Source organism: Variovorax sp. TLI9-5A (genome assembly GCF_056867935.1).
Map to the genome: position 1 here is coordinate 115,954 of NZ_CP200310.1, position 53,186 is coordinate 169,139.

The 53,186-nt window shown below is 68.1% G+C and carries 59 protein-coding genes (1 of these 59 running past the window's edge); 28 read left to right on the forward strand and 31 right to left on the reverse strand.

Annotation, left to right across the window (positions count from 1 at the left end):
- A protein-coding gene (locus AC1VNX_RS00570) for a metal-dependent hydrolase family protein (RefSeq protein WP_483154997.1) crosses the window boundary here: on the forward strand, window positions 1–224 show its 3' portion. Its footprint begins 1,036 nt before the window's first position; 224 of the gene's 1,260 nt are visible here — the last part of the coding sequence; its start codon lies off the left edge, out of view; its stop codon occupies window positions 222–224.
- A 9-nt stretch (window positions 225–233) separates the two neighbouring features.
- Here the strand turns inward: AC1VNX_RS00570 and AC1VNX_RS00575 are convergent, their stop codons facing one another.
- A complete protein-coding gene (locus AC1VNX_RS00575; protein WP_483154998.1) occupies window positions 234–1,022 on the reverse strand; it encodes a PaaX family transcriptional regulator in 789 nt (262 codons plus the stop codon).
- Between the two features lie 95 nt (window positions 1,023–1,117).
- Here AC1VNX_RS00575 and AC1VNX_RS00580 point away from each other — a divergent pair, with 95 nt between their 5' ends.
- Window positions 1,118–1,900: a crotonase/enoyl-CoA hydratase family protein gene (locus AC1VNX_RS00580; protein ID WP_483154999.1), complete on the forward strand. Its 783-nt coding sequence runs from the start codon at window positions 1,118–1,120 to the stop codon at window positions 1,898–1,900.
- A gap of 9 nt (window positions 1,901–1,909) precedes the next feature.
- On the opposite strand, the gene AC1VNX_RS00585 is transcribed toward AC1VNX_RS00580, so the two are convergent.
- Complete coding sequence (locus AC1VNX_RS00585) at window positions 1,910–3,301, reverse strand: aminotransferase-like domain-containing protein (protein ID WP_483155000.1); 1,392 nt, start codon at window positions 3,299–3,301, stop codon at window positions 1,910–1,912.
- A gap of 146 nt (window positions 3,302–3,447) precedes the next feature.
- Here AC1VNX_RS00585 and AC1VNX_RS00590 point away from each other — a divergent pair, with 146 nt between their 5' ends.
- Genes AC1VNX_RS00590 through AC1VNX_RS00600 form a run of 3 tightly spaced genes read left to right on the forward strand, consistent with a single transcriptional unit; the run spans window position 3,448 to window position 6,643 of the window.
- Window positions 3,448–4,746, forward strand: a complete 1,299-nt coding sequence (locus AC1VNX_RS00590; RefSeq protein ID WP_483155001.1) for a hydroxymethylglutaryl-CoA reductase, degradative — start codon at window positions 3,448–3,450, stop codon at window positions 4,744–4,746.
- A gap of 59 nt (window positions 4,747–4,805) precedes the next feature.
- Window positions 4,806–5,258, forward strand: a complete 453-nt coding sequence (locus tag AC1VNX_RS00595; RefSeq protein ID WP_483155002.1) for a hypothetical protein — start codon at window positions 4,806–4,808, stop codon at window positions 5,256–5,258.
- The gene (locus AC1VNX_RS00600) at window positions 5,255–6,643 is read left to right on the forward strand and encodes a tripartite tricarboxylate transporter permease (protein WP_483155003.1); all 1,389 of its coding nucleotides are present in this window, start codon (window positions 5,255–5,257) and stop codon (window positions 6,641–6,643) included. Before AC1VNX_RS00595 ends, AC1VNX_RS00600 begins: the two co-directional genes overlap by 4 nt.
- Before the next feature lie 27 nt (window positions 6,644–6,670).
- Here the strand turns inward: AC1VNX_RS00600 and AC1VNX_RS00605 are convergent, their stop codons facing one another.
- Entirely contained in the window at window positions 6,671–7,096 is a 426-nt protein-coding gene (locus tag AC1VNX_RS00605; RefSeq protein WP_483155004.1) for a surface-adhesin E family protein, read from the reverse strand.
- Window positions 7,097–7,181: 85 nt separating this feature from the next.
- On the reverse strand, window positions 7,182–8,516 hold the full coding sequence (locus tag AC1VNX_RS00610) for an AsmA family protein (RefSeq protein ID WP_483155005.1): 1,335 nt from the start codon (window positions 8,514–8,516) through the stop codon (window positions 7,182–7,184).
- A 102-nt stretch (window positions 8,517–8,618) separates the two neighbouring features.
- Between AC1VNX_RS00610 and AC1VNX_RS00615 the strand changes: the two genes are divergently transcribed.
- From AC1VNX_RS00615 to minE, 5 genes are all read left to right on the forward strand, one after another.
- On the forward strand, window positions 8,619–9,041 hold the full coding sequence (locus AC1VNX_RS00615; RefSeq protein ID WP_093195743.1) for a hotdog fold thioesterase: 423 nt from the start codon (window positions 8,619–8,621) through the stop codon (window positions 9,039–9,041).
- 161 nt (window positions 9,042–9,202) lie between these two features.
- Window positions 9,203–10,486: a solute carrier family 23 protein gene (locus AC1VNX_RS00620; RefSeq protein ID WP_483155006.1), complete on the forward strand. Its 1,284-nt coding sequence runs from the start codon at window positions 9,203–9,205 to the stop codon at window positions 10,484–10,486.
- Window positions 10,487–10,626: 140 nt separating this feature from the next.
- The gene (minC, locus tag AC1VNX_RS00625) at window positions 10,627–11,406 is read left to right on the forward strand and encodes a septum site-determining protein MinC (protein WP_483155007.1); all 780 of its coding nucleotides are present in this window, start codon (window positions 10,627–10,629) and stop codon (window positions 11,404–11,406) included.
- Between the two features lie 64 nt (window positions 11,407–11,470).
- Window positions 11,471–12,286, forward strand: coding sequence for a septum site-determining protein MinD (gene minD / locus AC1VNX_RS00630; RefSeq protein WP_020723003.1), 816 nt, complete (start codon window positions 11,471–11,473; stop codon window positions 12,284–12,286).
- Window positions 12,287–12,289: 3 nt separating this feature from the next.
- Window positions 12,290–12,568, forward strand: a complete 279-nt coding sequence (gene minE, locus AC1VNX_RS00635; protein ID WP_019653579.1) for a cell division topological specificity factor MinE — start codon at window positions 12,290–12,292, stop codon at window positions 12,566–12,568.
- On the opposite strand, the gene AC1VNX_RS00640 is transcribed toward minE, so the two are convergent.
- Together AC1VNX_RS00640 and AC1VNX_RS00645 are read right to left on the reverse strand one after the other, a co-directional pair.
- Window positions 12,525–14,231 carry a rhodanese-like domain-containing protein gene (locus tag AC1VNX_RS00640; RefSeq protein WP_483155008.1) on the reverse strand — a complete coding sequence of 569 codons (1,707 nt, stop codon included), beginning with the start codon at window positions 14,229–14,231 and terminating at the stop codon, window positions 12,525–12,527. The two genes, minE and AC1VNX_RS00640, sit on opposite strands and share 44 nt — an antisense overlap.
- 4 nt (window positions 14,232–14,235) lie before the next feature.
- Window positions 14,236–15,216 carry a Bug family tripartite tricarboxylate transporter substrate binding protein gene (locus AC1VNX_RS00645; protein ID WP_483155009.1) on the reverse strand — a complete coding sequence of 327 codons (981 nt, stop codon included), beginning with the start codon at window positions 15,214–15,216 and terminating at the stop codon, window positions 14,236–14,238.
- Between the two features lie 193 nt (window positions 15,217–15,409).
- Between AC1VNX_RS00645 and AC1VNX_RS00650 the strand changes: the two genes are divergently transcribed.
- Window positions 15,410–16,345: a fatty acid desaturase gene (locus AC1VNX_RS00650; protein ID WP_483155010.1), complete on the forward strand. Its 936-nt coding sequence runs from the start codon at window positions 15,410–15,412 to the stop codon at window positions 16,343–16,345.
- A 16-nt stretch (window positions 16,346–16,361) separates the two neighbouring features.
- Here the strand turns inward: AC1VNX_RS00650 and AC1VNX_RS00655 are convergent, their stop codons facing one another.
- Together AC1VNX_RS00655 and AC1VNX_RS00660 are read right to left on the reverse strand one after the other, a co-directional pair.
- Window positions 16,362–17,279: an alpha/beta fold hydrolase gene (locus AC1VNX_RS00655; RefSeq protein ID WP_483155011.1), complete on the reverse strand. Its 918-nt coding sequence runs from the start codon at window positions 17,277–17,279 to the stop codon at window positions 16,362–16,364.
- A gap of 223 nt (window positions 17,280–17,502) precedes the next feature.
- Window positions 17,503–18,105 carry a TetR/AcrR family transcriptional regulator gene (locus AC1VNX_RS00660; protein WP_483155012.1) on the reverse strand — a complete coding sequence of 201 codons (603 nt, stop codon included), beginning with the start codon at window positions 18,103–18,105 and terminating at the stop codon, window positions 17,503–17,505.
- Window positions 18,106–18,285: 180 nt separating this feature from the next.
- Between AC1VNX_RS00660 and AC1VNX_RS00665 the strand changes: the two genes are divergently transcribed.
- Window positions 18,286–19,230, forward strand: a complete 945-nt coding sequence (locus tag AC1VNX_RS00665; RefSeq protein WP_483155013.1) for a CysB family HTH-type transcriptional regulator — start codon at window positions 18,286–18,288, stop codon at window positions 19,228–19,230.
- A 215-nt stretch (window positions 19,231–19,445) separates the two neighbouring features.
- Window positions 19,446–19,628: a hypothetical protein gene (locus tag AC1VNX_RS00670; protein WP_483155014.1), complete on the forward strand. Its 183-nt coding sequence runs from the start codon at window positions 19,446–19,448 to the stop codon at window positions 19,626–19,628.
- A 102-nt stretch (window positions 19,629–19,730) separates the two neighbouring features.
- On the opposite strand, the gene AC1VNX_RS00675 is transcribed toward AC1VNX_RS00670, so the two are convergent.
- The gene (locus tag AC1VNX_RS00675; protein ID WP_483155015.1) at window positions 19,731–20,159 is read right to left on the reverse strand and encodes an RcnB family protein; all 429 of its coding nucleotides are present in this window, start codon (window positions 20,157–20,159) and stop codon (window positions 19,731–19,733) included.
- 127 nt (window positions 20,160–20,286) lie between these two features.
- Window positions 20,287–20,880, reverse strand: coding sequence for a dihydrofolate reductase family protein (locus AC1VNX_RS00680; protein ID WP_483155016.1), 594 nt, complete (start codon window positions 20,878–20,880; stop codon window positions 20,287–20,289).
- Between the two features lie 142 nt (window positions 20,881–21,022).
- On the opposite strand from AC1VNX_RS00680, the gene AC1VNX_RS00685 reads away from it, so the two are divergent.
- Both AC1VNX_RS00685 and AC1VNX_RS00690 read left to right on the forward strand, forming a co-directional pair.
- Complete coding sequence (locus AC1VNX_RS00685; protein ID WP_483155017.1) at window positions 21,023–21,445, forward strand: winged helix-turn-helix transcriptional regulator; 423 nt, start codon at window positions 21,023–21,025, stop codon at window positions 21,443–21,445.
- Window positions 21,446–21,612: 167 nt separating this feature from the next.
- Entirely contained in the window at window positions 21,613–21,867 is a 255-nt protein-coding gene (locus AC1VNX_RS00690) for a hypothetical protein (protein WP_483155018.1), read from the forward strand.
- Window positions 21,868–21,871: 4 nt separating this feature from the next.
- On the opposite strand, the gene AC1VNX_RS00695 is transcribed toward AC1VNX_RS00690, so the two are convergent.
- The 6 genes from AC1VNX_RS00695 to AC1VNX_RS00720 are packed head-to-tail and all read right to left on the reverse strand — an operon-like array spanning window position 21,872 to window position 28,108.
- A complete protein-coding gene (locus AC1VNX_RS00695) occupies window positions 21,872–22,756 on the reverse strand; it encodes a VOC family protein (RefSeq protein WP_483155019.1) in 885 nt (294 codons plus the stop codon).
- Window positions 22,757–22,793: 37 nt separating this feature from the next.
- The gene (locus tag AC1VNX_RS00700; RefSeq protein WP_483155020.1) at window positions 22,794–23,645 is read right to left on the reverse strand and encodes an ABC transporter ATP-binding protein; all 852 of its coding nucleotides are present in this window, start codon (window positions 23,643–23,645) and stop codon (window positions 22,794–22,796) included.
- Complete coding sequence (locus tag AC1VNX_RS00705) at window positions 23,642–24,502, reverse strand: ABC transporter ATP-binding protein (RefSeq protein WP_483155021.1); 861 nt, start codon at window positions 24,500–24,502, stop codon at window positions 23,642–23,644. Before AC1VNX_RS00705 ends, AC1VNX_RS00700 begins: the two co-directional genes overlap by 4 nt.
- Window positions 24,486–25,055: an OsmC family protein gene (locus AC1VNX_RS00710; protein WP_483155022.1), complete on the reverse strand. Its 570-nt coding sequence runs from the start codon at window positions 25,053–25,055 to the stop codon at window positions 24,486–24,488. Before AC1VNX_RS00710 ends, AC1VNX_RS00705 begins: the two co-directional genes overlap by 17 nt.
- A 14-nt stretch (window positions 25,056–25,069) precedes the next feature.
- Window positions 25,070–26,899, reverse strand: coding sequence for an ABC transporter permease (locus AC1VNX_RS00715; protein WP_483155023.1), 1,830 nt, complete (start codon window positions 26,897–26,899; stop codon window positions 25,070–25,072).
- A gap of 24 nt (window positions 26,900–26,923) precedes the next feature.
- On the reverse strand, window positions 26,924–28,108 hold the full coding sequence (locus AC1VNX_RS00720; RefSeq protein WP_483161852.1) for an ABC transporter substrate-binding protein: 1,185 nt from the start codon (window positions 28,106–28,108) through the stop codon (window positions 26,924–26,926).
- A 165-nt stretch (window positions 28,109–28,273) separates the two neighbouring features.
- Between AC1VNX_RS00720 and AC1VNX_RS00725 the strand changes: the two genes are divergently transcribed.
- A complete protein-coding gene (locus AC1VNX_RS00725) occupies window positions 28,274–28,912 on the forward strand; it encodes a GDSL-type esterase/lipase family protein (RefSeq protein WP_483155024.1) in 639 nt (212 codons plus the stop codon).
- Here AC1VNX_RS00725 and AC1VNX_RS00730 read toward each other — a convergent pair.
- The 4 genes from AC1VNX_RS00730 to AC1VNX_RS00745 all read right to left on the reverse strand — a co-directional run bounded on the left by AC1VNX_RS00730 (window position 28,890) and on the right by AC1VNX_RS00745 (window position 31,010).
- Window positions 28,890–29,417 (reverse strand): class IV adenylate cyclase, encoded by a 528-nt coding sequence (locus AC1VNX_RS00730; RefSeq protein WP_483155025.1) that lies wholly within the window; start codon window positions 29,415–29,417, stop codon window positions 28,890–28,892. The two genes, AC1VNX_RS00725 and AC1VNX_RS00730, sit on opposite strands and share 23 nt — an antisense overlap.
- Window positions 29,418–29,527: 110 nt before the next feature.
- The gene (locus AC1VNX_RS00735; protein ID WP_483155026.1) at window positions 29,528–29,896 is read right to left on the reverse strand and encodes a hypothetical protein; all 369 of its coding nucleotides are present in this window, start codon (window positions 29,894–29,896) and stop codon (window positions 29,528–29,530) included.
- Complete coding sequence (locus tag AC1VNX_RS00740) at window positions 29,893–30,483, reverse strand: cob(I)yrinic acid a,c-diamide adenosyltransferase (RefSeq protein WP_483155027.1); 591 nt, start codon at window positions 30,481–30,483, stop codon at window positions 29,893–29,895. The genes AC1VNX_RS00735 and AC1VNX_RS00740 overlap by 4 nt, the downstream gene beginning before the upstream one ends.
- A 20-nt stretch (window positions 30,484–30,503) precedes the next feature.
- Window positions 30,504–31,010 carry a DinB family protein gene (locus AC1VNX_RS00745; RefSeq protein WP_483155028.1) on the reverse strand — a complete coding sequence of 169 codons (507 nt, stop codon included), beginning with the start codon at window positions 31,008–31,010 and terminating at the stop codon, window positions 30,504–30,506.
- A gap of 71 nt (window positions 31,011–31,081) precedes the next feature.
- On the opposite strand from AC1VNX_RS00745, the gene AC1VNX_RS00750 reads away from it, so the two are divergent.
- Entirely contained in the window at window positions 31,082–32,506 is a 1,425-nt protein-coding gene (locus AC1VNX_RS00750) for an FAD-binding oxidoreductase (protein WP_483155029.1), read from the forward strand.
- Between the two features lie 82 nt (window positions 32,507–32,588).
- Here AC1VNX_RS00750 and AC1VNX_RS00755 read toward each other — a convergent pair whose 3' ends face one another.
- The 9 genes from AC1VNX_RS00755 to AC1VNX_RS00795 form a co-directional block, all read right to left on the reverse strand.
- A complete protein-coding gene (locus AC1VNX_RS00755; protein ID WP_483155030.1) occupies window positions 32,589–33,485 on the reverse strand; it encodes a CsgG/HfaB family protein in 897 nt (298 codons plus the stop codon).
- Window positions 33,486–33,603: 118 nt separating this feature from the next.
- Complete coding sequence (locus AC1VNX_RS00760; RefSeq protein WP_483155031.1) at window positions 33,604–34,569, reverse strand: ParB/RepB/Spo0J family partition protein; 966 nt, start codon at window positions 34,567–34,569, stop codon at window positions 33,604–33,606.
- Window positions 34,569–35,114 (reverse strand): RBBP9/YdeN family alpha/beta hydrolase, encoded by a 546-nt coding sequence (locus AC1VNX_RS00765; RefSeq protein ID WP_483155032.1) that lies wholly within the window; start codon window positions 35,112–35,114, stop codon window positions 34,569–34,571. Before AC1VNX_RS00765 ends, AC1VNX_RS00760 begins: the two co-directional genes overlap by 1 nt.
- Before the next feature lie 52 nt (window positions 35,115–35,166).
- Window positions 35,167–36,087, reverse strand: coding sequence for a ParA family protein (locus AC1VNX_RS00770; protein WP_093195771.1), 921 nt, complete (start codon window positions 36,085–36,087; stop codon window positions 35,167–35,169).
- 22 nt (window positions 36,088–36,109) lie between these two features.
- Entirely contained in the window at window positions 36,110–36,724 is a 615-nt protein-coding gene (locus tag AC1VNX_RS00775; RefSeq protein WP_483155033.1) for a LysE family transporter, read from the reverse strand.
- A 126-nt stretch (window positions 36,725–36,850) separates the two neighbouring features.
- Window positions 36,851–37,504 (reverse strand): 16S rRNA (guanine(527)-N(7))-methyltransferase RsmG, encoded by a 654-nt coding sequence (gene rsmG, locus AC1VNX_RS00780; RefSeq protein WP_483155034.1) that lies wholly within the window; start codon window positions 37,502–37,504, stop codon window positions 36,851–36,853.
- Complete coding sequence (mnmG, locus tag AC1VNX_RS00785) at window positions 37,501–39,444, reverse strand: tRNA uridine-5-carboxymethylaminomethyl(34) synthesis enzyme MnmG (protein ID WP_301504636.1); 1,944 nt, start codon at window positions 39,442–39,444, stop codon at window positions 37,501–37,503. The genes rsmG and mnmG overlap by 4 nt, the downstream gene beginning before the upstream one ends.
- Before the next feature lie 178 nt (window positions 39,445–39,622).
- Window positions 39,623–40,510 carry a transglutaminase-like domain-containing protein gene (locus tag AC1VNX_RS00790; RefSeq protein ID WP_483155035.1) on the reverse strand — a complete coding sequence of 296 codons (888 nt, stop codon included), beginning with the start codon at window positions 40,508–40,510 and terminating at the stop codon, window positions 39,623–39,625.
- On the reverse strand, window positions 40,510–40,695 hold the full coding sequence (locus tag AC1VNX_RS00795; protein ID WP_483155036.1) for a DUF1328 family protein: 186 nt from the start codon (window positions 40,693–40,695) through the stop codon (window positions 40,510–40,512). Before AC1VNX_RS00795 ends, AC1VNX_RS00790 begins: the two co-directional genes overlap by 1 nt.
- Window positions 40,696–40,880: 185 nt before the next feature.
- On the opposite strand from AC1VNX_RS00795, the gene gstA reads away from it, so the two are divergent.
- From gstA to gloA2, 7 genes are all read left to right on the forward strand, one after another.
- On the forward strand, window positions 40,881–41,489 hold the full coding sequence (gstA, locus tag AC1VNX_RS00800) for a glutathione transferase GstA (protein WP_483155037.1): 609 nt from the start codon (window positions 40,881–40,883) through the stop codon (window positions 41,487–41,489).
- Between the two features lie 168 nt (window positions 41,490–41,657).
- The gene (locus AC1VNX_RS00805) at window positions 41,658–42,440 is read left to right on the forward strand and encodes an enoyl-CoA hydratase/isomerase family protein (RefSeq protein WP_483155038.1); all 783 of its coding nucleotides are present in this window, start codon (window positions 41,658–41,660) and stop codon (window positions 42,438–42,440) included.
- Window positions 42,437–44,284 carry an acyclic terpene utilization AtuA family protein gene (locus AC1VNX_RS00810; RefSeq protein WP_483155039.1) on the forward strand — a complete coding sequence of 616 codons (1,848 nt, stop codon included), beginning with the start codon at window positions 42,437–42,439 and terminating at the stop codon, window positions 44,282–44,284. The genes AC1VNX_RS00805 and AC1VNX_RS00810 overlap by 4 nt, the downstream gene beginning before the upstream one ends.
- An 85-nt stretch (window positions 44,285–44,369) precedes the next feature.
- A complete protein-coding gene (locus AC1VNX_RS00815) occupies window positions 44,370–45,473 on the forward strand; it encodes an alkene reductase (RefSeq protein ID WP_483155040.1) in 1,104 nt (367 codons plus the stop codon).
- A 67-nt stretch (window positions 45,474–45,540) separates the two neighbouring features.
- Entirely contained in the window at window positions 45,541–46,026 is a 486-nt protein-coding gene (locus AC1VNX_RS00820; protein WP_301504648.1) for a RidA family protein, read from the forward strand.
- A complete protein-coding gene (locus AC1VNX_RS00825; protein ID WP_483155041.1) occupies window positions 46,023–46,484 on the forward strand; it encodes a GNAT family N-acetyltransferase in 462 nt (153 codons plus the stop codon). Before AC1VNX_RS00820 ends, AC1VNX_RS00825 begins: the two co-directional genes overlap by 4 nt.
- 11 nt (window positions 46,485–46,495) lie before the next feature.
- Entirely contained in the window at window positions 46,496–47,248 is a 753-nt protein-coding gene (gene gloA2 / locus AC1VNX_RS00830) for an SMU1112c/YaeR family gloxylase I-like metalloprotein (protein WP_483155042.1), read from the forward strand.
- 13 nt (window positions 47,249–47,261) lie between these two features.
- On the opposite strand, the gene AC1VNX_RS00835 is transcribed toward gloA2, so the two are convergent.
- Window positions 47,262–48,644, reverse strand: a complete 1,383-nt coding sequence (locus AC1VNX_RS00835; protein ID WP_483161853.1) for a sensor histidine kinase — start codon at window positions 48,642–48,644, stop codon at window positions 47,262–47,264.
- A 41-nt stretch (window positions 48,645–48,685) separates the two neighbouring features.
- The gene (locus tag AC1VNX_RS00840; RefSeq protein ID WP_126020743.1) at window positions 48,686–49,375 is read right to left on the reverse strand and encodes a response regulator transcription factor; all 690 of its coding nucleotides are present in this window, start codon (window positions 49,373–49,375) and stop codon (window positions 48,686–48,688) included.
- A 137-nt stretch (window positions 49,376–49,512) separates the two neighbouring features.
- On the opposite strand from AC1VNX_RS00840, the gene AC1VNX_RS00845 reads away from it, so the two are divergent.
- The 4 genes from AC1VNX_RS00845 to AC1VNX_RS00860 are packed head-to-tail and all read left to right on the forward strand — an operon-like array spanning window position 49,513 to window position 53,148.
- Entirely contained in the window at window positions 49,513–50,373 is an 861-nt protein-coding gene (locus AC1VNX_RS00845; RefSeq protein ID WP_483155043.1) for an alpha/beta hydrolase, read from the forward strand.
- 34 nt (window positions 50,374–50,407) lie between these two features.
- Entirely contained in the window at window positions 50,408–50,704 is a 297-nt protein-coding gene (locus AC1VNX_RS00850; RefSeq protein ID WP_483155044.1) for an acyl carrier protein, read from the forward strand.
- Complete coding sequence (locus tag AC1VNX_RS00855) at window positions 50,701–51,984, forward strand: beta-ketoacyl-[acyl-carrier-protein] synthase family protein (protein ID WP_483155045.1); 1,284 nt, start codon at window positions 50,701–50,703, stop codon at window positions 51,982–51,984. The genes AC1VNX_RS00850 and AC1VNX_RS00855 overlap by 4 nt, the downstream gene beginning before the upstream one ends.
- Before the next feature lie 33 nt (window positions 51,985–52,017).
- Window positions 52,018–53,148, forward strand: coding sequence for a sterol desaturase family protein (locus tag AC1VNX_RS00860; protein WP_483155046.1), 1,131 nt, complete (start codon window positions 52,018–52,020; stop codon window positions 53,146–53,148).
- Window positions 53,149–53,186 lie beyond the last annotated feature (38 nt).

The window sequence follows — 53,186 nt, forward strand, 5'->3', positions numbered from 1 at the left end:
TGTCGCCGGCCGAGGCCATCGCCAGCGCGACCACGGTGGGTGCCGAGATACTGGGCATGGGCGACCGCCTGGGCCGGCTGGTGCCCGGCGCGCTGGCCGACCTGCTGGTGGTGGACGGCAACCCGCTGCGCGACATCGGCTGCCTGCTGGGCCAGGGCGAGCGCATTCCGCTCGTCATGAAGGAAGGCGTGGTGCAGTTCGACGAACTCGCCACCCTGCACTGAACGAGAACGCTACGGCTGCGCCAGCCACTTGCGCCACAGCACCAGCGCCTTGTCCTGGTAGCGCCGGGTGGCGGCGAGCAGCGCGGCGCGGGGCGCGGTCGACATGAGCTCGGCCGGCAGCAGCGGATCGCGGATGATGTGCGCGATCACGGCGCGGCCCAGCAGCAGCGACTCGCGCGTCGCGGTCTCGAGCTTCTGGGTGGCGAGCCGCTTCTCGCTACGCTCCACGCCCGTCTGCAGGCGGCGGTAGTCGGCCTCCATGGCGCGCACGTTCCACAGCTTGCGCGCGGCCGCCTGCGCCGCTTCGTCGAGGTCGGCGATGCGGAACACCAGCGCGTCGCAAGACAGCCCCAGTGCCGCCAGATGCTTGCGCTCGGCCGCGAGGCCGCCCGAGAGGTTGTCGGGCCGGATGTGCAGGCCCGGGTGCAGTGCGGCAAAGCCGCGCAGCGACAGTGCGAGCGCATGGTGGCGCCACGCGGTCTTGTTGGCGCGCGGCACGCCCGCGTCGTGCACCGCGAGCCAGTCGCCGCGCCATGCGACGGTCTGCGCCTGCCGGTTGCGCCAGGCATCGACGGTGCGCGACAGCGCCGCGCCCTTGCGGTCGAGCATGTAGCTGCCGCGCTCGCCGCGCGCGATCTTGCCTTCGGCCGCGAGCCGCGTAAGGCCCACGCGCAAGGTGGATTCGCCGATGCCCATGAGCGCGCCCGCGCGGCACAGCGCCTGCGCGCTCAGCGTGCCGCCGTCGGCCACCAGAAGATCGAGGATCAGGTCGGGCGCGCTGGGGACGGCGACCGGCACATTACATACTTTGTCCATGTTTGCAGGAGAGAGAAATATTTCCTACGATCATCGTGAGCGATCGAGCATGTAATTTTGCCCGGAAGGATGCGCGCATGGCCATGCAATACGTGAGCTGCGACACAGATGGCGCCGTCTGCACCATCACCCTGAACCGGCCCGACAAGCGCAACGCGGTCGACGGCCTGGTGGCGGCCGAACTGCGCCAGGCCTTCGGCCAGTTCGAGGCCGAAGATGCGCTGCGCGTCGCGGTGCTGACCGGCGCGGGCGGCAACTTCTGCGCGGGCGCCGACCTCTCCGCCGTGGGCGACCCCGCCCGCCGCAACGAGCTCGACCCCGAGGGCGGCGGCAGCGGCCCGATGGGGCCCACGCGCATGGCGCTGTCGAAGCCGCTGATCGCGGCGGTGAACGGCTTCGCGGTGGCGGGCGGCCTCGAACTCGCGCTGCTGGCCGACCTGCGCGTGGCCGACGAGGACGCGGTGTTCGGCGTGTTCTGCCGTCGCTGGGGCGTGCCGCTGATCGACGGCGGCACGGTGCGGCTGCCGCGCATCGTGGGCATGGGGCGCGCGCTCGACATGATCCTCTCGGGCCGTCCGGTGGGCGCGCCCGAGGCGCTGGCGATGGGCCTGGTCAACCGCATGACGCCGCCCGGCGGCGCGCTGGTCGCCGCGCAGCAACTGGCACGCGAACTCGCCGCCTTCCCGCAGCGGTGCATGCTGGCCGACCGCCGCTCCGCCTACGAGCAATGGGACATGCCGCTGGCCGATGCCCTGCGCCGCGAGGGCGCGCTGGGCGTGCCGGTGGTCTTTTCCGAAGGACAGGCCGGCGCCGCGCGCTTTGCCAGTGGCTCGGGGCGCCATGGCGAGTTCGGGCGCTGAAAACCCGGCCTACCCCTGGCCGATGCGGCGCAGCGTGGTGCGCAGCGCCTTCGCGAAGCGCGGGTCGGCCATGGCGCCGACATTGAAGCGCGACCAGCGCGATACCTGGGTCGAATCGACGGCGAAGATGCGCCCCGGCGCCATCACGATCTTGCGCGGCAGCAGCTCCCTGGCGAAGGCCAGCGAGTCGGCCACGCCAGGCAGCGCGGCCCACACGTAGAGCGACTGCGGGCTGCGCGCGAACACCTCGGCGTCGACCGACTCCAGCAGCTTGATGGCGTTGCGCGTGGCTTCGCCCAGCCGCATTTGCAGCCGGTTCAGGTGCCGCTGGTAGTGGCCTTCGCTGAGGATGACATCGACGGTGCGCTCGGCGTATTCCGAACTGCTCACGTGGATCAGCGCCTTCAGATCGGCGAGGTCGCTCGCGAGGTCGGCACCGCAGGCGATGAAGCCCACGCGCAGCGCGGCCGAGAACGACTTGGAGAAGCTGCCGATGTAGATGGTGCGCTCCAGCTGGTCGAGCGCGGCCAGCCGGGGCAGCGCGGTGGGCTTGAAGTCGGCCAGCGGATCGTTCTCGACGATCAGCAGGTCGTGCTTCTGCGCGAGCTGCAGCACGCGGAATGCCTTGGCGGGCGAGATGTCGGAACCCGTGGGGTTGTGCGCGATCGACTGGGTGAAGAAGAGGCGCGGCCGCTCGGCAATGAGCAGGCGCTCCAGCGCTTCAAGGTCGGGCCCGTCGGCCAGGCGCGGCACGCCCAGCACCTGCGCGCCCGCGAGCTTGAGCTTGCCGAACAGCGGGTAGTAGCCCGGGTCGTCCACCAGCACCTTGCCGCCGGGCGGCACGAAATAGCGGATGACGATGTCCATCGCCTCGTTGGCGCCGTGCGTGAGCACGATCTGCCGCGGCTCGGCGCCAATGCCGAAGTCGGCCAGCTTGCGCACGAGGTGGTCGCGCAGCGGCGCATAGCCGAAGCGGCTGCCGTAGCGAAAGAGCGCGCCGAGCCCCGTGCGCACGACCTTGGGGTGGTACTTGTCGAGCCGCACGTCGGCCAGCCATTCGACCGGCGGGAAGCCGTCGCCCACGGCGATCGCGTCGGGCTCGGTCTTGAGCTGCTCGCGCATGAGCCACACGATGTCCATCGCGCGGCCGAGGCTGCCGGCGTCTTCCTCTGCGGGCCCGGGAGACGAGGGCCGCGCGCACACGAAGTAGCCCGAGCCGCGCCTGGGCTCGACCAGCCCGCGCGACACCAGCAGCTCGAAGGCCGCGACCACGGTGTTCTTGGCGTAGCCATGCAACTGCGCCAGTTCGCGCAGCGAGGGCAGCTTGTCGCCGGCCTTGTAGGCGCCGCTCGCGATCTGGCGTTCGATGGCGCTGGCGAGCGAATCGGCGATGGTGGTCATGGCCTGCGACTGTGACACAGCCGGCTCGAACAGCCACCCACTGTCCGCGCTGTCCGCACTGTCCCGCCAAACTGTGCCTTCCGGCGGCGGTACAGCCGGCCTAAATTGCCTGCTCCCGAACTCGCATTCAGAAGAGACACGCAACGATGGTCGCCGACTCCCGCCTTCCCAACTTCCGCGCGCTGACACCCGCGCAACGCCTCGAACACATCGCGCGCGCCGCCTCGCTCGCCAGCGACGAGGCCGCCCTGCTCGCCCGGCCCGACGCCCTGGGCATCGACCGCGCCAACGGCATGATCGAGAACGTCATCGGCACCTTCGAGCTGCCGCTGGGCGTGGCCGGCAACTTCGTGGTGAACGGCCGCGAGTACCTGGTGCCGATGGCGGTGGAAGAGCCCTCGGTGGTCGCCGCCGCCTCCTTCATGGCCAAGCTGGCGCGCGAAGGCGGCGGCTTCGAGGCATCGAGCACCGGGCCGCTGATGCGCGCGCAGGTGCAGGTGGTGGGCATCGGCGACCCGCACGGCGCGCGGCTCGCGCTGCTGCGGGCGCGCGAGCGCATCCTGGAGGTGGCGAACAGCCGCGACAAGGTTCTGATCGGCCTGGGCGGCGGTTGCCGCGACATCGAGGTGCATGTGTTCGAGAGCACGCCGCGCGGCGCGATGGTGGTGATGCACCTGATCGTCGACGTGCGCGACGCGATGGGTGCGAACACGGTCAACACCATGGCCGAAGCGGTGTCGCCGCTGGTCGAGGAGCTCACGGGCGGCACGGTGCGGCTGCGCATCCTGTCGAACCTCGCGGACCTGCGGCTGGCGCGCGCCCGCGTGCGGCTCGCGCCCAGCGTGATGGCCACGCGCGAGCGCAGCGGCGAGGAGGTGGTGGAAGGCGTGATCGACGCGTACACCTTCGCGGCCGTCGACCCCTACCGCGCGGCCACGCACAACAAGGGAATCATGAACGGCATCGACCCGGTGATCGTCGCCACCGGCAACGACTGGCGCGCGGTCGAGGCCGGCGCGCACGCGTACGCCTGCCGCCATGGCCGCTACACCTCGCTCACCACCTGGGAGAAGGACAACACCGGCGCCCTGGTCGGCACCATCGAGCTGCCGATGCCGGTGGGGCTGGTGGGCGGCGCCACCAAGACGCATCCGCTGGCGCGGCTGGCGCTGAAGGTCCTCGGCGTGCAGTCGGCGCAGGAGCTCGGCGAAGTCGCCGCGGCCGTGGGCCTTGCGCAGAACCTGGGCGCCTTGCGCGCGCTGGCCACCGAGGGCATCCAGCGCGGCCACATGGCGCTGCACGCACGCAACATCGCGCTGGTGGCCGGCGCCACCGGCGAGGAGATCGACGCGGTCGCCAGGCAGATGGCGGCCGAGCACGACGTGCGCACCGACCGCGCGGTGGCGCTGCTCGAAGCGCTGCGCGAGAAGAACAACAAGAAGTAGGCAGGCAGGAAGGCATTGCGGGCACGGCCCGCATCCACAACAACGACGGAGACAACAGCATGAAGACGGACAGTGCAGGCCGCGCGAGATGGCGGCTGGTTGAAATATGGGGCGACACCGCCGACCTGGGCCACCTCGCTTGGTCGATCGCCATAGGCCTCGTGGTGAGCCTCGCGGGCTTCCTGGTGGCCAACCGCGTGCTCGCGAGCACCGTGGGGACGCCCGAGCTGGCGCGGGCCTACGCCATGCTCGCGGGCCTGGGCGGCTGCGTGCTGTCGGGCCTGATCTGCGCCTGGCTCTTCACGCCCAAGCGCGAAGTGATCGAGGGCACCGGGGCCGATCCGCGCTGGCGCGAGGAAGTGCTGGCCGAGCTGGCCGGCGAGCACGGCGACCTGGGCTCGGTGGCCGACCTGCCGCCCGCGGTGGTGCGCGAGATGAAGGAGCTCGAAATCCACGACCTGTTCGCCTCGTACCGGCCGCGCGCCGCGCAGCAGAAAGGTGCCGCGCCATGATCGACGCATCGCTGCTCAACCAGATCCTCGTCGCCACCGGCATGGGCCTCGTCGGCGCCGTGGTGTTCGCGGCCATCGGCCTCGTCTCGGGCACCGACGAGACCACCACGCTCGCGCCGCTCACGCTGCTGGTGGTGCTGCTGGGCGTGCCGCCCGTGGGTGTCTTCACCTTCTTCCTGGCCGCGGCCGTGGCCAAGCACATGACGCACGCCGTGCCCACCGCGCTGCTGGGCATTCCGGGCGACACCATGGCCACGCCGCTGCTGCAGGACGCCAACGTGCTGCGCAACCTCGGCGTGCCGCACATCGCGTTGCGCAAGATGGTGTCGGGCGCGATCATCGCGGCCTTCATCGCGGTGCCGCTGGCCGTGCTGTTCGCGGTGCTGCTGGCGCCCTACGGCGCGGCCATCACCAAGGCGGCGCCGTGGATCTTCGTGGTGGCGGCCGTGGCCATCGCGTATTTCTCCAGCGGGCGCTGGGCCTCGGTGGCGACGCTGGTGCCCTTCGTGGTGGTGATCGTGGCGCTGCAGGCGCTCACGGGCAAGTACGGCGTGAAGCTCAGCATCAGCTACTTCCTGGGCATCGCCATCGGGCCGCTGGTGGCCGACCTGTTCTCGGTGATCTCGCCCGCGGCGCGTGCGCGCATGAAGCGCGACAAGGTCCGCACCTTCTCGCTGGCGCCGGACGTGAAGGGCTGGTCGGGCTATTTCCCGAACCCGTTCAAGGTGCTCGACCGCGGGCAGGTGAAGTGGACCTTCGCGACGGCGGCTGTCTCCAGCGCCACCTTCGTGTTCAGCCCGGTCGCGATGACTGTGGTGCTGGGCGAACTGGTGGGCTCGCGCGTGAAGCACGCCTATCACCGGCTCACCACCACGCTGGCCGCGCGCAACGGCGTGACCGAGGCCACCTACATCGCCGAGGCGCTGATTCCACTGATCGCCATCGGCCTGCCGCTGAGCCCGGTGGCCGCGGGGCCGGCCGCGCCGCTTTTCAACGCGCCGCCGGTCTTCACCATCGATGCGGCCAGCGGCCAGACCCACAACCTGCACAACCTGCTGAGCCACTGGGAGTTCCTGGGCTACGGCATGCTGGCGGTGGTGCTCGCCGCGCTGGTGGCCTATCCGTTCACGATGAATTTCGCGCGCCGCGCGGCGCTCTTCGTCTCGCGCAAGGTCAGCCACGAGGCGATCATCGCGACCTTCGTGGGGCTGATCGTGGTGATCAGCGTGTGGGAAGGCCAGCTGCTCGGGCTGCTGGTGATTTTGACGATGGGGCTGCTGGGCGGGCTGCTGTCGCGCGCGATCGGCTTCAACACCGGCGTGCAGTTCATGGGCTACTACACGGCGGTGCTGACGGTGCCCGCGGTGGTGAAGGCCTTCGGCTGACCTGGTGAAGGAAGGCGGAAGGGGCGGTCAGCGCACCTTCGCGCAGACCGCCTCGAACACCGCGCCGCTGACCGTCTCGGGCTTGCCCACGGGCGACCACTGGGTGTGGCGGCTGATGTCGAGGTCGTGCACCTCGAGCGGTCCGTTGTAGCTGACGACGCGGCGCATCTTCTCGCGGCGGCCCTTGCAGTCGTAGTCGCCCAGGTAGTTCGATGCGCGGAAGGGCTGCTTGCCCACGTCGTTCTGCAGCTCGAAGTAGTCGTAGCGGGTCCAGGCCTCGACGAATTCGCCGTGGGGGCGGATCGACGGGATCTTCAGCGACACCTTCTTGCGGGCGGTGGTCATGAGCTGTGTCCACTCCTGCTGTTTCTGCTGCTGCGCGGTGGCGCATGGAACCGCAGCCACCAGCGCGACGGCACCGATGGCGGGGATCAGGCGAAGGAACGGGTTCATGGCTCGGGCTCCCTGTGTGGTTCTGATTCTGAATGGGCCGGCACCGGCCGGCAGCCGGAAGATATCAAAGCAGGCCCAAGGCGGCTCAGCGCGGCTTCGGCTGGACCTTCTTCCGGGCCGGCTTCGGCTTGTCGCCTCCGAACAGCTTTTCCACCTGCTGACCCACACGCGCCCCGATGGCCGTGCCCACGCCCGGCAGCACCGCGCTGCCGATGGCCGCGCCGGTGAGCGCGGCGCCGGTCAGCGAGAGTTCGGGGTCGCTCGTGCTGCCGCCCACCTTCAGCGGCACGCCGACCACGCCGTCGACGAGGTCGACCGCGATCTCGCCGTCGAGCTTGCGGTTGAAGAGTTTCAGGTTGCCGCTGGCGGTGAGCACGCCCGAGCGGGCCTTGAGGTTGCTGTACTGCAGCACGACGCCGTCCTCGGTGCCCTGGGTGTCGAGGGTGCCGGTGAGTTCGTCCAGCGCGGTGGTGCCGCCGCGGCTGATGCCGGCGGTGGTGACGGCCTTGGCCACGTCCAGCTTCGTGAGCGTGGCCGGCTGCACCGAGAAGGTGGTGCGGGTGTGCAGGCTGCGGATGAGCGCCCCCAGCTCCTCGGCGCTCGCGGCCTCGGCCACGAGCGTGGTGGTGCCCGAGAACTTGCCGGCCACCGAGCTGCGGCGGCCGAAGGCCTGCGCCAGGCTCTCGACGTCGATCTGGCGCGGCTCCAGGTCGGCCGAGAGCTGTAGCTTGCCGTCGGGCTGCGTCTCCAGGCGGGAGACGCCGTTCCAGGTGCCGCCGCCCACGTCGATGCGGGTGCGCCAGCGGTCCTGCCCGGCCTGGCGGTCCAGCCGCAGTCGCGCGGGCGATGCCGTGCCGGCGCGCTCGATGCGGGCCTGGCGCGGGCGCCAGCCGGGGTCGAAGCGGATGTCGCCGTCGTAGGCCAGGGAGATGTCGCGCCGGTCGATCCAGCTCACGTCGCGCCAGCGCAGCTGTTCCACGGGGACCGGCGCGAGCGTCCACGGCGCGGGCAGCGCGATGACGCCCGCCCCGCCTTCCCGCGGCTTGGGACCCTTGCCCCGGAAGGCCCGCACCGAGGCGCGCGGCAGCACCAGGCCCTCGACCTCGATCTCGTCCACCGCTATGACGCGCTGCAGCAGCGGCGCGAGCTGCAGCTGCACGCTCACGCGGCGCAGGGTGATGGGGCGCGGCTGGTCGGTGGCGATGTCGGACAGCACCAGCACCGGTACAGGCAGCAGCGACCAATGGGCGCCACCCACCTTCAGGGCCACGCCGAAGCGCTTCTCGAAGGCCTCGGCGATCTTCGCCGCCACCTCGTCGTCGGTGGGCAGCCGCGCGCTCACCACCCACACCAGCGCACCAATGCCCAGCAGCAATGCAACGGCGATGCCGATGAGCCAGCGGCGCAGGGGGAGCTTCATCGGCGCAAGGTAGCACGCAAAGGCGACTCGGTTTGTCAGCCGCCATCGCTATAGTTTTGGCCACCCTGTTACAGGCAAGAGAAAGAAAGAAGGAAGCACCGAATGCGTATCTGGAAAAAAGAGATCTCCGTCGAGGCGCTGACGCGCAACCACGTGGGCACCGCCGTCTCGACGCTGGGCATGGAGTTCCTGGAGGTGGGCGACGACTTCATCCGCGCCCGCTGCCCGGTGGACGAGCGCACCCGCCAGCCCTACGGCATCCTGCACGGCGGCGTGTCGGTGGTGCTGGCCGAGACGCTGGGCTCCTGCGGCGCCCATTACTCCGCCCCCGAGGGCGACCGCGCCGTGGGCCTGGACATCAATGCCAACCACATCCGCTCGGTGACCAGCGGCTGGGTGATCGGCACGGCGCGGCCGGTGCACCGGGGGCGCACCACGCAGGTCTGGCAGATCGACCTGACCAACGAGGCGGGCGAGCTGACCTGCGTGTCGCGCATCACGATGGCGGTGCTGCAGCCGCGCTGAGCGGCGGGCGCCCTCCTCTTGCCGCCTCTTTTCTCTTCTCCGGGCACAGGGTGCGTGCCGGTGTTCAGGGTGGTGCTCATCGCCCACAATCACGCCCCGGGAAAGCCGGAGCGTTCCGGACACCCGCCGCGCACACCACCAACAAGAGGAGAAAGAAAAAGATGTTCAACTGGACTGAACGGCCCGCGTCCGCGCTGGCCAACGGCGCGGTGATCGCGCCGGACGAGCGGCTGCCCTGGCTGCAGACCGGCGCCATGGGCGTGCAGCACGTCATCGCGATGTTCGGCGCCACGGTGCTGGCGCCGATCCTGATGGGCTTCAACCCCAACATCGCCATCCTGATGAGCGGCATCGGCACGCTCATCTTCTACTTCGTCACCGGCGGCAAGGTGCCCAGCTACCTGGGCTCGAGCTTCGCCTTCATCGGCGTGGTGATCGCCGCCAGCGGCTACGCGGGCAAGGGGCCCAACGCCAACATTGCGGTGGCGCTGGGGGGCATCGTGGCCTGCGGGGTGGTGTACATCATCATCGGGGCCATCGTGCAGGCCATCGGCACGGGCTGGATCGAGCGCTTCATGCCGCCGGTGGTCACCGGCGCGGTGGTGGCGGTGATCGGGCTCAACCTGGCGAGCGTGCCGGTCAAGAACATGGCGGCCGGCAACTTCGACGCCTGGATGCAGGCCGTGACCTTCCTCTGCGTGGGCCTGGTGGCGGTGTTCACGCGCGGCATGCTGCAGCGCCTGCTGATCCTGGTGGGGCTGATTCTGGCGACGCTGGTCTACGCGGCGCTGACCAACGGCATGGGGCTGGGCAAGCCGGTGGACCTCAGCGGCATCGCGAACGCGGCCTGGTTCGGCATGCCGACCTTCACCGCGCCGGTGTTCACGACCAACGCGATGCTGCTGATCGCACCGGTAGCGATCATCCTGGTGGCGGAGAACCTCGGCCACCTGAAGGCGGTGACGGCCATGACCGGCCGCAACCTCGACCCGTACATGGGCCGCGCCTTCATCGGCGATGGCATCGCCACCGTGGTGAGCGGCGCCGCGGGCGGCACGGGCGTGACCACCTACGCCGAGAACATCGGCGTGATGGCGGCCACGCGCATCTACTCCACCGCCGTGTTCGTGGTGGCGGCCGTCATCGCGCTGGTGCTGGGCTTCAGCCCCAAGTTCGGCGCGCTGATCCAGGCCATTCCGCTGCCGGTGATGGGCGGCGTGAGCATCGTGGTGTTCGGCCTGATCGCCATCGCGGGTGCCAAGATCTGGGTCGACAACAAGGTCGACTTCTCGCAGAACAAGAACCTGATCGTCGCGGCCATCACGCTGATCATCGGCACGGGCGACTTCACACTGAAGTTCGGCGACTTCGCCCTCGGCGGCATCGGCTGCGCGACCTTCGGCGCCATCATTCTTTACGCGCTGCTGGGCCGCTCCAGGAACTGAGCAGGCCCCGATCCAGGCCCTCCGGAAAAGTGCAACCTCATGAAAGAAGTGTTTGCCGGAGGGCCTGAGGCGGGGGGCCTTCACCGGCGTTTGGCCCGCGCCCGTTAGACTCCAACGCTTTTCGCACCGACGTTTTCCCAATGGCCGATGTCTCCGCCGCGCGCACCAAGGCGGTTTTCGAATTCAAGAGCGCCACGCTGCCGCTGATCGCAGTGATCCTCAAGACGTCCGACCTGGACGTGCTGGCCGAGGCGCTCGACGCCCAGCTGGCGGATTCGCCCGACTTCTTCGAGCAGGAGCCGGTGGTGATCGACCTCTCCCTGCTGCAGGAAGCCCAGGACGAGAGCGGCGAGGCCGGCGGCGGCGATGTCATCGACTTCGCCGCCCTGCGCGGCCTGCTGGCGCGCCACCAGACGCAACCCATCGCGGTGCGCGGCGGCAACGAGGCCCAGCACGCCGCGGCGCGCGCGGCCGGCCTTTCGGTGGCGGCCATGCCCTCGGCCCCGGCGCCCCGCCCTCCGGCCCCACCGGCCGAGCCCCCCGCTTCGGAAGCCCCCCAGATCGTGCGCGAGGTGCCGGTGCCGGCCAACGGCACGCTCCTGATCGACAAGCCGCTGCGCTCGGGCCAGCAGGTCTACGCCCGCGGCGGCGACGTGGTGGTGACTGCCGTGGTGAGCTTCGGCGCCGAGGTCATCGCCGACGGCAACGTGCACGTGTACGCGCCGCTGCGCGGCAAGGCCATCGCCGGCGCGCGCGGCAACACCGAGGCGCGGATCTTCTCGACCTGCATGGAAGCCCAACTGGTGGCCGTCGCCGGCATCTACCGGACCAACGAGGTGCCGCTGCCCGACACGGTGCTGGGCAAGCCGGCCCAGGTGCGACTGGACGGCAAGAAGATTTCCATCGACCCGATTCCCTGACCCGGCTCACGGAATGCGGCGACCCTGATAACCAACAACTGAATCGAAACAAGAAGGAATGGCCATGGCCAAAATTGTGGTGGTGACTTCGGGCAAGGGCGGCGTCGGCAAGACGACGACGAGCGCCAGCTTTGCGTCGGGCCTCGCGCTCGCGGGCAAGAAGACGGCTGTGATCGACTTCGACGTGGGCCTGCGCAACCTCGACCTGATCATGGGCTGCGAACGCCGCGTGGTGTACGACCTGATCAACGTCATCCAGGGCGAGGCCAACCTGAGCCAGGCGCTCATCAAGGACAAGCAGTGCGACAACCTGTTCGTGCTGGCCGCCTCGCAGACGCGCGACAAGGAAGCGCTCACGCAGGAGGGCGTGGAGAAGGTGCTGGCCGATCTCGCCGCGATGGACTTCGAATACATCGTCTGCGACTCGCCCGCGGGCATCGAGACCGGCGCCATGATGGCCATGCACTTCGCCGACGAGGCGCTGGTGGTGACCAACCCCGAGGTGTCCTCGGTGCGCGACTCGGACCGCATCCTGGGCATGCTCAGCAGCAAGACCAAGCGCGCCAAGGAAGGCGGCGAGCCCATCAAGGAGCACCTGCTCATCACCCGCTACAACCCCAACCGGGTGGCGGGCGGCCAGATGCTCTCGCTGGAGGACATCCAGGACATCCTGCGCATCAAGCTGATCGGCGTGATCCCCGAGTCGGAAAGCGTGCTGCACGCCTCCAACCAGGGCGTGCCGGCGATCCACGACAAGGAAACCGACGTGGCGCAGGCCTACACCGACGTGGTGGCGCGCTTTCTCGGCGAGGAACGGCCGATGCGCTTCGTCGAGGCGGAGAAGCCGGGCTTCTTCAAGCGAATCTTCGGGAGCAAGTAGTCCATGTCCTTCCTCTCGTTCCTGCTGGGCGAAAAGAAGAAGACTGCCAGCGTCGCGAAAGAGCGGCTGCAGATCATCCTCGCCCACGAGCGCTCGAGCCTCAGCGGCAAGAAGCGGCCCGACTACCTGCCCGAACTCCAGCGCGAGCTGGTGGCGGTGATTTCCAAGTACGTGTCCATCAACGCGGACGACATCAAGGTCAACCTGGAGACCCAGGACAACCTCGAAGTGCTCGACATCAAGATCGAGCTGCCCGATCCGGCCCCGACGCCGGCGCGCTGAGCGCGAAGAACCTGAAGCGCACCGACGGGTCCTGCAGGACCCGCTCGGCCAGCGCGCGCTCCCACGCGAGGTAGTCGGCCCAGGCCGCGTCGCGGCGCGGGCCGAACACGCGCATCACCGAGCCCCAGTCGTCGTCGAAGGGCGTGAGCAGCCGGGCCGGCACGAAATCGGTCGCCAGCGGCCTGCCGGAAGCCTTCCAGGCCTGCGTTCCGCCCTGGAGCCAGGTGAACACCGTTTTCCCCGAATCCGGCCAGCGCCGCCGGGCATCGCGCGCCACGCGCGCTGCGGCCGTGCCATCCGGCGAGGTGAAGACCAGCGTGCGGCCGGCCGTGGCGTGCGAAGCCAGCGGCTCCAGCGAGGCGGGCAGCATGTAGAGCGCGCCCGGAAGATGGCCGCGCTCGTAGTCGAGGCTCGGGCCGACATCGATCACCGTGACCGCGCCGTTGCCGCGCAGGCGGGCCAGAGCGTCGGGAGTCAACGGCAAGGGAGCGTCCCTCAGCACGGCCGTCGCAGTGGATGTTGCGGGCGGCGGCGCCAGTTCCGGCGCGAACTCGCCCTCATGGACGAACACCTCCGCCTGCCCCAGCTGCGTGAGCCAGAAGCTGGTAATGGCGGCGCGCAGTCGGTGCGCCGGGTCGTCGATCAGCACGATGCGCGCGCCGCGCGTGCCCACGAGGTTCTCGAAATGCATCAGCAGCTGGCCGCCCGGCACCTGCTGCACGCCCGTGCCCGCGAGGGCCGGGTCGGCGGTGGGCCGCACGTCGAAGACGTGGAGGGTGCGCGTGTCGTCGTCGCGCCAGCGTGCGACCTGGGCCGCGTCGGCCACGGGCAGCGAGAAGCGCCGGATCAGGTCGTCTGCGATGCCGCGCAGCACCTCGGGCGATTCGGGCGGCAGCTCGTCGCCGGGCGCGGCGTTCTGCACCGTGGGCGCGCCCAGCAGGCCCCAGGCCATGACGCCGTCCTCGACGAACACAGCCTCGGGCGCACGGCCCAGCAGCCGCAGCGTGGTGGCGCCGACGATGCCGCGCGTGCGGCTGAAGCAGTTGATGGCCCAGAGATGGTCCTGCGCCGAGTGATCGGCCTCGGAAGGCTCGAAGCGGCGCAGCGCCAGTTCGGTGCCCGCGTGGTTGCGCGCGCCGGGCAGCGAGAGGAACTCGAACTCCGCGCGCGGCCGGGCGTCGACCAGCGTGGTCGGCCGGCCTTCGCGCAGCCGCGTGCGCAGCGCCTCGACCAGCAGGCCGGGCGTACCGTAGTGCAGCCGGGCGCAGTCGCCGAAAGCCTTGATCAGGGTGCCGTAGCCGTCGATGGTGGGCAGGCCCTCGGTCACCCAGCGCTGCAGGCCGCCTTCGAGCGTGCGCACGTCGGTGTAGCCCAGGCGCGCGAGCACCTCGGCGGCGGATTGCGCAATGCCGTCGGGCGCGCCGTGGTCGTCGTAGAGCACCACGGGCACGCAGCGGCGCGGCACGAAGGCCCCCACCTGCAGCTCGAGCCCGCTGAACGGCAGGTTGCGCGCGAGGTTGGGATGGCGCTGCACGTACCAGCGGGTTTCGCGCACGTCGAGCAGCGCGATCTCGGGCGCGACGGCCGGGGCAGGGTCGGCCAGCAGCAGGCGCTGCAGTTCCGCCGGGGCGATGGCGGTCTTCTTCGTCGATGGCTCGCTCATGACGTCAGTTTGGCTGGATGCCGGCCTGTTTCACAACCGCCGTCCACTTCACCGTCTCGGACTGGATGAAGCGGCCGAACTCCTCGGGCGTGTTGCCCACGGTGAAGGCGCCGATGTCGTCGTAGCGCTTTTTGAACTCGGCCGTCTGCACGATGTCGCGCAGCTCGCGCGAGAGGCGCTGCACCAGCGGCGCCGGCGTGCCGCTGCGCACCACCACGCCGTACCAGGAGGTGACCTCGAAGCCCGGCAGGCCGGCCTCGGCGGTGGTGGGCACGTCGGGCAGCCAGGGCGCGCGCGTGCGGTAGGCCACCGCCAGCGGCTTGAGCGTGCCGGCCTTCACGAAGGGAATGGCCGTGACCACCTCGTTGAAGATGAACTGCGTCTGCCCCGCGAGCAGGTCGTTGATGGCCGGGGCGCTGCCCTGGTAGGGAATGGCGGTGAAGTCGGCACCGGTCTGCGTCTTCAGCAGTTCGCCCGCGAGGTGCGAGTACGCGCCGATGCTGATGCCGTAGTTGACCTTGCCGGGGTTCTTCTTCGAATAGTCGATGAGCTCGCGCGGCGTCGCCACGGGCAGCTTCGGGTTCACAAGCAGCACCTGCGGCGTCTGCACCAGAAGCGACACGGGCGTGAAGTCTCGCGCGAGGTCGTAGCTGAGCTGCCTGAAGAGCGCCGGCTGCACCGTGAGGTTGGAGGCCGGCGCGAGCAGCAGCGTGTGGCCGTCGGCCGGCTGGCGCGCGACGTATTCGAAGCCGATGTTGCCGGCCGCGCCGCTGCGGTTCTCGACCACCACCGGCTGTCCGAGGCGCTGCTGCAGCTGCTCGGCGACTTCGCGCGCGATCTTGTCGGCGATGCCGCCGGCGGGATACGGCACGACGAGGCGGACGGTCCTGGTCGGGTAGTCGTCCACGGTGGCCGCGTGGATCTGCACGTCGACGGACAGCGCGGCGAGCAACGCCAGCGCGAGGCGGATGAGGAAGTTCTTCATGGGAGAGAGATGGCGCAAGGGCTTGCACGCGGCTGTCGCGAGGCGCGGGAGCCGGCAAGGGTGCAGCAGCAAAGCCGCGAAGCGTAGGCCTCGACCCGCGCGCGGCGGAAGGAAGTTTCACGTCCATGCTTATGCGAAAAGCGCGCATGCAAGCGACCGCTTGCTACCTAGCATCGCAGTCCCGGTCCACGCCATGACATCGACTGCCGCTCCCCTTCCCCAGAAAGCACCAACCCGCCGGCACTGGTGGTGGCACTACGAAGTGCCCACGCTGCTGCTGGCCGCGGTGCTCTATGCCGCATGGGCCGCGCTGCTATGGTGGCATGCGACGCTGCCGGGCTGGGCGCTGTTCCTGGCGGGCGGCTTTCTCGCGCAGCTGCACTTCTCGCTGCAGCACGAGAGCATCCATGCGATGCGCCATCTGCCGAAGTGGCTGCGCCACGCGGTGGTGTGGCCGCCGCTGAACCTCTGGCTGCCCTACCCGTTCTACAACCGCGGCCACAGCTCGCACCACGTCAACTTCCATCTCACGCATCCGGAGCGCGACAACGAGAGCGCCTACCACTCCGCGCCCGCATGGCAGGGCTACGGGCCGGTGTGGCGATGGATCTACATGGCCAACCAGACGATTGCCTTCCGCGTGGTGCTGGGGCCGTTCCTGCGACTGTGGAAGCTGGTGCGCTTCGAGACCACGCGGGTGCTCGCGGGCGATTTCTCGCGCCTGCCGACGTGGTTCTGGCATGCGCTGAGCGTGGCGCCGGTGCTGTACTACGTGACCGTGGTCTGCGGCATGGGCTTCGGCGAGTACCTGCTGTACTTCGTCTATCCGGGGATGATGCTGGGCTCGCTGCGCACCTTCACCGAGCACCGCTGGGCCGACACGCCGCACGAGCGCGTGGCCATCGTGGAGTCGAACCTGGTGTTCGGGCTGCTGTACCTCTTCAACAACCTGCACCACGTGCACCACCGCGCGCCGACCATGCCCTGGTACGAGATCCCGGTGTACTTCCGCAGGCACCGCGCGGCGGTGCTGGCGGCGAACGGCAACTTCTACTACCGGGGGTACGGGGAGATCGTCCGGCGGCATCTGTTCAAGCCGGTCTTCACTCCCGTGCACCCCACCTGGTAGCTGGTAGCGCTCTCGCTCAGGGCTGCGCGACGAAGCGCGCCACCTGCGTCAGCACCTCTGCCTCCTTGAGGATGCGTCGATGTCCCCAGCCCTGCGTGGCAACGAGCTGCGCGCCGCGGATCGCGTCGCGGTACGCCTGTGCGTCGGCGAAGCGGTTCACGCGGTCGTCGCGGTCATGAACGATCAGCGTGGGCTGCGCGATGCGCGGGCCCACTGCCGCAGGTTCGAGCTGCGGCATCAGCACGCCTTCGCGCGATTCGAAGCGCCGCTGCATCGCGAGGCGCGTGGCTTCGCTGAGCCCGAAGGTGTGGGCGAAGTAGCGCGTGTATTCGCGCGGCGAAGCCGGCGGAGCAAGCAGCACGAGGCGCTCGGCGGGCAGCCCGCGCGCTGCAGCCAGGGCCAGCCCGTTGGCGCCCAGCGAATGCGCGACAGCGGCGCGCAGCGCGTGGCCATCGGCCGCGAGCCGGGCCGCGACGTAGGCGATGGCGCGCGCGAACTGCGGCGAGTTGCTCATCGTGCCGGCGCTGCGGCCATGGGCCGGCAGTTCGAGCAGCACGGGCCGCAGCCCCTCCGCGGCCAGGGCCTGCGCGAGCGGCAGCATCTGGCCCGCATGCCCGCCCCAGCCGTGCACCAGCAGCACCACCGGCGCCGACTCGGCGCCCGAGTCCTGCGCGGCAAGGTGGTAGATGCCCACGCTCGCGTCTTCGAAGGCCCAGCCCTCGCGCCGCCATTCGGCACCGGGGCCCTGGCCGCGATAGAGCCACTTGGGCGGCAGCGGCGTGCCGAAGACACGGTAGGCGGCACGCACCGCCAGCGCGGGCCACAGGCGCTGCGAGGCGGTGAGGCCGAAGCGAAGCGCGCGCATCGTGCGGCTGGGCCGGTAGTAGTTCGACTGCGCGGCGTGGCCGGCTGCCGAAGAAGAAGTACTCGTCATGGGTGGGTGGTCCTTCAAGGCTTCAGTACCAGACCCAGTCGCGGTTGCTGCGGGGCAGGCTGCGCAGGGTGTCGCGAAGGCCCTTGATGCCAAGGACGGCCGCGTAGACGGCGAGAAAGAGGGCAATGATCAGCATGGTGCTTCTCCTGTTTATCGCACGACTGTGCGAAATTCTGGCAAATCGAGATGCGGGAAATCCGCCTGCTTCGTGAAGGGTCCTCGCTCAGGCGAGGTAGCTGGAAAGAAGCCGCTGCCAGGTCTGCGTGGCGCGGTCGGCAGCCTGCGGGTCGCGCAGGAAGCGCGCGTCGTGCAGCTGGGTCATGGTCAGGCCGTTGAGCTCGCTCACGAGCTGGGCGGGGTCGGTGTCGGCCTTGAGCTCGCCCGTCTCGATGGCCTGCAGCACGGTGCGGCGCAGCGCGGCGCGCCAGCGGGTGATTTCGCCGAGCAGCACGTCGCGCAGCTCGCCCTCGCGGTCGTCGAACTCGAAGGCGCCCGCCATGTAGAGGCAGCCGGTGTGCATCTCGACGTCGCGGGTGCGAGCGATCCACCGCGCCACGATCTCGTTGAGCCGGGGCAGGCCCTTGGGCTTCTGCATGGCGGGCACGAACACCTCGGCCAGGAAGCCGCGGCCGTACTCCTCGATGACGGCCTTCTGCAGCGCCTCGCGCGAACCCACGCGCGAGAACACGCCGCTCTTGGACAGGCCCAGCTTGCTGGCCACGGCCTGCAGCGTGATCGCTTCCAGGCCCTCGGCGAGCGCGAGGTTCATTGCCGCGCCGACGATGGCGGCGCGGGTGAGTTCGCTTTTCTGGGTCTTGGCGTCCATGCGGCGAACTTTAGCACAGTCGTGCGAAACTACAAGTACCCAGCGGAAAGCCGCGGCCGGAGCGCCTTAAAGATGTTTTGCTCATGTGAAACCAACAAACGCATCGTTCCCCGAATAAGCGCTTCTGCCGAGAATCGCCGGTCGGCCCCAGCCGGGGCTTCGATGACTCCTCCGCGCCAGATGAACTTCCAACAACTGCGCTCGGTACGCGAGGCCGTTCGTTGCGGCTTCAACCTGACCGAAGTCGCCCACACACTGCACACCTCCCAGCCCGGCGTGAGCCGGCAGATCCGCGAACTCGAGGAAGAACTCGGCATCGAGCTCTTCGTGCGCGCGGGCAAGCGGCTCACCGGGCTCACCGAGCCCGGCGGGCACGTGCTGCCGATCATCGAGCGCATGCTGATGGAGAGCAGCAACCTCAAGCATGCGGGCCAGGAGTTCGTCGCGCAACAAAGCGGCCTGCTCTCGGTGGCGGCCACGCACTCGCAGGCGCGCTATGCGATGCCGGTGGCGGTGCAGGAATTCCGCGCGCAGTTTCCGAACGTGAAGCTGCACCTGCACCAGGGCTCGCCCAAGCAGATCGCGCAGATGCTGCTCGACGGCGAAGCCGACGTGGGCATCGCCACCGAGGCGCTGGGCGACTATCCGCAGCTGGTCGCCCTGCCCTGCTACCGCTGGACGCACTCGGTGATCGTGCCGCCGGGGCACCCGCTGCTCGACGCTCCGCTCACGCTGGAAGCGCTCACGCGCTACCCGCTCATCACCTACGACACCGGCTTCACGGGCCGCTCGCGCATCGACGAAGCCTTCGAGCAGCGCGGGCTGCAGCCCAACATCGTGCTGGCCGCGATGGATGCCGACGTGATCAAGACCTACGTGCAGCTGGGCCTGGGCATCGGCATCGTGGCCGGCGTGGCCTATGAAGCCGAGCGCGACACGCAGCTGCGCGCGATCGACGCGGGGCGGCTCTTCGGCATCAACCTCACCAAGCTGGCCGTGCGGCGCGGCACTTACTTGCGCAAGTACGTCTATGCCTTCATCGAGTCGTTCGCGCCCACGCTGACGCGCGCGGTCGTCGAAGGGGCTCTGGGAGACCAGGAAAGGGCTTCCCACTACGAAATCTAGGCCCTGTTTGTCCAGAGGCTGCAAGGGAGTGTGTACTGCGGACGACAGAAGGGTTAAAAAAGAAGTCTGAAGCTTCACACAGGCGGCGTACATTCGGGTTAATTCCCTCGCTTCCTGGAAATGGATCAGCAATGGCTTCGTCGACCTCGCAGCAGCAGCAACAGCAAACTAGGGCCTCCCAGAAGGCGGCCGATGCAGCGGAGCGGCGAGAACGCTTGAGACGCAACCTGCCCGCCACGGTGGAACTGCTGCAGAGCCGCCAGGCCGACCGCATCGACGACGCCGACATCGATGCGTATGTGAGCCTCAACTGGCTCGAGTGGCACGGTGGTGGCCTGCGCCTGACCATCACCGGGCGCAACGTCTGCGCCCAGTCGGTGCCCACGGCGCTGGTCTGAAGACCGACTCCGGCGTTCGCTCCTCTTTCAATCCCTCAAAAGAAAAACCGCCACGGTTGCCCGTGGCGGTTTTGTGTTGCCTGGTCGGCTGGCGGTACGCGCTTACTGGCCGGCGATGATGTTCGCGATCACGCCGGTGGCAATGGCCGCGAGGACGAAGTCGCCGCCCACGCCCACCCACTGATAGCCACGGGGCGGCTGCTGGAGCCTGTAGGCGCGCCAGTCCTGCACCACGTAGTTGCGGCCGCGGTACTCCTGCGGCACGCGGCCACCGCGGCGCCATTCCGTATGCGGCTGCGGGAAGCCACGGCGGTCGAACTGGCGGCCATCGCGGAAGTCCTGGTTGCCGCGGTAGTAGTCGCCATGCGGGCCGCGGCGATCGAAATTGCGGTCGCGATGCTCGTAGCGGCCATCGCCGGGGCGGCCGTTGTTGTTGTCGAAGCGGCGATCCTGCGCAAAGGCACTCCCTGCGGCCATGCACATCGCGAGTGCCGCGGCGCCCACGGCCATGATCTTCGAGTTGGTTTTCATCCGGAACTCCTTCATGCGTTGATGACGAGTCCATTGTGTGCCACGCATGTGTCCGATTCGGCCGCTTCAGGTCGCGGTCAGGTGAAATCAGGTAAGCACCGGTATCCGCGCGGCGCCTTGTCCTGCATCAGGCCGGCACGTAGCGGTTGACCACCATCCCGCTCTCGTAGGCCGTCGAGCGCAGCAGCCGCAGTTTGTGGCCCTTGCGCTTGTCGTGGAACACCGAGCGTCCCGCGCCCACGGCCATCGGGTTCACGAAGAACTGGAACTCGTCGACCAGTCCCGCCGTCACCAGCGCCGACGCGAAGCCCACGCCGCCAATCGTGATGATGTCCTTGCCCGGCTCGCGCTTGAGCGCATTCACCTCTTCGGCCATGTCGCCGCGCGCGATGACGGTGCGCTCCCATCGCGAGGAAGCGAGCTTGTCGGTGAGCACGACCTTGCGGGCATCGACGATCCTCTGCGCGAAGGCGTAGTGCGGGTTCGCGGGAAAGTTCTTCGCCGCGCGGCCCCAGTGGTCGAGGTAGCCCTCTTGCGCGATGAGCCGGCTCAGCAGGATGGTGTCGATGCCTTCGAAGACGGCGTTGAAGTCGCGCTTCAAATCTTCGTCCCAGCCCCAGCGATCGCCCCAGCCCCAGAGCTGCCAGTCGAGGCCGCCATTGGCCGGCGATACGTAGCCGTCGACCGACATCTGCATTTGCAGGATGAGCTTTCTGGTCATGCGCATTCCTCTCGAATCGTTGCCGGAAAGCTGCAGCAGCAGCCGGCGATAGTTGAAGAACTGATTGCCAAATGCAAGCGGTTGCAGTGTTGATCAACCGATATCAAAATGCAAGTAGTTTTTGAAAGAGATCGGAAAGACCATGGCCTCCAGCGAAAAGTCGGCATGCCCGATCAACCTCGCGCTCGAAGTCTTCGGCGACCGGTGGAGCCTGCTGATCGTTCGCGACATGATGTTCGCGGGCAAGCGCCACTTCCGCGAGTTCCTGCAGTCGGAGGAAGGCATCTCCTCCAACATCCTCACGGAGCGCCTGAACAAGCTGGTCGAGTACGGCGTGCTCTCGAGGGCGGACGACCCCAGCCACAAGCAGAAGGCCATCTACAGCCTCACGCCGATGGGCATCGACCTGCTGCCGGTGGTCACGCAGATCGGCATCTGGGGCCGCAAGTACCGGCCGGCGACCGAGGAGAGCGCAGCGCCCTCCGTAGCCCTCGAGAAGGGCGGCGCCGCGCTGCAGAAGAAGATGCAGGCCGGGCTGCGCAAGGCGCACCTGAGCAGGCACTAGAAGGTCAATACAGCCCGCTTGCGAAGGCCGCATCGGGCTTCGGCAGCGAGGGCAGACCCAGGACCGTCTTCAACGACGCAGCCACCACGGTGATGACCGCTGCCCCCTAGCACGCCCCAGAGCACTGAAGGCGCCGGCGCGGTCAGCCGCATGGAGCCCACACCCAATTGCCAGAAACCCGCGGGGCTCATCGCATCGTGCGCGAAGATGAAGAACAGGATGTGGACGCCAAGCCGTGCCCCAACCAACGTGCGCGGAATGGCCAGCAGCAGAGCCAGCGCGAACAGGCCCGCAGGCAGGCCGAAGCCGGCGGCATGCTGAAGCCGGCCGGTGCCGAATGGGCGTTCGACGGCTACCGCCATTGCGACGGGCACGACCCCGAGGGCGACGTGTTCCAGTTGCGCGAGCGCGCCGCGAGCTGAAGGATCAGCCGCCGACCGCGCTGTTGGCCTGGTAGGCGCGCGAGTCGCTGCCGTGCTTCGCGTGGCGATCCAGCGGCGGCAGGTCGAGCTCGATCAATGCGCCGTGCGCCTTCGCAAGATCGAAGGTGCCTGTGGCTTGCGGCCTGTCGGTGTGCAGCACGAGCGCATAGGGCCCTTCGCCGCGCGCAGCGAGGCGTTGGTCCAGGCTGCTGCCGCTGCCGTTCTCCCTCGGAGAGGAAAGCACCAGCACGCTCTGCCCTAGTGCGATGACGGCCACGCGAACATTGCTTCCGGGCACAGCCACGGGCTCGCCGATGTGGGTGTCGGCATCGTCGGAAACGCTGCTGCCGAGCAAGGCGCGGTAGCGCGCCAGCGTGGCATCGAGATCGCGTACCGCGACGGCCAGGCTCGCCACACCGAGCACGCCGTTGGCATGCACCCGCACATCGCCCTCGGGCACGCGCAAGGCGCGCGGCGTCAGGTCGCCGCACAGGAAAGGCAGGTCGGCGGAAGTCGCGCGTGCCGTCTGCCAGCGCAGGCGCTCGCCATCGGGCCGCACGCGGCCACCGTCGAGCGGGCCTTCCAGCGCAAGGCCGCGTGCCTTCGCATCGGCCACGGTGGTGGCGGTGTCGCGCGGCAGCAATGCGAAGTCGACGATGCCTTCACCGTGCTTCTGCAGCAGCTGCCACCAGCGCTCCGTGGGCGAAGGCTCGCGCCATGCGATCAGCTCCAGGTAGCTGCCGTCGCCGAACACCACTAGCGCGTTGTGCGTGGCTCGGCCCGGATGGTCGCCGCCGCGCAGCACGTGGAAGCCGAGCGCGCCGTAGTCGGCGATGGTGCGTTCGAGGTCGTGCACCGCGATCACGATGTGGTCGAGTTTCAAGGACATTCTTGTGTTCTCCCGTCGATGGATATGCCTGTGTGCGTCATGAAGCCGTGCGCGCCGCGCCGTCGCCGCCGAGATAGGCGTCGCGGATGCGCGCATCGGCCAGCAGCTCGCGCGCCGGGCCCGAGAGCACGATGCGCCCCGTCTGCAGCACATAGCCGTGGTGCGCGATCTGCAGCGCCAGGCTCGCGTTCTGTTCGACCATGAACACCGACACGCCCTGCGCGTTGATGCGCGCGATGAGCTCCAGCACCTTGTCGACGTACAGCGGTGACAGGCCCATGGTCGGCTCGTCCATGCAGATGAGCTGCGGCCGGCCCATGAGCGCACGCGCCATCGCCACCATCTGCTGCTCGCCGCCCGAGAGCGTGCCGGCCTGGAACTCGATGCGCTGCGCCACGCGCGGGAACAGCTCCAGCATGCGCTCCAGGTCCTGCGCCACGGCTTTGCGGTCGCCGCGCGCATAGGCGCCCATCAGCAGGTTCTCTCGCACCGTCATCGCGGGGAACAGACGGCGCGCCTCGGGCACGGAGCCTATGCCCTTGCGCACGATCTGCGGCGTGCTCAGGCCCAGCGTCGATTCGCCGTTGAAGAGCACCTCGCCGGAGCGCGGCTTGAGCAGGCCCAGCACGATCTTCATGGTGGTCGACTTGCCGCTCGCGTTGCCGCCGAGCAGGCTGACGATCTGGCCCTTGCGCACTTCGATATCGAGATCGAAGTGGGCCTGCACGGGGCCGTAGAAGCTGTTGATCTTGCGCAGCTGCAGCAGCGGTTGCTCATGCTGCGGCTCATGGAAAGCAGGTGCCGCGCTGCGTTCGGGCGGCCCCTCATCCCGCCCTTCTCCCCAGAGGGGCGAGGGAGCGAGGCCTGTGCGGGCGACGGTGGCGATCATGCGGGCACCGCTTCTTCTTCGTTCGGTGCTTCCGCCGAGCCTACTTGGCGATGACCGAGGTACGCCTCGATCACCGCCGGGTCGTTGCGCACCTCGTCCGGCAGCCCCTCGGCGATCTTGCGGCCGTCGTCGAGCACGGCCACGCGGTCCGACAGCTGCATCACCAGGTCGAGCTTGTGCTCGATCAGCAGGATGGTCTGGCCGCGTGCCTTCAGGCCCCGGATGATCTCCAGCATCTCCGCCGTCTCGCTCTCGTTCATGCCGGCGGTGGGTTCGTCCAGCAGCAAGAGACGCGGCCTGAGCGCGAGCGCCCGCGCGATCTCCACGCGGCGGCGGTTGGCGTACGAGAGGCTGTAGGCCGGGTGGTCGATACGCGGCGCCAGGCGCTGGCCGAAGAGCGCGATGATCTCGCGCGCCTCCTCGCGCAGCGCCTCTTCTTCACGCCGCACCGCGCCGGGCTGCACCAGCGCGAGCGCCAGCTCGGCGATCGCACCCAGCCCCGGCACGCCGCCCAGGCGCGGTTTCACGGCGCGCAGCCGCGTGTGCGCGCCGACCAGCACGTTGTCGAGCACGGAGAGATTCGCGAACACGCGCCCGTGCTGGAAGGTGCGCGCCAGCCCGCGCTGCGCGAGCTGCTGCGCAGGCAGGCCGGTGATGTCCTGCCCGTCGAACAGCACCTGCCCTTCGTCGGGCTTGTCGAGACCGGTCACGAGGTTGAAGAGCGTAGTCTTGCCCGCGCCGTTCGGCCCGATCACGCTCAGCAGCTCGCCCTCGCCCATACGCAGGTCGACGGCGTCGACGGCCGTGAGCCCGCCGAAGCGGCGCACCAGGCCGCGTACCTCAAGCAGCGACGGCATCGACAGCTTTCTCCGCCACCCGCGCCTTCGAGTCGACGTGCTTCACCTCGGCGCGGATGTTCTGCGGATTGCGCAGCAGGTTGAGGATGGGGCAGTTGCGCTCCACCGCCTCGAACAGCGCATCGATCTCCTCGCGGCTCGCGGGCGAATCGATGTGCACTGTGTAGCCGATCTCGTGCGGCCAGATGGGCGTCTTCTCGTGGCCCGGCTTGCCCCCGCGCGGATCGATGACGCCCGTCACCTCCACCTCGAGGCTTTCGAGCGGCACCTGCCGCTCTGCCGCCTGGATCAGGAAGATGTGCGTCACGCAGGTGCCGAGCACGCCCAGCTGCAGCTCGGGCGAGCTGGGGCCGAGGTTGTAGCCCGCGAAGTCCGGCGGGCTGTCGCTGATGACCTGGTGCTCGCGGATGCGCAGCCGGCGCACGCCGCTGCGGCCCTCGGCCTTCACGCTGGCCCTCAGTTGCACGGGTTGCGCCGTGCCCGCTTCGACGGCAGCGTTGCGCGCCAGCACGGCGCTGCGTTTCTCGGCGAGGTATTCGTTGAGATGGCTCATGGTGATGTGTTCTTTCAGACAGTGCCCAGCAGGCCTTGAGGGCGGAATCGGATGAGGAGAAGCAGCGCGACGCCGTAGATCAGCATCCGGTACTCGGCCGTCACGCGGAACAGCTCCGGCAGGCTCACGAGCGCCACCGCCCCCAGCAGAGCGCCGCTGATGTTCCCGAGGCCGCCGAGGATCACCATCGTCAGCGCGAGGATCGAGATCTGCGAGCCGAAGGTCTCGTGGTTGATGTACGAGTACATGTGCGCTGTGAAGGCGCCGCTCACGCCGGCCGCGAAGCCGCCGAAGCCGAAGGCCAGCGCCTTGTAGCGGTCGGGGCTCACGCCGTAGGCGCGCGCGGCCACCTCGTCCTCGCGCACGGCGCGGAAAGTACGGCCCAGGTGCGAGCGCAGCAGGCGCCACTGCAGCAGCGCCAGAAGAACCATCGCGCCAAAGGAGGCCCAGTAGATGGCCTCGTTCGACGAGGCATCGCGCCCGAACAGCGACAACGGCGGAATGCCCGACACGCCGATGGGCCCGTGCGTGAGGCTCTCCCAGTTGAGGATGGTGAGCGCCACGATCTCGCCGATGCCCAGCGTGGCGATCGACACGTAGTGGCCGCGCAGCCTGAAGGCCGGGAAGATCAGCGCCGTGCCGATCAGCGAAGTGAGGACGCCCGCGAGCACGATGCCCGTGCCCACCGGCAGGCGCAGGTCGAGCACCAGCAGCGACGACGCGTACGCACCGATGGCCAGCAGTCCCGCATGACCCAGCGAGATCTGCCCGATGGTGCCCGCCACCAGCGTGAGGCTCAGCGCGAGTGCGCCGTAGAGCCATGCGTTGGTGAGCGTCTGCAGCAGGTACGGCGACGGATCGAACAGCGGCAGCGCCACCGCCGCGGCGAAGAGCGCGAGCAGCAGGCTGCGTGGCACGTGCCACGGCTTGCTCGGTGCGATGAAGGTGCCCGTGAGCGGCTCGGGCGGCAGTGCGCGCTTGCGTCCGAACAGCCCGTTGGGCTTCCACAGCAGGATCACGAGCAGCAGCGCGAACGCAAAGAGATTGCGGTACGGCGTGCCGAGAACAGCCACGCCGTAGCTCTCGATCAGCCCCAGCAACAGGCTGCCCGCGATGGCGCCAGGCACGTTGCCCACGCCGCCGACCACGGTGGCCACCACGCCCTTGAGCGTGGCCTGGAAGCTCATCGCCGGGCTGATGTTGTTGTAGTACATGCCCACCAGCAGGCCCGAGAGCCCACCGAGCGCGGCGGCGATGGCGAACACGGCCTGGTTCACCCGGTCGACGTCCACGCCCATCTGCTGCGCCGCGTCGCGGTCTTGTGCGGTGGCGCGCACGGCCCAGCCAAGCTTCGTGAAACGCAGGAAGCCGAACAGCACAGCCGCGCTCGCGAGGCCGATGCCGGCGATGAGGATGTCGAGCGCGCCGATGGTGCCGGTGCCGATCTGCAGGCGCCAGTCGGGCAGCTGCGTGGGCAGCGAGCGCGGGTCGGGGCTGAACACCAGCTGCACCAGGATGTCGAGCACGAAGCTGATGCCGATGGTGGCCAGCAACGGCGCGATGCGCGCCGCGCCCTGCAGCGGGCGCAGGCCCACGCGCTCGATCAGCATGCCGAGCGCCCCCGAGCCGATCACCACCAGCGCGATGGTCACGGGCAGCGGCGTGTGCAGGTACGTGATCGACGCCCAGCCGATGTACGCACCCACGGTGTACACCGAGCCGTGCGCGAAGTTGATGAGGTGCGAGACGCCGAAGATCAGCGCGAGCCCCACCGCCAGCAGCGCATAGATGTTGCCGATGATCAGGCCGTTGACGGTGTAGTCGAAGAAGGAAGTGAAGCTCATCGGCGCGAACGGATTGCCTGCCTCTTACTTGGCCGCAGCCACGGCCGCCTTCTCGTCCAGCTGCGCCCACCTGCCGTCCTTCACGACGAGGTTGACGCTCTTCACGCCGATGATGCGGCGCGTCTGCGCGTCGAAGCTGGCCTTGCCGAAGATCACGCTGGGCACGTCCTTGATCTTGTAGAAGGCGTCGCGCACGGCCTTGCGGTCGGCACCGGGGCCTGCCTGCCGCAGTGCGGCGGCGGCGTACACCACCGCGTCGTAGGCGTAGGCGTTGAAGGCGTCGGGCTCCTTGCCGTACTTCGCGCGGAAGCTCTTCACGAAGTCCTGCACCTCGGTGCGCGGCTCTTCGGGGTAGAAGGCGGTGTTGGTGTAGATGCCGTTCACGGCTGCGCCGCCAAGCTCGATGAACTTCGGCGAATACACCGAGCCCACGGCGGCGATGGGCTGCTTCAGCCCCACGCTGCGCACCTGGCCCGCGATGAGCGCGCCGTCGGGGTAGTAGGAGATGAGCACCAACCCGTCGGGGTTGGCGTCGCGCACGCGCACCAGTGTCGAGCGGAAGTCCTTCTCGTCGGGCTGGTAGCCCTCGGCGATGGCGACCTGCGCGCCGCGCTCCTGCGCGGCCTTCACGAGCACGTCCTTGCTGGTGCGGCCCCAGTCGGTGTTCAGATACAGCACGGCGATACGCTTGAAGCCCAGCGTCTTCACCGCGAGCTCGGCCAGCAGGGGCTGCGCGTCGGCCTGGCTGATGGAGGGGCTCCAGATGTAGTCGCCGCCCTTGGTGAAGTCGGGATGCGAGTTGGTGAAGCCCAGCTGCACGAGGCCTGCTCGCTGGTAGATGGGCGAGGCGGCCATCGAGGCGGGGCTGGAGAAATCACCCAGCTCGATGAGCACGCGCTTGTCGTTCACCAGCTTCTGCGCGATGGCCACCGACTGGCGCGGATCGCTCTGGCTGTCCTCGAAGTTGTAGGCCAGCGGACGGCCGTGGATGCCGCCCTGCGCGTTGATGTGCTCCAGCGCGAGGTCGAAGCCGGCCTTCCATTGCGCGCCGTATTGCGCGTTCTGGCCGGTGACGGGCCCGCTCACGCCGAACCACACCGGTTCGCCGGTGGCGGGTGCGGCCAGTGCGGCGAAAGGCGTGGCCAGCAGGGCCATGGAGAGTGCGGCCACATGACGCAGGAAGCGGTGGCGGTTCATGAGCAGCGGCATGGTGTCGTTCGGGTCCGGTGATGGATGCAGAGGTGCGAGGGAGCCAGTCATTCTTCGCCTGCGCCCCACGCCGGGGAACGAACAAAAACGGGGAGGCTTATGCGCTTTCCGAGCAAAGGGACAAGCGCCCGCGCGCCTTCGGGCTGCGTTTAAGCTGCGCGCCACATGAAGCGACGACACCTCCTCCATCTGCTGGCGGGCATACCCGCGGCGACCCTCCTGGCGGCCTGCGGCAAGCGCAAGGCATCGGCCACGGCGTTGAAGTCCGGTGCCCACGTGCTGGCCCTGGGCGACAGCCTGACCTTCGGCTACGGCGCATCGCCCGAGGCCTCATGGCCGGTGAAGCTGGGCGAACTCACGGGCTGGCAGGTCGAGAACGCGGGCGTCAACGGCGACACCTCCGCGGGCGCGCTGCAGCGCCTGCCGGGGCTGCTGAACGGCGCGAGCTATGACGCGATCCTGATCGGCATCGGCGGCAACGACATGCTGCGCGGCGTGTCGGCCGCGGCCACGCGGGACAACCTCGTGGAACTGATCACCCAGGCGCGTGCGCACACGCCCTATGTCGCCGTGCTGGCGACACCCTCGCCCGACGCGATGCGCGCGGTGGTGGGTTCGCTCAGCGATGCGCCGTTCTACGAAGAGGTGGCGAAGGCGCAGCAGGCACTGCTGGTGGCGAACGTGTATTCGAGCGTGCTGTCGGATTCGTCGCTGCGCTCCGACCGCATCCATGCGAATGCGCGAGGCTACGAGAAGGTCGCGCAGCTCCTCGCGGAGCAGTTCAAGTCCGCTGGCTGGCGTTGAGCAGGTCGACGTAGGCGCCCTGCACCAGCTGGTCCGCACCCACGCCCAGGCGCGCCATGAGCGCATGCGCCTCGGCGATGCCTGCATCGGCGGACTCGCCCTCCTCCAGCACCACTTCGAGTTCGAGGAACTCGCCGAGCCCTTCCACGCGATCGAGGTGGATGCGTATGCGGCCCGCGAGGAACAGCCGGCGCTGCTTGCGCACGCGGCCCGCCTGGCCCCATGCGAGCGTGAGCGATTCGCGCAGCACGTCGGGCGTGGTGCTGGGCGTGATCAGGTAGAACGATTCCTTCGGACCGCTGCTGTTGGCGCGGCGATAGAAGATCAGCTCCGCGCGGTCGGGCGCGAAGGTGCGCAGCTTGAGGCGGTCGGCGCTGTCGGTGCAGCGGAAGAAGGTGTCGTCCTGGGCGATTTCGATGGGGCCCTTGTCGGCCAGGGTTGCAGCGATGCCTGCCACGCGGTCCACGCTGTCTATGCGGGCCTTGATCTCGATGTTTCTTGCCATTCAGGTTCTCCCCCAGGCTTCGCGCACTTCGTGTCGCCTCGCCAACCCCCTTCCGGGGGCAACACCGGTGGCCCGGCAAAGCCGGTTCCACGGTGTTCCTGGATTGACGGTCAAGGCGCGTTGCCCTGCGGCCCAACGGACGGCGGTGCCGCGCGACCGCTCGAGCCCGGCGAGAGCTTGCGACCGAAGGCCTCGCCCACCCTGCGCACAGGCCGGCTGGCCTTCTCGGACACGTTGTTGACGCCGCGCCGCGTGGCGGCATCCGCGTGGTCGATACCGCGGCCGGCGGCATTGGTGCCGCGCTGCACGCTGCCCACGACCTTGCCGCTGCGCGAGGGCGACTTGAGCGTGTGGGCGCGTTGCGCCTTCGGTGGGTTGTCGGCGCTCTGGGCCTGCGCGGCACCAGCCGGCAGCCAGAGGGCCACCGCCATCGACACGACGAGTGCCGGGTGAAGGATGGTGTTCTTCGACGGTTTCATGGGGTCTCCTTGTTGTCTGCCTCGGCCGCAGCCGCGCGTGCCATGCGCTCGCTCTTCCAGTACACGTCGTCGCCGCCGTTCATGCGGTTGAGCACGCGCGCGAGCACGAAGAGCAGGTCGCTGAGCCGGTTGAGGTATTGGCGCAGCGCGTCGTTGAGCTGTTCGATGGCACCCAGCGCCACCACCGCGCGCTCGGCCCTGCGCGCCACGGTGCGGCACACATGCGCGAGCGAGGCCGCGCGCGTGCCCGCGGGCAGGATGAATTCGGCCAGGCGTGGCAGCGCGGCGTTGTGCTCGGCCAGTGCGTTGTCCAGCTGCAGCAGCGCCTCGGCCTTCAGCAGCGTGAAACCGGGCATCGACAGCTCGCCGCCGAGGTTGAAGAGCTGGTGCTGCACGTCGACCAGAAGCTCGCGCACGGGCTCGGGCATGGGCTCGCACAGCAGCACGCCGATGTTCGAGTTGAGTTCGTCCACGTCGCCCATCGCGTGCACGCGCAGGTTGTCTTTCGACACGCGCGTGTTGTCGCCGAGGCCGGTGGTGCCGTCGTCGCCGGTGCGGGTGGCGATCTGGGAAAGCCGGTTGCCCATGGAGGCTCCTTCCGTTCTTTTCAGTGCCGCTCGACGACGGTGGACGCGTCGATCTTGCCAGCCAGCCATTGCAGGCCCGCGAGATGCTGCTGGTCGTGGCTGCAGAGGTAGTGGATGAGGCTGCGCATGGTGAGCGGGCCGTAGCCCTCGAACACGGCTGTGCGCGCGAGCTGCGCGTCGCTCAGGCTGGAGATGATCTCCATCGTCTGAATGCGCGCCACGCGGAAATCGGCCAGCACCTGTGCCGCATCGGCCGCGCCGTAGTTGCGCTCGATGGCCAGCGGCTCGCTGTCGATGGATGCGAGCGTCGGATGCGATTCGGCCAGCGTGCGCCTGAAGCGCACGTGGTAGCCCTCGATCTCGATGTCGCGCACATGGCAGAGCTGCTCGATGGCGGTGAAGGCCTCGCTGGGCACGCCCTCCCAAGAGGGCGGCGCCCAGTGCCTGAAGGCGAAGGGAATGGCCGCGTAGTGGGCCTCCAGCTGCGAAGGAAAGGCCGCAAGGGCGCTGAGTGTGGTGGGGTTCATGTTTTTCCGAAGCGCATTATGGTGCTCGCTCCGTAGAATGACCGATCACCCCCACCGCCAGGAGACAGCCGATGAACGCCCCGACCCACACCTCGCACCTGATGCCGGAGCTTCATCTGCGCGACGTGCCCGACAGCCTGATCGAGGCGCTGAAGGCACGCTTCGGCGCCAACTGTTCCACGGCGATGGCGGTGCGCACGCAGCACGGCCGCGACGAGTCTTCCTTCGACGCACCGCCCCCCTCCGCCGTGGTGTTCGCCGAGAACACGCAGGATGTTGCAGACGCGGTGAAGCTCGCGAGCGAGCACAGCGTGCCGGTCATTCCCTTTGGCGTGGGCTCCTCGCTCGAAGGCCACCTGCTGGCGGTGCAGGGCGGCATCAGCATCGACGTGTCGCGCATGAACAAGGTGCTGTCGGTCAATGCCGACGACCTCACGGTGACGGTGCAGCCCGGGGTCACGCGCAAGCAGCTCAATGAAGAGATCAAGAGCACGGGCCTGTTCTTCCCTATCGACCCCGGCGCCGATGCCTCCATCGGCGGCATGGCGGCCACACGCGCCAGCGGCACGAACGCGGTGCGCTACGGCACGATGCGCGAGAACGTGCTGGCGCTCGAAGTGGTGACGGCCGCGGGCGAGATCATCCGCACCGGCACGCGCGCGAAGAAATCGTCGGCCGGCTATGACCTCACGCGCCTCATGGTGGGCAGCGAGGGCACGCTGGGCGTGGTCACCGAGATCACGCTGCGCATCTATCCGCTGCCCGAGGCGGTGTCCGCCGCGATCTGCTCGTTCCCGAGCATCGAGGCCGCCGTGCGCACCACCATCGAGACCATCCAGCTCGGCGTGCCGATCGCGCGCGTAGAGCTGATCGACGTGAACACGGTGCGCATGGTGAACGCCTACGCCAAGCTGAATCTGCGCGAAGAGCCGATGCTGCTGATGGAGTTCCACGGCTCGCCCGCCGGCGTGAAGGAACAAGCCGAGACGGTGCAGGAACTCGCGAGCGGCCATGGCGGCAACGCCTTCGAGTGGGCCAGCACGCCGGAAGAACGCACGCGCCTGTGGACGGCGCGGCACAACAGCTACTTCGCGGCGGTGCAGTCGCGTCCGGGCTGCCGCGTGATCTCCACCGACACCTGCGTGCCGATCTCGCGCCTGGCCGATTGCCTGCTCGATTCGGTGGCCGAGGCCGATGCCAGCGGCATCCCCTACTTCCTCGTCGGCCACGTGGGCGACGGCAATTTCCACTTCGGCTACCTGCTCGATCCGAACATCCCGGAGGAGCGCGTGAAGGCCGAGGAGCTGAACCACGCGCTGGTGAGCCGCGCGCTGGCGCTCGAAGGCACCTGCACCGGCGAGCACGGCGTGGGGCTGCACAAGATGGAGTTCCTGGTCAACGAGGCGGGCGCGGGCGCGATCGACATGATGCGCACGATCAAGCGCGCGCTCGATCCGAAGAACATCATGAATCCAGGGAAGATCTTCAGCCTCTGATCCAGTTCAGGAACCCAATGGAAAAGCCCGGGGCTCTCGCGAGCCGCCGGGCTTTTTTTGACTTGACGGGGTTCCCGTGCGATCAGTTGGTGCGGCGGCGTGCCGGAGCCTTCTCCGCCGGCACGTAGGTCTGCGACGGCGCAGCGCCGCCGTCCACGCCCAGCCGGCCGCCGCCGCCGAGGCCCTGGCCGCGCACGGTCTGCGCCTTGTAGTTGCGCAGCGACCGAACCATCTGGTTGAAGGCGTCCATGAAGGCGGCGGCAATCACCTTGCCTTGGGCCGTGTTGGTGTAGCCGCCGAGGCCACCACCAGCGCTGCGGCCGGCCAGCGCACCGAAGGCGCCGAAGTCGGTCTTGGAGGCGCTGCCTTCCGAGGCGGCAACCTGCACGCCGGAGCGGTTGTCGATCAGGGTCAGCAGTGCGCTGGCTTCCTTGGTCTGCATGTTGCCGCCGATGGCCGCGAGAGCACGGCCACGGCCGCCACCCACCAGGCCGCCGAGCGCACCGCCGATGCCGCCGGCATCGCTGTTGCTGAACACGATCTCGGGCGAGAGGCCGTAGTCGGAGGCCACCATCTGGCCGCGGCCGAAGTTGCTGCCGCCGCGCATCTCGCCCGACTGCTGCAGTGCGCGTTCGCGCGTCATGGCGTTCATGCCGGCCGCGCCGCGCTCGACCACGATGAAGCAGTTCGATTGCTGCACCAGCAGTCGCAGCAGGTTGGCGGTGGGAGGCAGGCGGTATTCGCCGGTGAGGATGGTGTACCAGCCTGCGCTCTGGTTCTCGATGAGGGAGACGGTGCCGAGCGGCGATTCGCAGCGCTCGAGCTGGCTGCTGGCGTTGTCGGTGGCGCCGCCTGCCGCGCTGCCGGTGGCCATGGTCTTGGCCGACTGGCTGCCCATTTGCATGTCGGTCGTGGCACAACCGGTGAGAAGAAGTGCGCCGGCGGCGATGGCCGCTAGCGGAAACCTGGTGAGCTGCATGGTGGACTACTCCCTCTGTTTGTTCAGAGAACTGGGGTTGGAAAAACCAGCGGTCGAGGATACGCGCAAAGGATTGCAGGAATCAATCAAACGAACGCCAGCCCCCGCGTTCACAACACTAGGCCGTTCGGCGGATGCGCTCGATCAATCCGTTCAGTGCTTCGATGGAGCCGAAGTGGATCGCGAGCTCGCCGCTTTCCTCGACGCGGCCACCGCGCTTGCTGCGCTTCTTGATGCGCACCTCGACTTCGGCGGTGAGCAGGTCAGCCAATTCCTCTTCCACCCGCAGCAGGTCGCGCGACTTCTCGCCGTCGTTGCTGCGGCGCGAAGGCGTGAGCGTGAACTCGGCCGCCAGCTTCTTCACCAGCGACTCGGCCTCGCGCACCGACATCTTCCTGGCGGCGATCTGGTTGGCCGCAGTGATCTGCGTGCCGCGGTCCAGCGACAGCAGAGCGCGCGCATGGCCCATGTCGATGTCGCCGGCCATCAGCATCTGCTGTGCGGGCTCGGCCAGGTTCAGCAGGCGCAGCAGGTTGCTCGCAGCGCTGCGCGAGCGGCCGACGGACTGTGCGGCCTGCTCGTGAGTGAGCCCAAACTCGGTCACCAGACGTTGCAGGCCTTGGGCTTCTTCGAGCGGGTTGAGATCCTCGCGCTGGATGTTCTCGATGAGCGACATCGCCGCGGCGGCTTCGTTGGGCACATCGCGCACCAGCACCGGCACGCTGTCGAGGCCGGCGAGCTTCGCGGCACGGAAGCGCCGTTCGCCCGCGATGATTTCGTATTCGGCGTTCTTGGCCGCAGCCGATTCGGGATCGAGCCGCCGCACCAGGATCGGCTGCATGATGCCCTGCACCTTGATGCTCTCGGCCAGCTCGTAGAGAGCTCCCTCGTCCATGCGCGTGCGCGGCTGGTAGACGCCGGCGACCATCTGGTCGAGCATCAGCGTGCTGGGGTTCCTCTGGGCGCCGCCCTCTTCCGCATCCGCCGCGCCGCCGCTGCCGTTGTTGTCGGCGGAAGGAGCAGCCGTCGGGCCCAGCAGCGCTTCGAGGCCACGGCCCAGTCCCTTGGGTTTCTTGGTCGCCATCAGTTCTTTTCTTTCGAGATTTCGTTCAGGAGTTTCCGGCCCTCGGGCCAGTCGCCCAGGCCCGATTCGGCGTTCAGGTGACCGCCCGCGCCGGCGTCGACGAAGCGCGCGCCCCAGTCGGCGGCAAGCTGCCGCGAGCGCGAGGCTTCGCAATAAGGATCGTCATCGGCGGCGATCAGCACCGCCGGGAACGGCAGCGGCTTGCGCACGATGGGCGCCCAGCCGGGAATCAGCTGGCGCAGGCTGTCGCTCTCCACGTCTCCGGGCGCAACCAGCAGCGCGCCACGCACCTTGTGCGTGTTGCGCGAATGCGCGGCCCAGGCGGCGACGAGGATGCAGCCGAGGCTGTGCGCCGCGAAGACCACCTGACGGGGCGATGCCAACACTTCTTCTTCCAGCCGCGCGGACCAGTCGCCGCGCAGCGGGCGCATCCACTCATGCTGCTCGACACGGTGATCGCCATGGACGGATTCCCAGCGGGTCTGCCAATGGCCGGGGCCGCTGTTCTGCCAACCGGGCAGCAGCAGGATGCGAGGCTCTGTCATTTGCTACTGATTTGATAGCGACTTGCGGAAACTTGCAGGATGCAAGCTGCCCTCAGGCGTTGTTTTCACTGGTCGAGTCGGCAGCCGGCGCGGCGGCAGGCGCCATGACGTCGTCGGGGATGGGCAGGTCGGGCGTGATGCGCGCGACCGGCGCGATCGGAGGAGCCACCGCGCCCGACGCAAAGGCGCTCGCGGGCGGCATCTTGTCGACCAGCTCCTGGGCGAAGGCGATGAAGGCCTGGCTGCCACGCGCAGCCGGGTCGAACACCACGCCGGGCAGCCCGTAGCTTGGTGCCTCGGCCAGCCGCACATTGCGCGGGATGACGGTGTCGAACACCTTGTCGCCGAAATGGGACTTGAGCTGCTCGCTCACCTGCTGCTGCAGCGTGATGCGCGGGTCGAACATCACGCGCAGCAGGCCGATGATCTGCAGGTTCTTGTTGAGGTTGGCGTGCACCTGCTTGATGGTGTTGACCAGGTCGGTCAGCCCTTCGAGCGCGAAGTACTCGCACTGCATCGGCACGATCACGCCATGGGCGGCGCACAGGCCGTTCAGCGTCAGCAGGCTCAGGCTGGGCGGGCAGTCGATCAGCACGAAGTCGTACTCGGCGCCAACGGCTGCCAGCGCGGTACGCAGGCGCTTTTCGCGGCGGTCGAGCGCGACCATTTCCACTTCGGCACCCGCCAGCTCGCGGTTGGCACCCAGCACGTCGTAGCCGCAACCGCCTTCCACCAGCTTGTCGGCCTTGACCCGCGCTTCGGCCACCGAGGCCGATTCGAGCAGCACGTCATACACCGTGAGTTCCAGCTCTCGCTTGTCGATGCCCGAACCCATGGTGGCATTGCCCTGCGGGTCGAGGTCGATCATCAGCACGCGCTGGCCTACCTTCGCCAGACCGGCGGCGAGATTGACGGTGGTGGTGGTCTTGCCGACGCCGCCCTTCTGATTGGCAATGCAGAAAATCTTGGCCATGTGAGTACCGGGGGTCGATCGATCAGCGCGAGATTGCGAGCTTGACGCCGAAGGCGATCAGGAAGCTGCCAGCAAGCTTTTCGAGCGTGGTGGAAATGCGGGGATTCGCGCGAATGCGCTCGGCCAGGAAGTGCGTGAGCAGCGTCGAGGTCAGGCCGTACAGGAAAGTCAGCGCGGCGATGGTCACAGCCATCGCGCCGAAAGTGATCAGGCCCTGATGCCGGGCCGGGTCCACGAACAGCGGGAAGAAGGCCATGTAGAACACGATCGCCTTCGGGTTCAGCAGCGTGATGGTGAACGCCTGGCGCATGAAGTGGCTGGGCTTGATGTTGAGGATGGGTGCCGAGCCAGGCTTGGCCATCAGCATCTTGATGCCCATCCAGGCCAGATAGGCTGCGCCCAGCCACTGCACCGCCTTGAAGGCGGCCGGGTAAGCCGCCATCACGGCCGACACGCCCGCCACCGCAGCCCACAGCAGGAACTGGTCGCCGATGATCACGCCGGCCGTCGCGGCCAGTCCGCCACGAATACCGCCCTTGCTGGTCGACGTGATCAGCGCCAGATTGCCCGGACCGGGAATCAGAAGGAACAGGATGATGGCGGCGACGAATGCGCCGTAGTCAGCGATGCCGAACATGGGTTTGCCTCGAAAAAGCGAGCCGGGAAAGAGACCCGAGGGGAGGCATCGAGTCTAAGCGAGCACACTGCCGCGAAGATCGTTCGGACACCGGCTTTTACCGGTGTCGCGCCCTCTTTTTGTGAATCAGGCGCCGGTTTCGGCGGCAGCCTTGCGAGCCCAGACGATGCAGCGCTCGGCATCCAGGCCCGGGACCGTCAGTTGTTCCACGTGAAACACAGACACGCCCTTGGGCACGACGGCCAGTTCGTCAGCCGGAACCTTGCCCTTCATGGCCAGCCAGACGCCGCCCGGTGCGAGCAGATTCATCGAGCCGTTGAAGAAATCCGGCAGCGAAGCGAAGGCACGGGAGCTGATGACCTCATAGCTGCCGGCCAAGGACTCGACCCGGGCATGAAGCCCACGAAGGTTCGGCAGCTCCAGTTCGGCTGCAACCTGTTGGACGAATGCCGCCTTTTTGGCGACAGCATCAAGGCAGCTCACCTCGAGATCGGGTCGCATGATGGCGATCACCACACCGGGCAGACCGCCGCCGGAACCCACGTCCAGCAGCTTGCCCTTCCCTGCCCACTCGCGTTGAAGCGGAGCGATTGCCGCCAGGCTGTCGAGCAGATGATGCGTCAGCACGCTGGCCGGATCGCGCAGTGCCGTGAGGTTGTAGACCTTGTTCCACTTGAGCATCAGCGTGCCGTAGGCCAGCAGCCGCTCGGCCTGCAAATCGGACAGCGCCACACCCATGGTGGCCGCGCCTGCGCGCAGCGTATCGATCGGCGCCGTCATTCGGCAGCGGCTTCCGTGGCAGCATCGCGGGCGAAAGCCTTGTGGCCGCCCTTTCGCAGATGGATCATCAGCAGGGAAATGGCGGCCGGCGTCACGCCGGAGATACGCGAAGCCAGGCCCAGTGTTTCGGGCCGATGCTTGCTCAGCTTCTGACGAACTTCGAAGCTCAGCGCCTTGACCTGGCTGTAGTCGAAATCGGCGGGCAGCTTCAGGTTCTCGAAGTGCGCGGCGCGTTCCACTTCGTCGTGCTGACGCTCGATATAGCCGGAATATTTGGCCGAGATCTCGATCTGTTCGATCTCGGTTTCGCTCAGCGGAGCCTGGGCGCTGTACTTGCCACCGTCCAGCGTCATCAGCGTCTCATAGCTCACGTCGGGCCGGCGCAGCAGATCGGCGAGGTTGTACTCGTGGTCGATAGCCTTGCCCAGTACCCGCTCCGACTCCGAAGCCGGCAGGTTGCGCGGGTTCACCCAGATCGACTTGAGCCGCTCTGTTTCACGTGAAACAGCATCGCGCTTTCGGCTGAAAGCATCCCAGCGCTCGTCATCAACGAGGCCCAACTTCCGACCGGTTTCGGTCAGGCGCATGTCGGCGTTGTCCTCGCGCAGCTGCAGCCGGAACTCGGCGCGGCTGGTGAACATGCGGTACGGCTCGGTCACGCCCTTGGTGATCAGGTCGTCGACCAGCACGCCCAGATAGGCTTCGTCGCGGCGCGGCAGCCAGGCATCTTCACCACGGCATTGCAGCGCGGCGTTGATGCCGGCGAACAGCCCTTGGGCCGCGGCCTCTTCGTAGCCGGTGGTGCCATTGATCTGCCCGGCAAAGAACAGCCCCTTGACCGAACGCGTCTCGAAGCTGCTCTTGAGCTCGCGCGGATCGAAGTAGTCGTACTCGATGGCATAGCCCGGCCGCAGGATGTGCGCGTTCTCCAGCCCAGGCATCGAGCGAACGAGCTGGTACTGGATGTCGAACGGAAGACTGGTCGAGATCCCGTTCGGGTAGTACTCGTTGGTCGTCAGGCCTTCGGGTTCCAGGAAGATCTGGTGGCTTTCCTTGTCGGCAAAGCGGTTGATCTTGTCTTCCACGCTCGGGCAGTAGCGCGGCCCGACGCCATCGATCTTGCCGGTGAACATCGGGCTGCGGTCGAAGCCCGAGCGGATGATCTCGTGCGTGCGCGCATTCGTATGGGTGATCCAGCAAGGCATCTGCTGCGGATGCATGTCCGCGCGGCCCATGAAGCTGAACACCGGCATCGGCCCTGCCCCACCGGGCATGCCGTCGCCCGGCTGCTCGGTGCACTTCGAGAAATCGATGCTGCGGCCATCGAGCCGCGGCGGCGTGCCGGTCTTGAGCCGGCCTTGCGGCAGCTTCAGTTCCTTGAGCCGCGCCGACAGGCTGACGGCCGGCGGATCGCCCGCGCGCCCGGCCTGGTAGTTGTCGAGCCCGACGTGGATGCGCCCGTCGAGAAAAGTCCCTGCCGTCAGCACCACGGTCCGCGCACGGAAAGCAATGCCCACCTGCGTGACGGCGCCGACCACGCGATCGCCCTCCACCATCAGGTCGTCGACCGCTTGCTGGAACAGGCTCAGGTTCGGCTGGTTCTCCAGCCGATGACGGATGGCCGCCTTGTACAGAACCCGGTCCGCCTGCGCGCGCGTGGCGCGCACGGCCGGACCCTTGCTCGAATTGAGAATGCGGAACTGGATGCCGGCCTCGTCCGTCGCGATCGCCATCGCGCCGCCAAGCGCATCGACCTCCTTCACCAGGTGGCCCTTGCCGATGCCGCCGATCGAAGGGTTGCAGCTCATCTGCCCCAGCGTCTCGATGTTGTGGGAGAGCAGCAGCGTCTTGGCGCCCATGCGCGCGGCGGCGAGCGCGGCTTCGGTGCCGGCATGGCCACCGCCGACGACGATCACGTCGAATTCTTCGGGGTACAGCATTTGAAAAATGGGGAGCGCACAACAGACGCGTGCGCGGCGCAAAAAGGGGCACCAATTTTAATCGGCCATGCCGATCTGCGCCCCTTGTGTGGACAAGCTAGAGGGCCATGCCAAATTGCCCGTCAGCGCCCACAGTGTCGCGATAGTTTGCTATGTTTTTAATAGCAAACAAGCTGCATCAGCCGGTCGCTTGGGCCGCCTGCACCAGCGGCACTGGCTTCTCGATGCCGATCAGCGCGCCGCTCGGCGGCGGCGCCTTCGAGGGCTGCAGGCTTTCGTCCTGCAGTTCGCGCACGGCGAGCTTCTTGCCCGTCATACGCACGTCGCCGAAGATCGTGCAGAAGGCCACGTCCTTGGCGTCGCGCCCCGTGCCCACGCGCACCAGCCGGTCGACCGGCGCCATGCGCGTCGGATCGAACAGCACCCACCGCCCGCCGAGCCAGGCTTCGAACACTGCGTGGAAATCCTGCGGCGGCTCGTCGAACCACACATAGCCCACCACCAGCCGCGCCGGAATGTTCAGCGCGCGGCAGAAGGTGATGCCCAGGTGCGCGAAGTCGCGGCACACGCCCGCGCGTTCCACGAACACCTCGCGCGCGGTCGTGGTCGAGTCGCTGCTGCCCGGTTCGTAGGCGATGCTGTCGTGAATCCAGTCGACGATGGCCTGCACCCGGCCAATGCCGGGCGGCAGGTCGCCGAAGAGCTGCTGGGCGCAGCGCGACATCAGGTCCGACTCGCAATAGCGCGTCGGCATCATGTAGTGCAGCACCTCGTCGGTCACTTCGCTCACCGGCACCTCGCGCAGGTCGGTCGGCACCACCGCATGCGCGCGCTGCACGCTGGCCCTGTAGCGGATCTTCAACGGCCCCGGTTTCGCATCGAAGCGGATGAAGCGGTTGCCGCTGCCCTCGTCGCAGAACGGCCGCATCGCGGTCGGCGGCTCGATCGCCAGTTCCTCGGCGAGCACCGTCTGCATCCCCGAGCGCGCCGCCTCGATGTTGAGCAGCATGTGGGCCGGCGCGCCCACCTCGTAGTCGAGCTGCGCCTCGATGTGCGAGAGGTGCATCAGTCGATCGCTTTTTTCACCGCGCCCACCCCGAGCGCGGCCAGCACGATGAACAGCACGGCCAGCACCAGGAACAGGCCGAACAGAAGCTTGGCGATGCCGGCGGCGCCCGCCGCGATGCCGCCGAAACCAAGCAGGCCGGCCAACAGCGAGATGACGGCAAAAATGATCGCGTACTTGAGCATTCGGGTTCTCCTTGCAGCAGGCCTTGCCCACCGTGCGAGGCAGCTTAGGAAACGCGACCAGCCTGCCCGATAGTCGCCCCGCGCATGCCGTCGTAGGACAAAAACGCCAGGCCGCCAAACCCGCTAGCATCCGCTGCGGTCTCCCAGAAAAATCAACCAACCTCGACATTCACTGGAGTTCTCGAATGAAGCTGTACTACTCGCCCGGCGCCTGCTCGCTGTCCCCTCACATTGCACTGCATGAAGCGGGCATCGCCGTCGAGCCCGTGCTGGCCAGCACCAAGAGCCACAAGCTGCAAGACGGCACCGACTACTACGGCATCAACCCGCTGGGCTACGTGCCGATGCTCGAGCTCGACGACGGCACCCGCCTGCGCGAAGGCCCCGCCATCCTGCAATACATCGCCGACCTCGCCCCCACCAAGAACCTGGCTCCGGCCGCCGGCACCATGCAGCGCTACCGCCTGCAGGAATGGCTGACCTTCATCGGCACCGAAGTGCACAAGGGCTTCAGCCCGCTGTTCAACCCCAACATGCCCGAGGAAGCCAAGGGCATCTTCAAGGACAAGCTCAAGTCGCGCTTCCAGTGGCTCGACAGCGAACTCGCCAGCAAGCAGTTCCTGATGGGCGATCACTTCAGCGTGGCCGACGGATACCTGTTCACCGTCACCAACTGGACCAAGCCGACCAATGTCGACATCTCCGGCTTCCCGAACCTGCTGGCCTGGCATGCCCGCGTCGGCGCCCGCCCCGCCGTCCAGGAAGCGATGAAGGCCGAAGGCCTTCTGAAGTAAGCCGAAGCACGCCAAAGCGTGCAGAAGCAGCGAAGCGGCTCGGATATTCGTCAGGGAAAACCCGAACCGCTTCAGCCACAAGCCGCACGATGCGGCTTTTTTTTCGGGCCACGCTACGGGCAAGAGAGAAAGCAATCTCGACAGACCGAAGCACAAGGAACCCGCGCCATGCCCGAAACCCCTCCAGACACAGAACTGCGCGAAGAAATGCGCGGGCCCGTCATGTGGCTCACCATCGACCGCGAAGAGCGCCGCAATGCCATCAGCCCCGCAGTGCTCGCGGGCCTGGGCGACGCCCTCGCCCGCGCCAACAGCGACACCGCCGTGCGCGCCGTGGTCATCACCGGTGCCGGCACGCGCGCCTTCTGCGCTGGCGCCGACCTGCAAAGCGGCACCTCCTTCAAGTTCGACTACGCCGCGCCCTACCAGGGCTTCGCCAACCTCTTGCGCCAGGCCCGGCAATCGACCGTGCCGCTGATCGCGCGCGTCAACGGCGCCTGCATGGCCGGCGGCATGGGCCTCATGGCGATGTGCGACATGGCCGTGGCCAGCAGCCAGGCGGTGTTCGGCCTGCCCGAGGTGAAGGTCGGGCTCTTTCCCGCACAGGTGCTCAGCGTGCTCGGCGGCCTGCTGCCGCGCCGCGTGCTGGCCGAGATGTGCATCACCGGCGAACCCATCGACGCCACGCAGGCACTGGAGCTGAAGCTCGTCAATCGCGTGAGCGACGACGTCGACGAAAGCCTCGACTGGCTGCTCGGCCGCATGCTCGACAAGTCGCCCGCCGCCATCCGCCGCGGCCTCTACACCATGAAGAAGATCGAAGCCATGGCCTTCGAGGAATCGATGGCCTTCACCGAGAGCCAGATCGGACTGTTCGCGCTCACCGAGGACGCGGCGCAAGGGCAGCTCGCCTTCCGCGAGAAGCGCAAGCCGCAGTGGAGCGGCCGATGAGCAGCGGCAGCAACAACGAACGCATCGTCCGCATCGGCGGCGCCTCCGGCTTCTGGGGCGACAGCAGCGTGGGTGCGCCGCAGCTCGTGACCAGCGGCCAGATCGACTACCTTGTGTTCGACTACCTCGCCGAGCTCACCATGTCGATCCTGGCGGGCGCGCGACTCAAGAAGCCAGAGCTGGGCTACGCCACCGACTTCGTTTCGGTGGCCATGAAGTCCGTGCTGAAGGACGTCGTGAAACAAGGCATCCGCGTGGTGAGCAATGCCGGCGGCGTCAATCCGCAAGGCTGCGCCGACGCGCTCGCGGCACTGGCCGCCGAGCAGGGCATCGCGCTGAAGATCGCCGTGGTGAGTGGCGACGACGTGTCTCCGCTGCTGCCGCAACTTCGCCAGAAGCAACCACCGGTGCGCGAACTGCAGAGCGGCGCCGCGCTGCCCGAACGCGTGCTCACCGCCAATGCATATCTCGGCGCGCAGCCCATACGGGCCGCGCTCGACGCGGGCGCACAGGTCGTCATCACCGGCCGCTGCGTCGACTCTGCCGTCACGCTCGGCGTGCTCATGCACGAGTTCGAGTGGCAGCCGGGCGACCTCGACCTGCTCGCCGCGGGCAGCCTCGCGGGCCACATCATCGAATGCGGCTGCCAGGCCACCGGCGGCCTGCACACCGACTGGGACACCGTGCCCGACTGGCCCAACATCGGCTACCCCATCGTCGAATGCAGCGCCGACGGCAGCTTCGTCGTCACCAAGCCCGCAGGCACCGGCGGCAAGGTCACGCCCGCGGTGGTGGGCGAGCAGATGCTCTACGAGATCGGCGACCCCGCCGCCTACCTGCTGCCCGACGTGGTGGCCGACTTCACGCAGGTGCGCATCGAGCAGGCCGGCGAACACCGCGTGCGCGTGCACGGCGCGCGCGGCCATGCGCCCACCGCGAGCTACAAGGTCAGCGCCACCTACGTCGACGGCTTCAAGACGGCGGCGCAGCTCACCATCGTGGGCTTCGACGCGGTGGCCAAGGCGAAGCGAACGGGCGAGGCCATCCTCGCGCGCACGGGTGCGCTGTTCTCGCAATACGGCTTCGGGCCCTACAGCGGCACGCAGCTCGAAGTGCTGGGCGCAGAGTCGTGCTACGGCCCGCATGCGCAGGCATTGCAGACGCGCGAGGCGGTGCTGCGGCTCGCCGTGACGCATCCGCGCAAGGAAGCGCTGGAGCTGTTCGCGCGAGAGGTCGCACCTGCGGGCACGTCGTGGGCACCGGGCACCACTGGCGCGGGCGGCGGACGGGCTTCGGTATCGCCGTCGATCCGGCAATATGCCTTCCTGCTCGACAAGTCGCTGGTCGAGACATCGGTGGCCATCGATGGAAAGCGCATCGCCATCCCGCGCACCCCAACCTCATCCGCAGCCGAGACGGCCAAGCCCATCTCTTCGCGTGCCGGAGCCGACAAGACGGAGACCACTCCTCCTTCCTCTTCTTCCTCTTCTTCCGATGCGGACAGCATCGAAGTACCCCTGCTGCGCCTGGCCTGGGCGCGCAGCGGCGACAAGGGCGACACATCGAACATCGGCGTCATCGCACGCCACCCCGCCCTGCTGCCGCTGTTGCGCGAGCAGCTCACCGAAGCGCGCGTGTCCGAGTGGCTCGCGCACCTCGTCAAGGGCCGCGTCACGCGCCACGAGGTGCCCGGCATCGATGCCTTCAACTTCGTCTGCGAGCAGGCGCTGGGCGGCGGCGGCATGGCCTCGCTGCGCAACGATCCGCTAGGCAAGGGCATGGGGCAGATCCTGCTGGCGATGCCGATGCACGTGAGTCCTGCGCTACTGGCGCTGCTCTCCTAGCACCAATCCAGACAACCGTGCGACAGCAGGGTTGAGGCCGGGGCCTTAGCCTTGCACCCGTATCAACTCTGCTTTCGATCGCACGATGTCCACCCTCTTCGACCCCGTACAGGCCGGCGACCTGAAGCTCGCCAACCGCGTCGTCATGGCGCCACTCACGCGCAACCGCTCGCCGAACGCCATCCCGCCCGACATCGCCGCCACCTACTACGCCCAGCGCGCCAGCGCCGGCCTGCTCATCACCGAAGCCACCGCCATCAGCCACCAGGGTCAGGGCTATTCCGACGTGCCTGGCCTCTATGGCACCGAGCAGCTCGACAGCTGGAAGCGCGTGACGCAAGCCGTTCACGCCAAGGGCGGCAAGATCGTCGTGCAGCTGTGGCACGTGGGCCGCGTCTCGCACAACGAACTGCAACCCGGTGGCGGAAAGCCCGTCGCCCCTTCGGCCATCACCGCCAAGACCAAGACCGTGCTCATCAAGGACGGCGTGCCCACCTTCGTCGACACCTCCGAGCCGCGCGCGCTCGACGCCGGCGAACTGCCGGGCATCGTGCATGCCTACGCGGTGGCCGCACGCAGCGCGGTGGAAACCGCCGGCTTCGACGGCGTGGAGATCCACGGCGCCAACGGCTACCTGCTCGACCAGTTCCTCAAGGACGGCAGCAACAAGCGCACCGACGACTACGGCGGCAGCATCGAAAACCGCGCCCGCCTTCTGCTCGAAGTCACGCGCGCCGTGGTCGACGCTGTGGGTGGCGGCAAGACCGGCATCCGCCTGTCGCCCGTCACGCCAGCCAACGACGCCTACGACAGCGACCCGCAGCCCCTCTTCACCTACGTGGTGAAGCAGCTCGCCACGCTCAACCTGGCCTACATCCACATCATCGAAGGCGCCACCGGCGGCCCGCGCGAGATCGAGGACCGCCCCTTCGACTACGAAGCCCTCAAGGCCGCATACCGCGAGGCCGGCGGCAAGGCCGCATGGATGGTCAACAACGGCTACGACCGTCCGCTCGCCGAAGAAGCACTGAAGGAAGGCGACGACCTCGTGGCCTTCGGCAAGCCCTTCATCTCCAACCCCGACCTCGTGCGCCGACTGCGCGAGAACGCGCCGCTGAACCCCCTCGACAAGGCCACCATGTACGGCGGCGGCGCCAAGGGCTACACGGACTATCCGGCGCTGGCCTGAGGCCGCGGGCGGCCATGGCAAGATGCGGCGGACCCGTTCGTTCGCCGCCAGCAAGGAAGGAAATGCCATGGCCCGCATCGCGCAACGACTGGCCGATTCCGGCCTCGTATTGCCACCCGCAGTGACGCCGCCTCCCGGCGTCGCGTTGCCCTTCCAGTTCGTGCGCATCGTCGGCCGACGCGCGTTGATCTCGGGCCACGGCCCGCTCAATGCCGACGGCACCATCGCCGCTCCGTTGGGCAAGCTGGGCCGCGAATTGAACGTGGAACAGGGCTACACCGCCGCGCGCCTCACCGCGCTCGCGATGCTCGGCAGCCTGCAGCGCGCCCTCGGCGACCTGGACCGCATCACCGCATGGACGCGCGTGTTCGGCATGGTCGCCTGCGCACCGGGCTTCGACAGGCAACCGGCCGTCATCAACGGCTTTTCCGATCTCATCCTCGAAATCTTCGGCCCCGACATCGGCGCGCATTCGCGCAGCGCTGTTGGCATGGCGGAGTTGCCGTTCAACATCCCTGTGGAGATCGAAGGCGAGGTGGAGTTCGACGCATGAGCGCCACGCCCTGGACGCTGCGGCGCGCCGATGCTGCCGATGCCGCAGCCATCACTGAATGCGCTGTGGAAGCCTTTCGCCACTACATTCCGCGCTTGGGCCTCGAGCCGATTCCCATGACCAAGGACTATGGCGCGTCCATCGCGAACGCGCAGGTCTGGGTCGCGCAGCGGCAGGAGCAGGTCGTCGCAGCACTGGTGCTCGACATCACCGACGAAGGCTTCCTGATCGATGTGATCGCGGTGCGCCCCGCACAGCAAGGCACAGGCGTGGGCCGCGCATTGCTCGAGCTTGCGGAGCGCGAGGCACGGCGGCAAGGCCATGACTCGATCTACCTCTTCACCAACGAGAAGATGACCGAGAACCGCGCGCTCTACGAGCGCATCGGCTATGTCGAATACAAGCGCCTCGCGCTCGCGCAGCGCACCCGTATTTTCATGCACAAGCCCTTGATGTGAGGCCTCCTGCGATGCAGCTCGAACGCATTCATCACGTCGCCATCATCTGCTCCGACTACGCGGTGTCGAAGCGCTTCTACACCGAGGTGCTGGGCCTGCGCGTGGTGGCCGAGAACTACCGCGCCCCGCGCGATTCGTACAAGCTTGATCTCGCTTTGCCCGACGGCTCGCAGATCGAGCTCTTCTCGTTTCCCGGTGCACCCGCGCGGCCGACGCGGCCCGAAGCGCAGGGACTGCGGCACCTGTCCTTCGAGGTGCACGACGTGCAGGCCGCAGCCGACGAACTCTCGGCGCAGGGTATTGCCGTGGAACCGCTTCGCACCGACGAATACACCGGCCGACGCTTCACCTTCTCCGCCGACCCCGATGGGCTGCCGCTCGAACTCTACGAGGCCGCACCAGGTAGGGATCTTGAAGCGCTGCTGCTGGAGCTGGAAGGCGCGCTGCATCTGCGCGAGGTGCGCGCGAGCGCCGCACGGCTGCAGGAACTGCTCGACGACGACTTCCACGAACTCGGCGTCTCGGGCACGGTTTGGACACGAGCCGCCATCATCGAAGCGCTGCGCGACGAAACCTTCTCCGAACGCACGATCTCGGACTTTCGCGTAATGCGCATGGCCCCCGATGTGGCTCTGGTCACCTATCGCGCGCACCGCAAAGCCATTGCAGAACGCCCGGCCGCAAACTCCATGCGCAGCTCGGTATGGAAACTGCGCGCAGGCCGCTGGCGCATGGCATTCCACCAGGGCACGCCGCTCGCCTGAACGCACAGGCGATTCAGGCCACCTCGCCGAACGCCACGCTCACCCGCAGGCCCGTGGGCTCCGCGGCTTCCAGCCGCAGCTCGGCACCAAGCAGCTCCGCATAGCGCGAGACGATCGACAGGCCCAGTCCAGAGCCCTGCCCCAGCTTCTCTCCCGCCGGGCCCTGCGCCCATCGCTGCATCAGTGCGCGCTGGGCTTCGAGCGGAATGCCGGGCCCGTCGTCGATCACGCTCAGCGTGTGACCCGCGAGCTCGACGGTGATGGTGCGGCCGCCGTAGCGCAGCGCGTTGTCGATCAGGTTGTCAAGAATGCCTTCGACCAGCGCCTCGTTGGCCTGCACGACCACGCCGTCGTCGAGGCCGCGCGCGCCCAGGTCGACGCCGCGCGCATCGGCACGCCCCAGGTGCCGCAGCACCGTCTGCTCGGCCAGCACGTCGAGCCGAACGGGCACGCGCTTGAGCTCGGTGCGCGCTTCCTCGGCCAGCGCAAGCGCCAGCAGCTGGTCGATCAGATGGCTTGCGCGCGCCTGCCGCTCCGACACGCGCTCGAGCTGCTCGCGCCACACATGGGTGTCCTGCTGCGCCAGCCCGTATTCGGCCAGCGCGCGGATGCCCGCCAGCGGCGTGCGCAGCTCGTGCGCCACGTTGCCCACGAACTCGCGCTGCGCCTGCACGCTGTTGCCCAGCCGCTCGAACAGCGAGTTGACCGCATTTCCCAACCGCTGGATCTCGCGCGAGGTCTGCGCCACGGCCACCGGAGAAAGATCGCGCACGTCGCGCCGGTCGAGCGCGCGCTGCAGCTCGCCAAGCGGCCGCAGGTCGCTGCGGATGCCGTACCAGAGCCAGATCGCGAGCAGTATCAGCAGCACGATCTGCGGCGCGAGCGCATAGCCCAGCAGCTGCCGAACCAGCGCCGCGCGGCTCAGCGTGGTCTGCGCAATGATCACGCGATAGGGCATGCTGATGTCGGGCTCGGCGTCGTGCTCGAGCACCACCGCGCGCAGCGTGCTGCCCTCGTAGTTCACATCAGAAAAACGGTAGCGCGAACCGTCCACCGGCAGCGGCGCCTGCAGGCCAGCCTGCCCGGAGATCAGCGAACCGTCGAGCCGCTGCACCGCGAAGTACACCTTGTCGACCTGGTCGAAGAGCACGGTGGCCACTTCGCGCGGCGTGAGCATCAGCTCGATGCCGCGCTCGCCCGCCTGCACGTTGGCCGACAGCGCATAGGCGTCGTCGAGCATGCCGCGGTCGAAGGCCTGTTCGGAGAAGTAGTTGGCGATGACCAGCGCGATGACCGCGCCGACCATCCACGTGAGTGCCAGCGGCACCAGCACGTTGCGCAGCACGCGCTGCGTGAGCGAAGGCGCACGCACCGCAGCCGGCTGCGATTCGGCGATGGTCTGTTGCTGCTGCCCGTTCACGCGCGGACCGGCGTCGATCACACCTCGGCTTCGAGCAGGTAGCCGATGCCGCGCAGCGTGCGGATGCTCGCGCCCGTGCCCTGCAGCTTCTTGCGCAGGCGCGAGATGAAGGCCTCGAGCGCGTTGTCGCCCAGCGATTCGTCGAAGCTGGATAGCTTGTCGGACAGCGCACGCTTGCTTACCGTGCGGCCCGGCGGGCTCATGAGCTCCCACAGCACCTCGAACTCGCGAGCGGGCAGGTCGAGCGGTCCGCTCGCGGTGGAGAAGCGGCGCGCCTTGCGGTCGAGCTTGAGCTGACCGAGCAGCACGATGTCTTCCGTGCCCTTGGCGCGGCGCACCAGTGCGCGCAGGCGCGCCTCGACCTCCGCCAGGTCGAAGGGCTTGCCGAGGTAGTCGTCGGCGCCCGCGTCGAGACCGGCGATGCGTTCCTCGGTGCGACCGCGCGCGGTGAGCACCAGCACCGGCGTGCGGTCGCCCCGCGCGCGCGCCTGGCGCAACGCGGTGAGGCCGCTTGCGAGGCCGCTGGTCGGGCTCGCGGTGGCGGGCAGGTTGAGGTCGAGCAGCACGGCGTCGAAGGGCTGCACGCGCCACAGGTGGTCGGCATCTTCGACGTTGGTGGAAACATCGACGCGATGGCCTGCATCAGCGAGGCTGCGTACCATCACATCGCGCAAAACGGTGTCGTCTTCGACAAGCAGAATTCGCATGGTCTTTGAATGGTTGGGGGTAATCTGCCTTGCGAACGACGGGTCAGCGGCCGGTCAGTCGCTCCAAGCGATAAACGCAACATGAGCATACGACAGCACGATGAATCACGGGCCATTTTCATGGCCCGCGCCACACGATGAGTGCGCGCGAACCCTCCGATCTGCTGAGCCTGGTTCCTCCGGAAGTGCAACGCACCGCCGTGGTCCTGCTGCATGGTTTATGCAGCACGCCTGACGAGTTGCTGACCGTGCAGTCCGCGCTGCGCAGCAGGGGCTATCCGGTCTACCCGCTGTCGATCGAGGGTTACTCGTTCGACGCCAGCGCGCCGATGCAGCGCGCGGCGCCGTACGAACGCTGGCTCGACGCGATCCAGGCCCAGGTGAAGACGCTGCGCGAGCGGCACGACCGCGTGATGCTGGTCGGCATCTCGGCGGGCTCCTCGCTGGCACTGGGCGCGGCCATCCGCTGCGGCAGCGACGTCGATGCGCTGGTGCTCATGTCGACCACGCTGCGTTTCGACGGCTGGGCCATTCCGCGCACGCAGTTCCTGCTGCCGCTGGCCTTCTACACGCCGCTGGGCAGACTCTGGCAATACCGCGAGCGCCCGCCCTACGGCGTGAAGAACGAACGCGTGCGCGCCTGGATCGAGCGCGAGCTGCGCCACCGCAAGGTCTCGCGCGCGGGCAGCTCTGTCATCGGCGTGGGCCATCTGCGCGAGCACGACCGGCTCATCCGCCATGTGCGCCGCAACCTGCACGGCGTGCAGTGCGGCAACGTCCTGGCGCTGCACGCCCAGCAGGACGAGGTGGCCAGCGTGGCCAACCTGGGCATCCTCGCGCGCGGTCTTCGCTGCCGTGCATTCCGTGCCGTGGTGGTCGCCAACAGCTACCACATGATCACAATCGACAACGATCGTCAACAGGTTGTGAGCGAAACAGTGTCATTCGTCGATGCGGTGGCGCATGGCACGATGCCCGAGCATCCGCTGTACGCCTGACAACCTCGATCACGTCCGAAAGGAAAGCATCCCCATGTCTTCTTCCGATCTCTCCTCGCCCACCTTCAACAGCATTGCGGCGATCCTGCAGACCGACTTCCGCGTCGACCCCGCAGCCATCTCGCCGGCCACCGCGCTGACCGACCTCGGCCTCGACTCGCTCGCGCTGATGGAGTTCGTCTTCGCCGTCGAGGACGCATTCCACCTGCGCATTCCCGAGGACCGCCTCGACCCGCGCGAAGCCGGCATCACGCTGCAGCGCCTGTGCGAAGTGATCGACGCAGAGAGCGCTGGCGCCACCGCGGGCCAGCCCGCTGAAGCAACCGCATGAGCAGCGGCGCCGCTCACTCCGTGCTCGCGGCCTCCGCCGCGCGCGCCGCATCCGCACCTGTGCGCGTGAGCGGCATCGGCTTCGTCACGCCCATCGGCCGCACCGTGGAGGCCTTCGACGAGGCGCTGTTCGCGGGCCGCTCGGCCGTGCGCGCCCAGACGCTGGAGATCAAGGGCATGGACCCGATGGCGCTCGCCGTCGCCGCCTGCGACTTCGACTCGAACGGCGTGCGCAGCACCTCCCGCCTGCCGCTGGACCGTGGCACTGCCATGGCGCTGTCCGCCGCGCAGGATGCCGCCGGCGAAGCGAAGATCGACCTCGACACCATCGACCGCGACCGTCTCGGCATCTTCTGGGGCAGCGGCCTCGCGGGCGCCGGCACCTTCGACAACACCACCAGCGCGCTCTACGGCGAACAGCGCCGCATGCGCCCGACCACCGTGCTCACAGTGATGCCCAACGCCGCAGTGGCGGAGCTCGCCCTGCACTTCGGCGCGCGCGGCTCTGCCATTGCATACGCCTGTGCCTGCGCATCCTCGGCCGTGGCCATCGGCGAGGCGATGCGCGCCATTCGCGGCGGCTGGATCGACGTCGCCATCGTCGGCGGCCACGACGCCATGCTCACGCCCGGCGTGATGGCCAGCTGGCACGCCATGCGCGTGATGGCGCCGCCGCCGGCCGATGCGCCATCGACCGCATGCCGGCCCTTCTCGGGTGACCGCGCGGGCTTTGCCATCGGCGAAGGCGCGGCCGCGCTGGTGCTCGAATCCGAAGCGCATGCAGCGGCGCGCGGCGCCGAAGCCGCGCCCTTCGTGCTCGCGGGCTACGCCACTAACTGCGACGGCACGCACATCACCAACCCCGACACCGCGGGCCAGGTGCGCGTGATGCGCGCCGCGCTGCACGACGCGGGCATCGAGCCTTCCGAGATCGGCCACATCAATGCGCACGGCACGGCCACCTCGGCCGGCGATGCAGCCGAAGCCGCGTCGATCCGCGAGGTGTTCGGCAACACCGTGCCGGTGAGCGCGACCAAGGCCATCCACGGCCACGTGCTCGGCGGCGGCGGTGCGATCGAGCTCGTCGCCGCGCTGCGCGCGCTGGCACGCGAGACGCTGCCGCCCATCGCCAATCTGCAGACGCCCGACGCCACTTTCGATCTCGACTTCGTGCAGGGCGAGGCCCGCGAGGCCAAGGGCATGCGCTACGCGCTGTCCAATTCCTTCGCTTTTGGCGGCACCAACGCCGTCATCGTGGCCGGCCGCGCGTCCGATCGCTGAAGATTCACTGAACGCTTCCTGAAAAATCGCGCAGTGCATCGGCTGGTTGTTTTCGTGGTGCCGGTGTTCGCGCTGCTCATGGCGTGCGAGTTCGCCTGGGGCTGGCTGAAGCGGCGCAACACCTACCGCTTCGGCGACACCATCGGCAGCCTCAGCCAGGGGCTGCTGAGCCAGGCGCTCTCGGTGTGCACGCAGCTCTTCCAGATCGGCCTGTACGCGCTGGTCTATCCGCTGGTCGCGATCTGGACGCGGCCCGCCTTCTGGGACAGCGCCATGGGCTGGATCGCCGCAGTGCTGCTGTTCGACTTCTTCGACTACTGGCTGCATCGCGCGGGGCACGAGTCGGCCGTGTTCTGGGCCGCGCACTCGGTGCACCACCAGAGCCAGCACTTCAACTTCTCCACCGCGCTGCGGCAGGAAAGCACGGTGGCATTTCTCGGCTGGGCCTTCTACCTGCCGATGGCGGTGATCGGCGTGCCACCGGAGCAGTTCGGGCTCGCGGGGCTGATCGTGCTGGTCTACCAGTTCTGGATCCACACCGAGCACATCGGCAAGCTGGGCTGGTTCGACCGCGTGTTCTCCTCGCCTTCGAACCACCGCGTACATCACGCGGTGAACGACCGGTACATCGACCGCAACTACGGCGGCATGCTCGTGGTGTGGGACCGCATGTTCGGCACTTTCGCCGAGGAAACCGAACGCTGCGTCTACGGCACGCGCAAGGCACTCGCCAGCTTCGACCCGATGCGCGCAATCCTCGGCCCCTACATGCCGCTGCTGCGCGATGCCTGGCACACGAAGCGCTGGAAAGACAAGATCGCCGTGTGGTTCAAGCCGCCGGGCTGGCGGCCGGCCGACGTGGCGGCGCGCTTTCCGGAACCCGCGTTCTCGCTGGAAGAAGCCATGCACATCCATGCCCCCGTGCTCACGCGAGCGCAGGTCGCCTCGGCCGCCCTTCACTTCGCATGCTGGGTCGGCGTGACGCTGGCCTTTCTCTGGCGTGCGGACGATCTCGCCTTCCACACAGGGCTGACGCTTCTTGCGCTCTCGGTCGGCGGCTTCTGGTCGATAGGCGCGGTACTCGATTCGCGCCTGCGTCTGCGATGGGCGTGGTGCGCGCAAGCGGCACTTCTCGCCATCTCGGCGGTACTGCTCTTCGGCTGAACGCCGAGCATCCGCCGCCCGCTATGCTCGGCGCCTTC

Coding starts and splice junctions, on each gene's coding strand:
- AC1VNX_RS00580 (WP_483154999.1), top strand. CDS start 1,118: ATGGCCATGCAATACGTGAGCTGCGACACAGATGGCGCCGTCTGCACC.
- AC1VNX_RS00585 (WP_483155000.1), bottom strand. CDS start 3,301: ATGACCACCATCGCCGATTCGCTCGCCAGCGCCATCGAACGCCAGATC.
- AC1VNX_RS00590 (WP_483155001.1), top strand. CDS start 3,448: ATGGTCGCCGACTCCCGCCTTCCCAACTTCCGCGCGCTGACACCCGCG.
- AC1VNX_RS00595 (WP_483155002.1), top strand. CDS start 4,806: ATGAAGACGGACAGTGCAGGCCGCGCGAGATGGCGGCTGGTTGAAATA.
- AC1VNX_RS00600 (WP_483155003.1), top strand. CDS start 5,255: ATGATCGACGCATCGCTGCTCAACCAGATCCTCGTCGCCACCGGCATG.
- AC1VNX_RS00605 (WP_483155004.1), bottom strand. CDS start 7,096: ATGAACCCGTTCCTTCGCCTGATCCCCGCCATCGGTGCCGTCGCGCTG.
- AC1VNX_RS00610 (WP_483155005.1), bottom strand. CDS start 8,516: ATGAAGCTCCCCCTGCGCCGCTGGCTCATCGGCATCGCCGTTGCATTG.
- AC1VNX_RS00615 (WP_093195743.1), top strand. CDS start 8,619: ATGCGTATCTGGAAAAAAGAGATCTCCGTCGAGGCGCTGACGCGCAAC.
- AC1VNX_RS00620 (WP_483155006.1), top strand. CDS start 9,203: ATGTTCAACTGGACTGAACGGCCCGCGTCCGCGCTGGCCAACGGCGCG.
- minC (WP_483155007.1), top strand. CDS start 10,627: ATGGCCGATGTCTCCGCCGCGCGCACCAAGGCGGTTTTCGAATTCAAG.
- minD (WP_020723003.1), top strand. CDS start 11,471: ATGGCCAAAATTGTGGTGGTGACTTCGGGCAAGGGCGGCGTCGGCAAG.
- minE (WP_019653579.1), top strand. CDS start 12,290: ATGTCCTTCCTCTCGTTCCTGCTGGGCGAAAAGAAGAAGACTGCCAGC.
- AC1VNX_RS00640 (WP_483155008.1), bottom strand. CDS start 14,231: ATGAGCGAGCCATCGACGAAGAAGACCGCCATCGCCCCGGCGGAACTG.
- AC1VNX_RS00645 (WP_483155009.1), bottom strand. CDS start 15,216: ATGAAGAACTTCCTCATCCGCCTCGCGCTGGCGTTGCTCGCCGCGCTG.
- AC1VNX_RS00650 (WP_483155010.1), top strand. CDS start 15,410: ATGACATCGACTGCCGCTCCCCTTCCCCAGAAAGCACCAACCCGCCGG.
- AC1VNX_RS00655 (WP_483155011.1), bottom strand. CDS start 17,279: ATGACGAGTACTTCTTCTTCGGCAGCCGGCCACGCCGCGCAGTCGAAC.
- AC1VNX_RS00660 (WP_483155012.1), bottom strand. CDS start 18,105: ATGGACGCCAAGACCCAGAAAAGCGAACTCACCCGCGCCGCCATCGTC.
- AC1VNX_RS00665 (WP_483155013.1), top strand. CDS start 18,286: ATGAACTTCCAACAACTGCGCTCGGTACGCGAGGCCGTTCGTTGCGGC.
- AC1VNX_RS00675 (WP_483155015.1), bottom strand. CDS start 20,159: ATGAAAACCAACTCGAAGATCATGGCCGTGGGCGCCGCGGCACTCGCG.
- AC1VNX_RS00680 (WP_483155016.1), bottom strand. CDS start 20,880: ATGACCAGAAAGCTCATCCTGCAAATGCAGATGTCGGTCGACGGCTAC.
- AC1VNX_RS00685 (WP_483155017.1), top strand. CDS start 21,023: ATGGCCTCCAGCGAAAAGTCGGCATGCCCGATCAACCTCGCGCTCGAA.
- AC1VNX_RS00695 (WP_483155019.1), bottom strand. CDS start 22,756: ATGTCCTTGAAACTCGACCACATCGTGATCGCGGTGCACGACCTCGAA.
- AC1VNX_RS00700 (WP_483155020.1), bottom strand. CDS start 23,645: ATGATCGCCACCGTCGCCCGCACAGGCCTCGCTCCCTCGCCCCTCTGG.
- AC1VNX_RS00705 (WP_483155021.1), bottom strand. CDS start 24,502: ATGCCGTCGCTGCTTGAGGTACGCGGCCTGGTGCGCCGCTTCGGCGGG.
- AC1VNX_RS00710 (WP_483155022.1), bottom strand. CDS start 25,055: ATGAGCCATCTCAACGAATACCTCGCCGAGAAACGCAGCGCCGTGCTG.
- AC1VNX_RS00715 (WP_483155023.1), bottom strand. CDS start 26,899: ATGAGCTTCACTTCCTTCTTCGACTACACCGTCAACGGCCTGATCATC.
- AC1VNX_RS00720 (WP_483161852.1), bottom strand. CDS start 28,108: ATGCCGCTGCTCATGAACCGCCACCGCTTCCTGCGTCATGTGGCCGCA.
- AC1VNX_RS00725 (WP_483155024.1), top strand. CDS start 28,274: ATGAAGCGACGACACCTCCTCCATCTGCTGGCGGGCATACCCGCGGCG.
- AC1VNX_RS00730 (WP_483155025.1), bottom strand. CDS start 29,417: ATGGCAAGAAACATCGAGATCAAGGCCCGCATAGACAGCGTGGACCGC.
- AC1VNX_RS00735 (WP_483155026.1), bottom strand. CDS start 29,896: ATGAAACCGTCGAAGAACACCATCCTTCACCCGGCACTCGTCGTGTCG.
- AC1VNX_RS00740 (WP_483155027.1), bottom strand. CDS start 30,483: ATGGGCAACCGGCTTTCCCAGATCGCCACCCGCACCGGCGACGACGGC.
- AC1VNX_RS00745 (WP_483155028.1), bottom strand. CDS start 31,010: ATGAACCCCACCACACTCAGCGCCCTTGCGGCCTTTCCTTCGCAGCTG.
- AC1VNX_RS00750 (WP_483155029.1), top strand. CDS start 31,082: ATGAACGCCCCGACCCACACCTCGCACCTGATGCCGGAGCTTCATCTG.
- AC1VNX_RS00755 (WP_483155030.1), bottom strand. CDS start 33,485: ATGCAGCTCACCAGGTTTCCGCTAGCGGCCATCGCCGCCGGCGCACTT.
- AC1VNX_RS00760 (WP_483155031.1), bottom strand. CDS start 34,569: ATGGCGACCAAGAAACCCAAGGGACTGGGCCGTGGCCTCGAAGCGCTG.
- AC1VNX_RS00765 (WP_483155032.1), bottom strand. CDS start 35,114: ATGACAGAGCCTCGCATCCTGCTGCTGCCCGGTTGGCAGAACAGCGGC.
- AC1VNX_RS00770 (WP_093195771.1), bottom strand. CDS start 36,087: ATGGCCAAGATTTTCTGCATTGCCAATCAGAAGGGCGGCGTCGGCAAG.
- AC1VNX_RS00775 (WP_483155033.1), bottom strand. CDS start 36,724: ATGTTCGGCATCGCTGACTACGGCGCATTCGTCGCCGCCATCATCCTG.
- rsmG (WP_483155034.1), bottom strand. CDS start 37,504: ATGACGGCGCCGATCGATACGCTGCGCGCAGGCGCGGCCACCATGGGT.
- mnmG (WP_301504636.1), bottom strand. CDS start 39,444: ATGCTGTACCCCGAAGAATTCGACGTGATCGTCGTCGGCGGTGGCCAT.
- AC1VNX_RS00790 (WP_483155035.1), bottom strand. CDS start 40,510: ATGCACCTCTCGCACATCGAGGCGCAGCTCGACTACGAGGTGGGCGCG.
- AC1VNX_RS00795 (WP_483155036.1), bottom strand. CDS start 40,695: ATGCTCAAGTACGCGATCATTTTTGCCGTCATCTCGCTGTTGGCCGGC.
- gstA (WP_483155037.1), top strand. CDS start 40,881: ATGAAGCTGTACTACTCGCCCGGCGCCTGCTCGCTGTCCCCTCACATT.
- AC1VNX_RS00805 (WP_483155038.1), top strand. CDS start 41,658: ATGCCCGAAACCCCTCCAGACACAGAACTGCGCGAAGAAATGCGCGGG.
- AC1VNX_RS00810 (WP_483155039.1), top strand. CDS start 42,437: ATGAGCAGCGGCAGCAACAACGAACGCATCGTCCGCATCGGCGGCGCC.
- AC1VNX_RS00815 (WP_483155040.1), top strand. CDS start 44,370: ATGTCCACCCTCTTCGACCCCGTACAGGCCGGCGACCTGAAGCTCGCC.
- AC1VNX_RS00820 (WP_301504648.1), top strand. CDS start 45,541: ATGGCCCGCATCGCGCAACGACTGGCCGATTCCGGCCTCGTATTGCCA.
- AC1VNX_RS00825 (WP_483155041.1), top strand. CDS start 46,023: ATGAGCGCCACGCCCTGGACGCTGCGGCGCGCCGATGCTGCCGATGCC.
- gloA2 (WP_483155042.1), top strand. CDS start 46,496: ATGCAGCTCGAACGCATTCATCACGTCGCCATCATCTGCTCCGACTAC.
- AC1VNX_RS00840 (WP_126020743.1), bottom strand. CDS start 49,375: ATGCGAATTCTGCTTGTCGAAGACGACACCGTTTTGCGCGATGTGATG.
- AC1VNX_RS00845 (WP_483155043.1), top strand. CDS start 49,513: ATGAGTGCGCGCGAACCCTCCGATCTGCTGAGCCTGGTTCCTCCGGAA.
- AC1VNX_RS00850 (WP_483155044.1), top strand. CDS start 50,408: ATGTCTTCTTCCGATCTCTCCTCGCCCACCTTCAACAGCATTGCGGCG.
- AC1VNX_RS00855 (WP_483155045.1), top strand. CDS start 50,701: ATGAGCAGCGGCGCCGCTCACTCCGTGCTCGCGGCCTCCGCCGCGCGC.